The organism is Collinsella sp. AM44-11 (assembly GCF_003467145.1).
Classification (GTDB): Bacteria; Actinomycetota; Coriobacteriia; order Coriobacteriales; family Coriobacteriaceae; genus Collinsella.
This window is the reverse complement of record NZ_QSFE01000011.1, coordinates 1-57,671: the sequence shown is the minus strand read 5'-3', so window position 1 is coordinate 57,671 and position 57,671 is coordinate 1. Positions and strand designations below refer to the sequence as shown.

Sequence of the window (57,671 nt, the reverse complement as noted above, 5' to 3'; positions counted from 1 at the left end):
TTCGTAGCGCAGGCACTGGGGAAGCGAATCGGTCGGCGTAAAGGAGCAGACGGCACCGCCCAGGATAGCGGGGGCGACGTTATCGGGATGGCCCTCGACCTCGGTGGCAATGCGGACGAGCTCGGCGCGGTCGACGGTGTGGCCCGTCAACGCGGCGGCTGCCATGATACCAGCGACGACGCAGGTGGAGCTGGAACCCAGGCCACGAGCGACGGGAACGTCAGTCTGAATGTCGATGGCAACGGGGAAAGCCGGCTCGCCCCATGCGGCCAGCGCATCCACAAAGCTCACATAGACCAGGTTATTCTCGTCTTGGAACTCCTCGGGGCAGCCCGTGATGGTGAGTTTGTCGGCGCGCTCGAAGGTGAAGTGCGAGTAGAGGCTGACGGCCATGCCGAGGGTGTCGTAGCCGATGCCTAGGTTGGCGCTGGTTGCTGGGACGGTGATTTTGATCATGTGGGTCCTCCTGGGCGGGTCCGGCCGTTTAGTTCGCTGCTCGGGCAGTCCTGGCTCGCTCGGAAAGCACATTAAGTGCTTTCCGGCTCGTGCGGAACTCGCGACGAACTAAACGGCCAGACCCGCTCGCATGCTCGTCATCATCCCGAAAGCTTAATAAAAAGAAGGTGCGCCGGCTTTCGCCGGCGCTTAATAAGGGATCTAGTTGGTGCTCATTCGTTTTGCTGCGGACTCGACGTAGCTGGCCATCTCATCGACGTCGCAGACGTCTTCGAAGCGGACGGGCTTGGACTCGAGTTCGGCGAGCTGGGTCGGGGCGACCGTGTTGGTGGCCTGCTCGAGCACACGCATAGCCTCAAAATCATCCTCGGGAACGTCGAGGCCCAGGGCGTCGCAGCAGGCGCGCGGGAACTTGTAGGGGCTGGCGGTCGAAAGCAACACGCGGGCCTTGGCGCCCTCGGCGGGAGCGACCTTTTCGAAGACGTGATAGCCGCAAGCGGTGTGCGGGTCGATCACGTAGCCGTTCGCGTCCCAGCAGCTCTTGATGGCAGTGCGGACCTCGTCCTCGCTGGCCCAACCGCAACCAAAGACGCTCTGAATCTTTGCCAGCAGGTCGGCGGGAACTTCGTGGCGACCAGTCTGTGCCAGCTGCTCCATAAGGCCGGCAACGAGCTCGCAGTCGCCGTCGGACAAGAAGTAGAGCATGCGCTCCAGGTTGGAGCTAATAAGGATGTCCATCGACGGCGAGATGGTCGTGAAGAACGGGCGGTTACGGTCGTAAACGCCGGTGGTCAGGAAGTCGGCAAGCACGTTGTTCTTGTCGCTCGCCACGACGAGCTTGGCGACGGGCAGACCCATGCACTTGGCGTAGTAGCCGGCCAAGATATCGCCAAAGTTGCCGGTGGGCACACAGAACTCTACGGCGTCGCCAGCCTCGATAGCGCCGGCGCGCAGCAGTTGCGCATAGGCGGCAAAGTAGTAGACAACCTGCGGCACCAGGCGGCCGACGTTGATGGAGTTGGCACTCGAAAGCACAGTGCCGGCGGCTTCCAGGCGCTCGGCAAGCTCCTTATCGGCAAAGATGCGCTTGACGGCACTCTGGGCATCGTCGAAGTTGCCGCGGATGCCGCAGACGGCGACGTTATCGCCCTCCTGCGTGGACATCTGCAGATTCTGCACGCGGCTGACTTTGCCTTCGGGATAAAAGACGGTGATGCCCGTGCCCGGGGCGTCGGCAAAGCCGGCGAGTGCTGCCTTGCCCGTGTCGCCCGACGTGGCGGTGACGATCATGATGCGCTCGGCGCCGCCGTCCTTGGCGGAAGTGCGGGCCATAAGGCGGGGGAGCATCTGCAGGGCGACGTCCTTGAAGGCGCTTGTGGGGCCGCCAAAGAGTTCCATCACATAGGTCTGAGGGGCGTCGGCGCCCGGTGCGGCGTCGAGTTTGACGAGCGGCGTGACCTCTTCGCTCGCGAACGTGCCGCGGTATGCCTCGTCGACACACGCCGAAATTTCTTCGGCCGTGTAATCATTCAGTAACATTCCCAACACATCTTGAGCGATTTCAAAGTACGATTTATCTGCAAGCGAGCTGATATCGACCTGCTGGGTGCCAAGCTCGTCCGAGACAAACAAACCCCCGTCGGGAGCGATGCCGGTGCGGATTGCCACCTTACTTGAGCACGATAAAGTGCGTCCTCGTGTACTATGATAAGTTCCCATATAACACTGCTCCTCGGATGCCTTGGTCCCAATCGGTGAAACCATGGTATCAGAGCGCGCAAAACAGGTTTGCAGAGGCTTTTAGAAAGGTAACCTCCAGCCCATGATTAAGATTGCCAAGTTTGGCGGCTCGTCTGTCGCCGACGCCGAACACTTTAAGAAGATCAAGGCCATTGTCGATGCCGATCCGGCCCGCCGTTTTGTGGTGGTTTCTGCCTGCGGTCGCCGCTTTAAGGGCGACACCAAGGTGACCGACCTGCTCTACCTGGTTAACGCGCACGTTAAGTACCACGTGTCGTGCGAGGAGCTGCTCGAGGACATTGGGCAGCGCTATTTTGATATCGCTGACGAGCTGGAGCTCACCTATCCCATCCGCGAGGAGTTCGCGGCCTTTGCCGAGCGCGCCCGCTCGGGCGGCTACTCCACCGAGGAGCTCGTGAGTCGTGGCGAGTACTTCACCGCTCGCCTGATGGCCGAGTATCTGGGCCTGCCGTTCCTGGACGCCGCGACGGTCGTGGCGTTCCATCACGACGGTACGCTCAGCATGAACCGCACCTCCGAGCTGGTGCAGGAGTACGGTCAGCAGGGCGGCTTTGTCATGCCCGGTTTCTACGGCGCGACGCGTGAGGGTCAAATCAAGCTGCTCGACCGTGGCGGCGGCGATATCTCGGGCTCGATCCTGGCCAAGTGCCTAGGCGCCGACCTGTACGAGAACTGGACCGACGTTTCGGGCTTCTATTCTGCTGATCCTCGCATTGTGCCCGAGGCTCAGCCCATCGCCCGCGTTACCTACGAGGAGCTGCGCGAGCTTTCGTACATGGGTGCAAGCGTCCTGCACGAGGAGGCCGTGTTCCCTGTGCGTGAGGCGGGTATTCCGCTGGTCATCAAGAACACCAATGCGCCGCAGGACCCCGGCACCATCATTAGCGAGACGGCTGATGAGGGTGAGGCAGAGCCCATCATTACCGGCGTGACCGGCAAGCGCGGTTTTGTCGCCATCAACGTTGCCCGCGACCGCACCAAGCCCCGCGTCGGCTTTATGCGCCGTGCGCTTTCGGTCTTCGAGCGCTATGACGTCTCCGTCGAGCACATGCCCACCGGTGTCGACCGCTTTGGCGCCGTGGTGCAGGAGCAGGACGTTCACGATTCGCTGTACTCGCTCGTGGGCGACATTCAGCAGGAGGTCGAGCCGCTCGAGATTGAGGTCGTCGAGGGTCTGGCGCTCATCGCGACCGTCGGCCGTAACCTGCGCGGTCGTGCTGGTATTTCCGGCCACCTGTTTGGCATGCTTGGCCAGGCCGGCGTGAGCGTGCGCATGATTTCGCAGAGCTGTGACGAGATCAACATCATTATCGGTGTCGAGGAGAAGGACTTCGACCTGGCGATTCGGACCATTTACCGCGCCTTCTCCGACGAGAACGGCATTGTGAAGGTCGCGGACCTGGAGGCTCCCGCGCCGGTCGAACCCGCCCTGGCCGCCCTCCACAAGTAGCGGCCATCCCGGTAGATTCTTGGGACATGCCTGAAAATCTACCTTTTGGCGCACGAGTAGATTTTGGGGCATGTCCCAAGAATCTACCGTGGGGCGTTTCGTTTCGGTTTCGTTTCGACGGGGCGGGTTTCATGCCCGTCCCGTTTTTGTATACACTGGGCAAGAACATTCAGCCTGCTCGGCGTGCGGGCAAAAGCCACAACCTTTAAAGGGGGAAGCATGAAACAGTACACGGTTGCTATTTTGGGCGCGACGGGAGCTGTTGGCACCCAGATGCTCGAGTGCCTCAACGAGCAGGAGTTTCCGGTTGGCAAGCTCAAGCTGCTGGCAAGCGCGCGCTCTGCGGGCAAAACCGTCGAGTTCCGCGGCGAGCAGGTCGTGATTGAAGAGGCTTGTCCCGAGGCCTTTGAGGGCTGCGACATCGTACTTGGCGCCGCCGGCGACGACATTGCGAAAGAGCTGCTGCCCGAGGCTGTCAAATGCGGTGCCGTCGTGGTCGACAACAGCCACGCCTTCCGCATGGATCCCGAGGTTCCGCTTGTCGTTCCCGAGATCAATGCCGACGACATCAAATGGCATCATGGCCTGATCGCCAACCCCAACTGCGCGACCATCATCGGCCTGGTTCCCACCTGGCCGCTGCATCAGCTCGCAGGCGTGAAGCGCATGATCGTTTCCACGTACCAAGCGGCTTCGGGCGCTGGCGCTCCCGGTATGGCTGAGCTCGAGGCTCAGCTGGCTGCCCTGGGCCGTGGCGAGGAGATTCCCGAGCCGCGCGCGTTTGCCGCCCAGCTGGCGAGCAACCTGATTCCGCAGATCGGCGGCGTCAAGGAGGAGGGCTTTACCTCCGAGGAGATGAAGCTGCAAAACGAGGGCCGCAAGATCATGCATCTGCCCGAGCTGCGCGTGAACTGCACCTGCGTGCGCGTGCCCGTGCTGCGCTCGCACTCCGAGAGCATTACGCTCGAGTTCGAGCGCGACATTACGGTTGAAGAGGCCCGTGCTGCGCTGGTCGCCGCTCCGGGCGTCAAGCTGGTTGACGATCTGGGTGCCGAGGGTGCACACGACCGCTTCCCCATGCCGATGGATACGTCCGACCAGGACCTGATTTGGGTCGGCCGCGTGCGTCGCGACATCTCGAACCCCGAGGCCGCGCGCGGCATCACCTTCTGGTGCTGCGGCGACCAAATCCGTAAGGGCGCGGCAACCAACGCCGTCCAGATCGCTAAGCTGCTCTGCGAGTAGTTTGACCTGTCCGGCGGGGGCCGGGCTTGGTTTTCAGAACGTCCTCGACCATGTGTGGCGCCTTGTCCTGCTCCTTCGGAGCTGCGGACAAGGCGCCACACTGGTCTGCGGAATGTTCTGAAAACTAAGCCCGGCCCCCGCCTGCGGTGACTCGGCTGCGAGCGGCCTGCGATGGGGCCGTTGTTGGTTGGGGCCGCTGGGTTGATGTGGGGGCGCGTGGCTGTTGCGGACCCTGGTCCCGGCGGCGGCCTCGGCGCTTCGCGCCTGCTGCCTGGGGTGACTTTGGGGCGCGGCCGGCAGCTGTGGCGCGTTGCGCCTGCTGCCTGCGGGGACTTTGGGGTCGTGCGGCAGCTGCGGCGCTGTCGCGCTTGCTGCCTTGGGTGACTTTGGGGTCGATTGGGGTTGTCTGCACAATTCGCGGTATTATGTTGCGGAGTTTTGAAAGGAGCCGCTGGTGGTCACGACGACATTTGCCTCGCCTTTGGGCGAAATCTTGCTTGCCGCTGATGGCCGCGGTCTGACGGGGCTTTGGTTTGAGGGGCAGGAGCACTTTGGTTCCACGCTTCTCCGGGAAGACTCCGAACATGTTGAAGGCGCCGACGCGGTTTCCGGTACCGGTGGAATATCTTTGGTGAATCCCGCAAATGGTGCGGCCTCCTCGATGCTCGAGCGTTCTTGGGCTTGGTTGAATGCTTATTTTGCAGGGCAGGAGCCTCGGTATACGCCGCCGTTGCATTTGATTGGCACGGCGTTTCAGCGTGAAGTCTGGTACGAGCTGCTTTCTATCCCGCGTGGCGAGGTCGCTACGTATGGCGAGATCGCCCAGCGTGTTGCCGCCCGCCATCGGGTGCCGGGGAACGAGGCACCCGTTGTATCTCCCCGTGCTGTGGGGGCTGCGGTCGCGCGTAATCCCATTTCGATTATCGTGCCGTGCCATCGCGTAGTTGCCGCCGATGGTTCGCTCAACGGATATGCCGGCGGGCTTGACCGCAAGGAGTGGCTGCTTCGGCTTGAGGGCGCGTACGAGGAGTAACGCTCGAGCACTTTGCATAACTAGGACGCCGTGAAAGGACGAGTCACTGTCCCTTCGCGCCCGGCATGCGTCAAAGCGCTCGACACGTGCGCCTTAAGTTTGGCTAAGCCACATCCTGCGTATTTAAAAACGCGCAGGTTGAGCAGCTAAGGCTGCGCTAAGGCGGTTGACGGTACGCTATCATCGGCAGTATCGAAACCTGTAGAGCCATGCGCCAAAGGAGCAACTATGAAGCTGATGCTTGCCGAGGACGAACCTGGTCTCTCCCGCGCCCTCACCGCGATTCTTCAACATAGCGACTACGAGGTTGACACCGCCCTCGACGGCTTGACGGCGCTCGAGAATCTACTCACCAACGATTACGACGCCGCAATCCTGGACATCATGATGCCCGGCATGGACGGCATCGAGGTGCTCAAGCGTACACGCGCCGCCGGAAAGCGACTGCCCATCATCATGCTCACGGCAAAAAGCGAGGTGTCCGATAAGGTCGAGGGCCTGGATGCCGGTGCCAACGATTACCTGACCAAGCCGTTTGCCGCCAAGGAACTGCTTGCGCGTATTCGTGCCATGACGCGTGCCGCGACGGCAATTGACGCCACGACGCTCAGCGTGGGTAACGTGCGCCTCGACACGGCGGCTTGCACGCTTGTGGGACCCTTGGGCGAGGAGCACCTGGCCAATCGCGAGTTTCAGCTTATGGAACTCTTTATGCGCAACGCCGGCACGCGCATGCCCACTGAACGTCTGATGCTCGAGGTTTGGGGTGAGGACGCGCCCGAAGGCGCCAACGTGGTGTGGGTCTATATCTCGTACCTGCGCAAAAAGCTGACGGCGCTTGGCGCCAACGTTGCCATTCGCGCGTCGCGTAACCAGGGCTATTCGCTCGAGGTTGTCGAGGAAGGCGAATAAGCGTGAGCGCGAGCGCGTGGTGCAAGCGCATGACGGAGTGGTTTCACGCCGCCTCGAGTAGTAAGGGGCGGGCTAATTCTGTTGACGTATTGGGCCGCCGTCTGCGTCGCAAGTTTATCCTCGTTGCCATGGGCGCCGTGACCGTGGTGCTCACGCTCATCATCGCCGGCATCAACATCGTCAATTATTCGCATGTCTGCAAGATGGCCGACGCTCGCCTGGACTATATTCTGGCGGGCAAGGACGGTATCGATTGGGGGGACGAGCCTAAAGCCGAGCCCGCTAATGGCAAGGATGCCGGCGATAGCCAAGCGGGCGTTCGCATCAGACACTTCGAAGGCATGACGGCGGAGTCTCCCTTCGACACGCGCTACTTTACGGTGACGATTGACGCCGGACAGGTTGCCGATGTCAATACGGCCCGCATTGCCGCGGTTGGTGCCAAGCGCGCCGCCAGTATTGCCGCAAGGCTGCATGCCAAGGGCTGGACCTCGGGCTTCTCTGGCAATTATCGTTATATGACCGACGTCCAGGACGACGAGATCACCTATGTGTTCGTGGACTGCTCGCGCGAGCTTGCAAGCTTTCATTCGTTTTTGAGCGCGAGCGTGGCGATCAGTTACATTGGCTGGCTGGCGGTGCTGGCAATTGTGGCGGGTGCCTCGGGCGCGGTGATTCGACCGATGGTCGAGAGCTACAGCAAGCAAAAGCGCTTTATTACCGATGCGAGCCACGAGATCAAGACGCCGCTGGCTGTAATTGACGCCGCCAATGAGGTACAAGAGATCGAGAGCGGCGAAAGTGAGTGGACGCAGAGCATTCACGAGCAGGTTGCGCGGCTGACGGCGCTCACGGAACGTCTAGTGTTTTTGGCACGTATGGACGAGGGCTCGGCGGGCTTTACCATGACATCGATCGATCTTTCGGAGGCCGTGGACAAGGCTGCGGCGCCGTTTGAATCGGTGGCGGTTTCGCGCGGCAAGCGTCTGTCGACGTCGATTGCGTGCGGCGTGCGGGCCCATGCCGATGCTGCGGCGGTGGCGCAGGTGGTTGAGCTGCTTCTGGACAACGCCACGCGCTATGCGAGCGAGGGCAGCGTGATTGAGCTGAGCCTGCGTGCCGTTTCGCGCGTTCAGGGTAAGGGCGCCACCGAGCTTGTCGTATCGAACGCCGTGGACGAGCTGCCCGAAGGCGACCTAGATCGATTGTTCGACCGCTTCTATCGTGCGGACGTGTCGCGCAGCTCCAAGACGGGCGGCTCGGGCGTGGGCCTATCCGTGGTGCGTGCCATCGCCGAAGCCCATGGCGGGAGCGCTTCTGTCTGCGGCCACGGTAACCAGATCACCTTCACCGTCCGCCTCTAAGACCTGCCAAAAAGGGACAGGTTTATTTTGGCAGGTTTTATCTGTGCAGACGGCAGCGGAGGCTGGCGGTGATCGGCGCCATGAACGCCACCGACCCAAATAAACGCACCTCTAACTGCTAAAATATGGACATCGTTGTTCGGCTCCCGAAGGAAAGGAGACGGTCATGCAGTACGAGATCGGCGGAGGGGCTTTCCCGGTTGTTACGTGCAACCTTAGCGACGGCGAATCCATGATCACCGAAAGCGGTGCCATGGTCTGGATGACCCCCAACATGGAGATGTCCACCTCGGGCGGTGGTATAGGCAAGATGTTCTCTAAGGCTTTTTCGGGTGAGGCGTTGTTCCAAAACATTTGGACCGCGCACGGCGATGGCATGATTGCGTTTGGCTCTTGCTTCCCCGGCCGCATTATACCGATCGAGATTGGCCCTGGTAAGAGCTGGATTTTGCAGAAGCGTTCGTTCCTTGCCGCGGAAAGTGGTGTTGAGCTGAGCATCCACTTTAACAAGAAGGCAAAGACCGGCGTCTTTGGCGGCGAGGGTTTTATCATGCAAAAGCTCACGGGCTCGGGTATTGCCTTTGCCGAGATCGACGGCGACCTAGTTGAGTACGAGCTTGCTGCTGGCCAGCAAATGATTGTAGATACCGGCAACGTGGCCGGCTTTGAGGAGACGGTGAGCATCGACGCGCAGATGGTCAAGGGCGTCAAAAACATCATGTTTGGCGGTGAAGGCGTGTTCAACACTGTGCTCACCGGTCCGGGGCGCATCTGGCTGCAGACAATGCCCATTTCCAATCTTGCGGCAGCAGTGGCTTCGATGACCAACAACAATAACTAATCGTGTATAGGATGACGCGCGCGGCGGGCCCGGCCTGTCGTGCGCGTTTTTTGGTGGCAAACGCCCTGTTTATCGGGTGCGGCTGTGCTCCTGCAGCGCATAGATCGACTTATCCATGTTGAACAGGTAAGCCACGACGCAGACAATAAAGAACATCGGCAAGTTGCCAAAGCCGAAGACCTCGCAGCCAATGAGGATCGGCGCGAGTAGCGTGTTGGTGGCGCTGCCAAAGACGGCGGCATAACCCAGCGCGGCGCAGAGCTCGACGGGCATGCCGAGAATCCCGGCGAGCATGACACCCAGACTGGCCCCGATGGAGAACAGCGGCGTCACCTCGCCACCCTGATAACCTGCGGCAAGCGTGGCGATGGTGAGTGCGAATTTGAGCGCCCAGTCCCAAGGCATGATGGCGATCTTGCCTTCACCGTTGAGCGCCGCTGATATCAGGTTGGTGCCAAGTCCGCAGTATCGCCCCTGCCACAGTGCGAACAGGATCGCCGACAGCGCAAGGCCCATAACGGCAACGCGCATGTAAGGGTTGGGGAGCAGCCGCGCTGCAAGGGTCTTGGCATGGGCAAGGCACCAGGCAAAAGCTCCACCTACCATACCAAACGCGATACCCAACAGCGCCAGCCGCTCAAGACCGGGGAGGTCAAGCGCATATGAGGCGACAACGGCGACCTCAAACTTCTCGAGTCCCAAGGCGCCGGAAGTCATGCTTGCGGCGAGCGAGGCTGCGAGTGCGGGAAGCAACGCACGGTATTCCAAGCGTCCTGCGACCAGTACTTCGATGGCAAAGACCGTGGCGGCGAGAGGCGTTCGAAAGAGTCCGGCAAAGCCGGCGGCCATGCCAATAAGCAAAAACGTGTTGCCGGGGTCTCGGAAAGGCAGGCGTCGGCCGATCCAATGTGAGACGGTTGCGCCGATCTGCACGGCCACGCCCTCGCGTCCCGCACTGCCGCCAAAGAGGTGCGTCCCCCACGTGCTCAGCATAATGAGCGGCACCAAACGCGGGGAGATGGCTTTCTCGCGTCAGTGGCCCACGTCGAAAACCAGACTCATGCCGCGGTCGGTGCCCTTGCCCCAAGTGCGGTAGGCAAACACGATGGCAAGGCCCATAAGAGCGAGGAAGGGAAGGAGCAGCGTGATGTGCTCGTCGCGGAAGGCGCCGATTGCCAGGAGCACACGACCAAAAAGGGCACAGATGGCGCCAACGATAACGCCGATAGGGATTCCGACGGCGCCCATGAGCACAAGACCGCTATAGGTGTTGACCAGGCGTTTGATTCTGCTCGAAGCGCTGCTTTCTGACATTTTGCTTTCCGACACTTGCTCTCTTGATAGAAAAAGAGCTGGAGTTGCGCATCGTTGAGAGGCTTTCCAGCTTTAGCAAAACAAACTCATAAGATGCGACGGGCCGCGTCAAGATAATTACCGGACGGCCTAGGAGGCGGCTGGTTGGCCGGCTTAAAACCTAGCGCGTGAAATGACGCCCCACGCTATTCAGCGCGCTTGATAGGATGACGAACCACGGTCTTAAGTTTCTCCGGTGCGCATTTGCGTGGATCGGAGAGATAGATTTCGTGATGTAAACGGGTGTCTGAGAAGTCGGGAACATAGCCCAGCTCGGTCGTGTATTCATGCATAGCGTCTACGGTCGCCGGTTCGTTGTCGTAGGGCCCGGTGTGCATGCATTGAACGCAGAGACCCTCGTCAACTTTAAGCAGTTCGACGGCGGAAAAGTCCAGTTTCTTTTTGGTCGTGGCTTCCGCGACTGCCCAGTCAAAGTCATCTCGGGTGACGAAATCGGGCAGGCGGATGCACGAGATAAAGTTGAAATTGTCCTTGCGTACATAATCGATGCCGCCGCTCGGGGACTCTTGCCACCAGAAACCCTCGAGCGGCGGTACCACAAAGTCGAAATAGCCCTCGATACTCCTTGAGCCTTTCTTCGACATCTTGACGGTATAGGCGATGCCGTAAAGTAGCGGCAGGGCGTTTTGATACTCGCCACCTTCGGTATTTGGGTCGCCCTTTCCGCGAACGGCAACGTAGCTCATAGGCGGGACTGTTACGATGCTCGGCTTGCTTGCAGGTTTGTAGAGCTCCTTGCATTCCTTCTTAAAGTCGAACGCCATGTTGGCCGCCTTTCTGCGTATTGGCCTGCTTAGATAGTTGAATCATATCATAGAAACGAACAGCTGTTCGAATGATTTGGCTGACAGATTGAGATGCGTGCGTTGTGTTTGGCGGTCGGCCTGACCCCGTTGATGATTTCTCGGCCTCCCCGGCGCCCTATCTATAGCTGCCGTTTCCCCATATAAAACCTGCCAAAATAAACCTGTCCCTTTTTGGTAGGTGGGAAATGGGTAATACTAAAGAGTTATCCGACCAGATGGGAATTAATCGATGGCCTATATCGAATTCAAAGACGTCATCAAGGCATACAGCGAGGGCGATGCCCGCATCCACGCGCTCGACGGCGCGAGCTTTACGGTCGAGCGCGGCGAGCTCGCCATCATTTTGGGTGCTTCGGGTGCCGGCAAGACCACGGCCCTCAACATTCTGGGCGGCATGGACACGGCAACTTCTGGCACCGTGACGGTGGACGGGCGTGACGTGAGCTCTGCCAACGAGGCTCAGCTTGTGGAATACCGTCGCGCCGATGTTGGCTTTGTCTTTCAGTTCTACAATCTGGTCCCTAACCTGACGGCGCTTGAGAACGTCGAACTCGCGGCGCAGATCTGCCCCGATTCGCTCGATGCCGAGCAAACGCTTCGCCAGGTTGGCCTGGGCGACCGCCTCGCTAACTTTCCGGCGCAGCTTTCGGGCGGCGAGCAGCAGCGCGTATCCATCGCCCGCGCGCTGGCTAAGAACCCCAAGCTGCTTTTGTGCGACGAGCCTACGGGTGCACTCGACTACAAAACCGGCAAGCAGATCTTGCAGCTGCTACAGGACACTTGCCGCAAGCAAGGCATTACGGTCATCATCATCACCCACAACTCTGCGCTGGCGCCCATGGCCGATCGCCTGATCCGCTTTAAGAGCGGCCGCGTGGAGAGCGAGACGATCCAGCAAAATCCTGTGCCTATCGAGACGATCGAGTGGTAGCGCCCATGAATCAGGACCGCCAAAACAGTCAACGCCGCGACGCGCAGAACACGGAGCGCGAGCAGGATTTTACGACCTACCGTACCGCCCAAAGCTCAAACGATATGGTGCCGACGGTTTTTCGCCGTGGCATCTACCGCACGATTCGCGGCAGCCTCAAACGCTTCTTGTCTATCGTTGTGATCACCGCGCTTGGCGTGAGCGTGATGTGCGGCCTTAAGGCGGGCTGCGAGGACCTGTGTGATTCGGTCGACGCCTATTTTGACCAGCAGAATGTCTATGACATCAACGTGCAGTCGACCTATGGTCTGACCGATGACGATATTGCCGCGATCCAAGAGGTCGATGGCGTCGAGACGGCCGAGGGCATCTATACCGAGACCGCCTATACCGCCGTGGGTACGACGCGCGAGCGTGTCGTCGTACAGAGCCTCTCCAAAGAGAATATTGACCAACCGGTGCTAGTGCGCGGCGAGCTGCCCGAGACTTCGGGCGAAGTGGCAGTGACCTCACGTTTTTTGAAGGCTTCGGGCAAGAAAATCGGCGATACGGTGAGCTTTGCCGCCAACGATGCGAGCTCGTCGAACCAAAGCGCCAAGGACCAGTTTGCCGATGGAGACTATACCATCACGGCCGAGGTTCTCGATCCCACCGACGTGAGCTCCGACTCGACAGTCAACGCCTTTCGCGCTGCTTCGACTGCGGACTACAAGTTCTACGTGAGCGAGGATGCCGCGACATCTTCTTCCTACTCCGCTGTCCACGTGGTCGTCGAGGGAGCCAAGAGCCTCAACTCCTATTCGGATGCCTACTCGGCAAAGATCAATGAGGTCAAGGGCAATATCGAGAAGATCCGCGAGGAGCGTGAGAAGGCGCGCACTCAGGAGCTGACGGTCGACACACCGGCGAGCTTGGACGCGGCTGAGCGTCAGGCGAATATGGTCTTTGGGATCGAGCAGGACAACATCAATCGCATGGCCGAGGGCAGCGACGAGCGTGCGCAGGCGCAAGCCGACCTGGACCAGCGCCGTGCCGCCGCCGACCAGCAGTTTGCCGATGCCCGCGCCGAGCTCTCTGACCTGGGCGAATGCACCTGGTACATCCAGGACCGCGGCAATATCGCAAGCTACTCGAGCATCGAGAGCGATAGTTCTTCGATCGAGGCCATCGCCACGGTGTTCCCGTTCATCTTCTTTATCGTCGCCGTGCTTATCAGCCTCACCACCGCCACCCGCATGGTCGAGGAGGAGCGCACGCTTATTGGCCTGTACAAGGCGCTCGGCTATTCACGCGGGCGTATCCTGTCCAAATATGTGGACTACTCGCTGTGGGCGTGTCTGATCGGTGGCGTGCTCGGCAATATCATCGGATTTGTGGGTCTGCCGCTGTTCTTGTTTACGGTGTTCGACGACATGTACTCGCTGCCCCAGATGCTACTTTCGTACGACATCGTGTCCTCGATCGTTTCGGTGGCGCTGTTTGCCGTGGGCGTGGTGGGAGCCACGATTATCGCCTGCCGCCACGAGATGGCCGAGACCCCTGCCTCGCTCATGCGCCCCAAGGCCCCGCGCGCCGGCTCGCGCATTCTGCTCGAGCGCATCGGCTTTATCTGGCACCGCATGAGCTTTTTGAACAAGGTCGCTGCACGCAACTTATTCCGCTACAAAAAGCGCGCCTTTATGACCATCTTCGGTATCGCCGGCTGCACGGCGCTCGTGATCTGCGGTATGGGTATTCGCGACACGTCGGTCGCGCTTTCGCCCAAGCAGTACGGTCACATCACACGCTACGATCTGCTGGCGGTCGCCAATCCTGACGATTTTTCGCAGACGTGCGCGGCGCTCGACGAGCGAAGCGCGGTCAAGGATTCCGGTGTGACCGTAACTTCGACGCTGCCGATCATGACTGACAACGTTACCTTTACGTTTGGCGGCAAGAGCGAGACCGTGCAGCTGATCGTGGTGCCCGATGACCGCACGAACGACCTGGACGACTATGTGCGCCTCGAAGACGAGTCCAAAGAGCCGCTGTCTTTGCGTGACGGAGACGTGTATCTGAGTAAGAGTTCACAGCTGGTGCTGGGGATTCAGCCGGGCGATACGGCACACGTCCAGGATTCGTCGCTCAATGTTGCCAAGGTCAAAGTCAGTGACATTTCGCTTAACTATCTGGGCAACACGCTTTACATGACGCAGGGCACCTATGAGCGCGCGTTCGGTCGAAGCGCACGCCTCAACGGCGTCTTTGTGCTGCTTAAGGGCTCGTCGGCCGACCAGATTGCGTTTAGCAAGAATCTTAAGAGCGACGGTTGGCTTACGATTTCGAGTACGGCCGAGCATTGGGAGAACTACGAAGCGAACTTTACGATTATCAATTCGGTCGTGGTGCTCGTGACCTTTATGGCGGCGTGCCTGTCGTTTGTGGTGGTGTTTACGCTGTCCAACACGAATATCTCCGAGCGCGAGCGCGAGCTGGCGACCATCAAGGTGCTGGGCTTCCGCCGTGGCGAGGTTCACCATTACGTTAACAAGGAGACGTTGATCCTCACGGCGATCGGAGCCACGCTGGGCGTACCGCTGGGCGGCTTGCTGGCCGAGAGTTTTACGTACATTTTGCAGATGCCGTCGCTGTACTTTGACGTCGAGGTCGAGCCGCTAAGCTACGTGCTCGCCGTGGTGCTTTCCTTTGGCTTTACGTTTATCGTCAACCTCGCCACCAACCGTACGCTCAACAAGATCGACATGGTCGGCGCCCTCAAGAGCGCCGAGTAACCTGCCAAATAGGGACAGGTTTATTTTGGCAGGTTTTATCTGGGCGAACGCCGGACAACCATTAGGTGGCCCAGCGTTCGCCCCGTTTTGCTGGGGATGTCTGTCGTTCAGTGCTCTTACTGGCCAATCCAGTGTTGCGCATAGCTCTTAATGTCCTCGGTAAAACCGTCAAGGTCGTCAAGGGTGATCACGCTGTCGATAAACAAATTGGCTATCTCGCGGTGCATTGTGCTGCGGCGAATGTCGTTTGCAATTACGCCTGAGGACAGCTTGTCTCTATTGAGGCGCTCTTCTAGTGTCCAAAATCTACTGGACGCTTCGCTGTCGCCGTTCAGCATCTCAACGTACTGGGCGATGAGCTTTTCCATATAACGTTCTTGCCATTGAGGAAGCATTTTCTTAAATAGCTTCCAGTCGCTTTCGGCTACGTCGCGCATATGTCCTCCGCTCGTCAAACGGGCTTTCCATTTGCCTTTCATTCTATTTGGTTTTCGCTCACAGGCGTGGATGAGAGGCTCTCTTTAGCCTTCGAGATTGGGCTTGTATGGGTCGTATGCCACAAAATGGGCCTATCTACTACGTTTGCTACCACACCCTCGACCGTGACAAAGATTATGAAATTAAAACCGCAGGTAGAGGGCTTGCCAATTTTCGGAAAAGGCGGGTATGGTCGGCCCTCTCGAGTTAAACGTAGTAAATAGGCCCTTTTCTTGGCGCGCGGTCAGCTCAATGCTAATCTCCGTGCCGGAACTGACCCAGTTGTTTGTAAGTTGCGGTGATATACGGACTGTTTGGCGCTTTGGAGCTTCAAAACAGTCCCTATCTCACCGCAACTTGGAAGGGGCAGGCGGTGTCGGATGAGTGGCGCTGGCTGGTTGGGGTGGTTTAGGCCTGTTTGCGGCACTTCCATTGTTTACGGCACCAACGCATGAGTGCTTTTACGACCGGGATGGTGATGAGTATTACCCAGGCGGGATGGGGTTGCCCCAGGCAGAGCCACATGTAGAGGAACCATGTCTCGGCACTGACTGAATAGACGACATCGATCAGCTTAGATAAGCGGCGTTGATCGATAAAGTCGCCAAGCGCGTAATAGACGGGAATCAAAAAGACGAGGAAGAGGCCCGTAGCCCATGTGCTGTAGACAATGCCGAGCACCAGATAGGCGAGAGCGACAAGTGCGGGGAAGGGGAATTTGTTCCATGCACGTCCGACCTTGGTGTGGAAATGCTTGCCATGATGGTCGAGCTTGTCGTGCGCCTCCTTCCAGCTGGAAAACGTCTCGCCGTCGATGGTGACGGTGCCATCGTCATTGGTATGCACGCTATGTCCATCGTCCTCAAGCGTATCGATATACAATCCGTCTGGCCCCACATGGACCTCTTCACCCTTGCGCTCGTTAGCCACATGGATGCCATTCCAACCAACATGGACCTCTTCGCCTTTGTTGGGATCAATAACGTGGATGCCGCGCGCGAGGGAAATATCGACAAGTGGCTTATCGCTGCAATCAGCGTGCTCAGCAGAAGCCTCAGCCTCATCTGAAGCTTTGGTGCCGGCGTTGCTGTTCCGTGCCTCATCATCAGTCTGCGAGTCATCAGTGCTATCCACCGCCTCCCCATACAGCAGCTCATCCAGCGACACGCCATACAGCGCGGCGAGCGCAATAAGGTTATCGGTATCGGGCGAAGATTCGCTGCGCTCCCATTTACTGACAGCCTGACGACTCACGCCCAGCTGGGCGGCAAGCGCCTCCTGAGAAAGCCCGGCAGCCTTGCGGCGATCAACGAGCCGCTGCGCCATCGCAAGATCCATGGTGGTTCCTTTCGTTTGATGGTCGAATCGAATGAGCCGAGTATGCCGAGAACAACCGGTAGCGACCACCATTTCTAGTTAGAATCTGCCCCAACCCTACCGCAACTACCGGTAGCAACCCCTAGCGACCAGCCATTTTAGGACAAATGTCAGTGCTACTCTCAGCTAAGAGCCTGCAACATCCCAAAATCTCAGCCCACGCACTTGCAGCAAGAAGACGAATAGCCTCGGCCTCCCTAGTTACCGCAGGAGGCCCCAGGGCTTTCCTCCCAAATCTTTCCGCAGGACGGAAGGACCCCGCCGCGCGAAGCGCGCAGCGGGGTCCTGACATATCCGAGGACGATTTGGGAGGAAAGCCCTGGGGCCTCCGATGAGAGCAGTTCCAGCCGAGGCTATTCGTCGCCGAAGCTGATGCCCAACGCCTTGGCCTCGCGTACCAGATCGCTCTGGGGGTCGACAAACTTGAGCTTGCCGGCGACCTCCTCGAGCGGCATGTGGCACATCTTGCCGTCACGCAGGGCAATCATGTAGCCAAACTCGCCGCGTAGGCAGCCAAGCGCTGCCTCGACGCCGCACTGGGTCGCAAAGATGCGGTCCTGGGCGTCGGGCTGGCCGCCGCGCTGCGTGTGACCGGGGATGGCGACGCGGGTCTCGCGACCGGTCTTGGCCTCGATCTCCTTGGCGATGTCGTACACGATTGACGGGCTCGTGCGCTCGGCGAGCTTCTTCTTGTACTCCTTCTTGGACAGTGCCGCGTCCTCCTTGGAGATGGCGCCCTCGGCGACGGCTACGATGGTAAAGCGGCTGCCGGTCTCCATGCGATGCTCGATGGTCTTGATGACGTTATCCATGTCGTAGGGGATCTCGGGAATCAGGATGACGTCCGCGCCGCCCGCGACGCCGGCATACAGCGGAATCCAACCGACCTTGTGGCCCATGATCTCGATGACAAACACGCGGCCGTGACTCGAGGCAGTGGTGTGGATGTCGTCGATGCACTTGGTGGCGACGTCGATGGCGCTCGTAAAGCCAAACGTCAGCTCGGTGCCCCAGGTGTCGTTATCGATGGTCTTGGGCAGGGCGATAACGTTGAGGCCCTCTTCGCGCAGGCGGTTGGCGGTCTTGGTGGAGCCGTTACCGCCCAGCATAAACAGGCAGTCGAGCTGCAGCTTATGATAGGTGTGGACCATTGCGGGCACCTTCTCGACGCCGTCGGCCTCGGGAATGTCCAGGCGCTTGAACGGCGTGCGGCTCGTGCCCAGGATGGTGCCGCCGCGGGTGAGGATGCCGCTAAAATCGGCGGGCGTCATGACGCGGAACCTGCTGTAGATAAGGCCCTGGTAGCCGTCCTCAAAACCATAGATCTCAATAGGCTCTTCGCTATTGGTCATAAGCGTTTTGACAATGCCGCGCATGGTGGCGTTGAGCGCTTGACAGTCGCCGCCACTGGTAAGAAGACCGATCCTAAGCATGATGAATCCTTCCGGGCAAGTTATAACATGCGCATAAGTTTACCCCCGCACACTGTTGATACGGGGGTAAAACGTGTTAGCTCAAGCGTATGGAAATGTAAGCAACGTCAGGGAACGTAAGGTCGACGGGCCTGGCTCCTTACAGTGCGAAGGCATCGACGTTGCCCCAGTGGCGGCGCAGCGTGATGGCGGCAGCGGGCTCGGTATTGTCAAAGACGACCGACCATTGCGTATTGCTGGTGATGTCTTCCGGATTGGGCTCTTGCGCTGCGGCTCGCAGGGCTTCCCAGGCAATCGTTTCGTCCTGGGCACCGACATGGGCGTCAAGGACATCGGCGATGGCGATGGCGCGCTCTTTGCCATGGCCCAGCTCGCCATTCTTTTGGTTGGGCAGCACTTCGTCGCCATAGCAGGCGTAGAAGTTCGTGACCTGGCGTACGGGCGTCGCCTTGCATGCACGGTCGGGATCGCGCGGATCCCACTCCACCACCCGCGCGTCACCGGCGGCGTCGTTGATAAAGAAGTGATAGTCGCGTCCGGCCATGGCGTGCATGTCGTAGGCAGAAAGCAGGTCGACGGCCTCCTGCGTGGTGGCCGCGCGGTCGAGCACCAGACGGATGGCGAGCGAAGTGTTGATGACGGGGCGTTGCGTGTCCTGGTCACAGGGCTTGGAATCCAGAGTGAGTACGGCAATGGACACGCCGCATTTGTTAACACCGTCGAGCTGGGCAAACGGGCCCATGAGTGCGGCGGCACGTCCGGCGACGGAGTCAAGCGGAGTGTTATCGCCCAGGTTGTTAAGGGCGGCAAACCCGATGGAGGCATAGCCGCCGCGTGGGTGATTGCGCACCAGCAGCGCCGAGGTGTCGTCCTTAAAGTCGTAATTGCGACCGGTGCGCACGCGGCCTTCGGCATCTACGGCGGCAAAAGCGCTGCAGGCAAACTGGGGCGCCTGGACATGTGCCGGCGCACCGGGCAGCACCTGCGCCACCACGGCATCGATGTAGGCCTGGTCGTCGCACACGCCAGCGGCGATGATGCGATCAAGATCGTAGCCGTAGGCGATGTCGATTGCGTACAGGTCATAGCCATCCGCATAGTCGGTCAAGCGTTTGAGCGACGCGACGGACTTGATTTGCTTGCGGTAAACGATGCCGGTGGCAGCGGCAAGGCCGACGGCGGCTCCCGCGACACCGCAGGCGATGGCAATGTTACGTGGCTTCATGACGGCTCCTCTCGTCCTGTTAGCGCAATTGTCGCAAAAGGAGCGCGGGCATGATGGCTCAACTTGGTGAGCGGTGCGGAATTAAGCACGGAATGAAGAGTGCGGCACTGGCGTGGCGGGGTATGCTGGAGGGGACCATCAACCCAGCGAAAGGGGAGAGCATGACGGATCAGGAAACGCCCGAGCGCGTGCATGTGACGGCCGACGATATCGAGGCCGCCAACGACCTTATCGACTTTATCGAGGCATGCCCCAGCATGTTCCATACGGCGGCGACCATTATGGCCGAGCTCGACGAGGCGGGCTTTACCTACCTGCCCGAGAATGCGGCGTGGGATATCGAACCGGGCGGGCGTTATTACACGCAGCGCAACACCTCGAGCGTCGTTGCCTTTAAGGTGGGCGAGGACCTGGCTTCGACGTGGGGCGAGGACGGCGTTGCCGGTGACTATCATTTTCAGCTCACGGCGTCGCACAGCGACTCGCCGACGTTTAAGGTCAAGGCCGTGCCCGAGCTCGACGGTGCGGGCGAGATGCTGCGCCTGAACACCGAGGCCTACGGCGGCATGATCGACTACACCTGGTTCGACCGCCCGCTGGCGCTCGCGGGCCGCGTGCTGGTGCGCGAGGGCGACCGTATTGAGAGCCGCCTGCTCGCCACCGAGCGCGAGGTCGCTATCATTCCGAGTCTTGCTATCCATATGAACCGCGGCGTTAACGAGGGCTTTGCTCCCAATCGCGCCGTCGACCTGTGCCCGCTCATCAGCGCCGGTGATCTTAAGCAGGGAGATTTTGACGCCCTGATTGCCGACGAGCTGGACGTTGAGCCCGATCAGATTTTGGGTCGCGATCTGTTCCTGGTCAATCGTCAGGATGCACGTATTTGGGGCTGGGCTGACGAGTTTATCTCGACGCCCAAGCTCGACGACCTGGCCTGCGCCTACACCTCGCTGCAGGCATTTTTGGGTGCCGAGAATGCGCACGACGTTTCGGTCTTTTGCTGCTTTGATAACGAGGAGGTTGGCTCCGAGACCAAGCAGGGCGCCATGTCGACGTTCTTGGCCGACGCGCTGCGCCGCATCAACGGGTCGCTGGGCTTCGATGACGAGTCGTACCACCGCGCACTTGCCGCTTCGATGCTCGTGAGCTGCGACAACGCGCATGCCGTGCACCCCAACCACGCCGAGAAGTGCGATGCCCGCAACCGGGTTGTGCTTAACGGCGGCATCGTCATCAAGGAAGCCGCCAACCAGCACTATTGCACCGATGCCTTTAGCCGCGCGGTGTTCCAGGCTATCTGCGATGACGCCGACGTGCCCACGCAGGCCTTTGCCAACAAGAGCGATATGGCCGGCGGCTCCACGCTCGGCAATCTGTCCAATATGCAGGCGAGCATGCATGCCGTGGACGTGGGCCTGCCGCAGCTGGCCATGCACTCGAGCTACGAGACCGGCGGCGTGCGCGACGTGATGTACGCCATCCGCGCCCTCACCGCCTTCTACGAGCGCGACCTGACCATCAACGGAGCCGAAAGCGTGGAGCTCTAATACCTGCCAAAAAGGGACAGGTTCATTTTGGCAGGTTTTATCTGGGCGAATGCAAAGGGTGAAACCGAACTAGATCGGCGATACGTGGCCGCCGAGGTGCAGTGCGCCTCGGCGGCTTTTTGTGTACAGAGTACGGCTAATGCTTATAAATGCTATACATGCTTTACGTATCTACCATAGAGCTTTATGATATTTTGAAGTATTAAGGAGGGGTCATGACCACAACAGCCGCTCAGATCAACGTACGTCTCGATGCCGATCTTAAAAGGAGTGGGGACGCCGCTCTCTCCAAGGCCGGTATGACGCCGAGCCAAGCGGTGCGAGCGCTCTGGCAGCTTGCAGCGTCGCTGGCCGATCGCCCCGGTGCGCTCGAGGGTATCCTGCTGCCCAGCCGTGCCCGGGCGGAACAGCGCGAGCGCGAAAAGGCCGCCAAACGTAAGCTCGAGCTTATGGATCAGGGGTCGAAGCTGTTCGCTGCCGCTTGCTGTGAGTCGGGAATCGATATGGTCAAGGCTCAGCCATCGGACGACGAAGGGCTCAAACGGAATGCCTATGCGGATCGCTATGGCGAGGAGATGAGCTGGCTCTATGAGTGAGACTCCAAAGCGCATCTTGGTTGACACCAACGTGTGGCTCGATTACTTCATTCCCTCACGACGTGGTCGTTCGGTGGCGATTGAGTTTTTACGCGATGCATGCACGGCGCAGGTTGATTTGCTGTATGCGGCGACATCGTCCAAAGACCTGTTTTATTTGATTTCAAGCGAACATAAGGCATGGTATCGGCGCGAGCATGGTTCGCTTTCCCAAGATGCCGCTGCGGCAGCGACATCGCTTGCATGGGATTGTCTTGGCGTGCTTTCGCAGCTTGCCACGCCAGTGCCCTGTGACCTGAGCGACATATGGATGGCGAGCAGGCAGCGTGAACTCCATAGCGATTACGAAGACGATTTAATCATTGCGGCAGCGATACGCGCCCAAGCAGATTTACTGGTCACCAACGATGTCAAACTCTGTTCACACGCACCCGTCGCAGCAATGAGTGTAGAAGACGCAAAAAATTATTTAGCAACGCTCTAGCAATTTGAAGACCCTGCAGGTTGAGCAAACGTCAGCGAGAGCCCGCCAGAGTGAGCAAGGTGACGTGAAAGAGGAGGGCATAGGCCTTTTGGCCATGCCCGACGATTGAACGTCAGATTGCCGCTCTGGCGGGCTCGCAGCGTCGAGGGGTTCCGGCGTTTGGCAAAACGCCGGAACAATTAGTGTTCGATCCAGCAGCGCAGGGTCTCGCCGGCCTGCAGGTGACGCAGATTCTCCGCGGCGATGTCGACCACATTGTTGAGCGTAGCCTCCAAGTGGAACCAGCCCGAGACGTGCGGCGTGATGAGCATGTTGGGGGCATCCCACAACGGGCTTGTCTCAGGCAGCGGCTCGGGGTCGGTGACGTCGACCGCGGCGCCGGCGAGATGTCCCGACTCCAGGGCGGCAACCAGGTCGTCGGCAACCACAAGGTCGCCGCGGCCGCCGTTGGCAAAGAAGGTGCCCGGCTTCATCGCGGCAAAGAACTCGGCGTTCGCCAGGCAGCGGGTCTCGGGTGTGCTAGGCATAAAGGATGCGACGATGTCGGCCTCGGCCAGGCGCTCGGGTAGGGCGTCCATGCCGTCCATGTCCTCAAACACGATGGGGTAGACGAGCGGATGGCGCTTGATGCCGCGGACGTGTGCACCCATGCTGCGGCAGAGCGTGGCGAAGTGGCCGCCGATATCGCCCGCGCCCAGCACGAGCACATTGGCATTTTTGAGCGAAGTGACCGGCCCCAAATCCTCCCAGCGATGCTCGCGCTGCAAGTCGTGATAGCCAGGCAGACGCTTCATCATGGAAAGGACCATGGCAAACATGTGCTCGCTCACGGCCTGGCCGTAGGCGCCCACCGAGCAAGACAGTTTGGCGTCGGCTGGCACGGTGCCGGCGGCCAAGTAATCGTCATAGCCCGCGGTCTGTAGTTGCAGCAGCTGGAGGTGCTCGCATGCGGTAAGCAGGGCAGGGTCTATGTTGCCCAAGATCACGTCGGCGTTGACGACTTGTTCGCGCGTGATAGCGTCGGAGCTCGTGTAGATAAAGTCCTCGCCCGGAGCGCTCGACTCAAGAATTGCGCGATGGCGGTCGTTGACGGGCAGCAAAACCAGGATGTTCACAAGCAGTCCTCTCCGCTCAGCCTACCAAAAAGGGACAGGTTTATTTTGGCAGGTTTTATCGGGTAAAACGTTCAAATAAAACGCCGGATGCAAGACGAGCGTGCCCGTCAGCATCCGGCGCATCTACGGCTACCAGCTGAGCAGTTCGTAGCCGTCCTCGGTCACCACGAGCTGTACCTCGCACTGGGCCGAATCGCTGCCGTCCTTGGTGCGCACGCACCAACCATCGCCCTTGCTAATCTTGATGTCGGGCGCTCCGGCATTGACCATAGGCTCGATGGTAAAGACCATGCCCGGAGCCATGATGGTGTCCACATCGGGTGCCTCGGTGGTAAAGCCCACAAACGGGTCCTCGTGGAACTCCTTACCGATGCCGTGTCCGCCGTACTCGCGCACCACGCTAAAACCGGCGTCCTCGACCGTCTTTTGCACGGCCTCGGCCATGACGGAGAGCGGCAGCCATGGCTTGACGGCTGCCAGACCCGCCTCCACGCTGGCGCGGGTGACGTCGACCAGGCGCTGGCGCTCGGCCGAGACTTCGCCGATGCAGAACATACGGCTCGAGTCGCTAAAGTAGCCGTCCAAGATCGTGGAGCAGTCCACGTTGATAATGTCGCCCTCGTGCAGCACGTCCGTATCGCAGGGGATACCGTGGCAGACCACGTCGTTGATCGAGGTGCACACGCTCTTGGGATAGCCCTCGTAGTTGAGGTCGGCCGGCGTGCCACCGTGCTCGACGGTGTAGTCGTAGATCATCTGGTCGATCTGATTGGTGGTCATGCCCGCGGCGATGTGCTCGCCTACGTAGTCGAGCACGCCCACGTTGATGGCGGCGGAGCGCTTGATGCCCTCGATATCGGCGGGCGTCTTGTAGAGCGTGCGGGGCAGAACCTCCCAGCCCTCTTCCCACAAGCGTTCGAGGCGCTCATCAAAGACGCTATGGCATTTCTTGTATTTCTTGCCGCTGCCGCACCAGCAAGCGTCGTTGCGGCCGGGCACGGGTCCTTTGTCATACATGGCTAGCTTCCTTTCGTTCGCAGCTAGTATAGCCCACCCACGCGTCCATAAAAGTTTCGGTGATATAGTTCCGATTTAAGCGGTTTAACAGCACAAATAGGAACTATATCACCGCAACTGATGGAGCGGGATGGCTGACACTAGCTGCTGCGTGGTTTTGCTAGTAGCTCACCTGGCAGGGGATGCCGAGGGCTTGGACGCGCGCGGCAATGGCGTCGAGCACCTCGGGCGCTGCTTTGGCAAGGCCGGCGACTGGTGTCTCGCGCGCGACCGTGTAGATGGTCGCCTCCTGCGGACGAATGCGCTCAAGCGCCGCGAGCCAGGGGGCAACATACTCCTCGCCGGTATTGTCGATGAGCTTGCCCTGATACTCGCCGGTCAAAAAGATCGTCTGGATAATAACGTGACCGTCAAAGCTTGCGAACGTCTCGATCTGGTGTTCGACGTTGTAGGGGCCAACAGGCTGGTCGAGCAGCTGGATAAACGCCGGGTCGACGGTATCGAGCTTAAGAATGTTGTCGTCGACCATCATGAGCGCGTCGTGCACCTCGGGGCGGCCGGCGCGTGTGCCGTTGGAGAGCACGGCGATCTTGGAGTTTGGGGCAAGCTCGTCGCGCAGTGCGACGGCACCGGCGATGGCCTGCGGAAACTCCGGCGCGGCGGTGGGCTCGCCGTTGCCGGCAAACGTGATCACATCGGGGAGCTCGCCCTCGGCTGCCATCTCGCGCAGCTTTGCCTCGAGCGCGTCGAGTACCTCGGCAGCTGTGTTGTACGGCTCGTGGCAGGGGCGCTCGGCGTTGAGGCCGTTCTCGCAGTAGATGCAGTCGAACGTGCAGATTTTGCCGCTGGCGGGCATCATGTTGACACCGAGCGAGAGGCCAAGGCGACGACTGCGAACGGGCCCAAAGATGGGGCTGGCATTCAAAAACGTAGACATAGGCATATGCTCCTCAAGACAATTGTGCCTAAGCATAGCATCGGCTCCAAAGCAAGGCGCGGGCTCTTGCTTTACAAGTTTCGTTTTTTCACGTCGCTCATGATGCCGTGCCATGAAAAGCCTCAGGTCGGGTACAGTTAATCTGTCAACAAGGTGTAAGGCAATGCGGGTCTATCCAACCGCACTGACGTGCAACTGGATGAGCATTGATGACGGGGGCACAACATGGATTTTACGGTCGAGAATGCGGGCACCACGATCGCCTGTCGCGAATATGTCGGCCCGGATGTGTCGCCTGATGCTCCTGCCTTGGTGTGCGTGCACGGCGCTTGTGTCGACGGCACATTTTTTGACGGTATCGCTTGTGAGCTCAGCCGCAACTACCGCGTAATTGCCTACGACCGCCGCGGCTGCGGTGGCAGCAGCGATGCGGCAGACGGCAGCTATGATCTTGCCGCTCAGGCCGCCGATCTGCAAGCCGTGATCGAACACGTTGGCGCTCCGACAAATGTGCTTGCGCACAGCGCCGGTACGTTGGTGGCGCTGGAGCTTCTTCGTACCGAACCCCATCTCGTCGCCCGTGCGATTCTGCATGAGCCGGCTGTGTCGGCCGAAGGCGTCGGCATGGGCGCAGCCCCGGTTTTGCTCGATATGATTGCGGCTGGAAAGGTTTCAAGGGCGCTCCGGCTTTTCTTGGGAGCCCTCGGCGACTTGGATCCCGAGGCTCCTGGGACGACCGAAGCGGAAGCCAAACATGCCCTGCGCAATGGTCGTTGCTTCATGGCCAATGAATACGGGATTACTATGACCTGCGTTCCCGATTGGGATAGCGTTCGCGCGTCAAAAACGGTGGCCGCCGTGCTCCTGGGCGAGCTCTCGATTGGCACGCCCCGCGAGGCTGGCACGCGAGCGGCTGCCGAATATCTCGATTGCCCTCTCGTGACGATCCCGGGCGCGCATAACGGTCTGCGCGATCGCCCGGCAGCGGCTGCCCGGGCTGTCCGTGGCATCCTGGGGCTCTAACACCCGCAATGGCCAAAGCAGGCTTCACCCGCAAACGTTTCGGCCGTGTTAACAAATGTGCTCAAAACCTCACGTCTGCGACTTCAATCGCGCCGCCTGCCAACTCATAAAACTGTAACAGCATTCACGTACTTACCTGCATCGACAAGGTGTTACCCTTGTAGCATTTGGAACCCACCGCTACCATGCGAAACTATCGAAAGGGCCCCATATGCTCAATAATCACGAGGTCAATCTAACCGATGAGGAGGCTGCCGCTGAGGTCGCCCGTGTCGCGAAGACCTACCCCGTGGTGCGTTTGCTGTCGGCCGATCAGATTAAGAGCGAGCCTAACTGCTTGCTCGCCGGCGATCGCTGCCCTTGTCTGCGTCAGTCGAGTCTTGAGGCCTTGGCAGACTCCGATGAGGTGTCGGAGCAACTGCTCAATGATGGCACTGAGTACCGCGCCCGTCTACGCCCTCTGAAGGTCGAGGGCGAGCCTCACGTCCTGCTGATGGTGCGTCCGGTCGATGAGCAGGAGGCTGCAGAAGAGGACCTTGTCTACACCGACGTGCTGACGAGCGTGCGCAATCGCCGATATTACGAGGAAAAGCTTCGCAGCGCCCGCATGAATGCCGGCGTTGCGATGATCGACGTTGATGATTTTAGGGCCTTCAACGATACGTGTGGCCGTCATGCCGGCGACCTTGCGCTCGGTGCTGTGGCGACAGCCATACGCAGCGGAATTCGTTCGACTGACGAGCTTGTGCGCTATGGCTGCGACAAGTTTGTGGTTGTCATGCCCAATATTCCCTCCGATGACTTCACCCGTCGCCTGCATCAGGTGTCCGATGCCGTTCATTCCACGATTATTCCGGGCCATGAGTACGTGAGCTTGACGGCATGTGTTGGTGGCGTTCGCATTCATGGCGAGACGGTCGATGAGGGCGTTGGCCGCGCTGCTCAGTTACTGAGCCGCGCTAAGGCAAAAGCCGGTACGGTCGTGACCGATGCCGATTCCATCGAGGCCTTCCAAAGCGAAAAGCCTTTGGTGCTTATCGCCGATGACTCCGAGATGAACCGAGCCATTCTCAGCGAGATGCTCAAGGACGAGCATTGCATCCTCGAGGCCGATAACGGTCGTGCGGCGCTCGACATGGTCGACCGCTATGGCGATGAGTTGTCGCTCGTGCTGCTGGACATTGTGATGCCGGGCATAAGCGGCTTTGAGGTGCTGGCCGATCTGTCGCGCCGATCGGGTATCGATAATCTGCCTGTCATCATGATTTCGAGCGAAGATTCCGATGATGCGGTTCTGCGCGCGTACGAGCTGGGCGCCTCGGACTATATCAACCGCCCGTTTGACTCCCGTGTCGTGCGCCGCCGCGTAAGCAACACCATCCGCCTGTACGCCAAACAGCGCCGCCTGACGAACCTGCTGTCCCAACAGTACAACGAGCGCGTCAAGAACAGTCGCATGCTCATCGACATCATGGCCGGCGTCATGGAGCTTCGCAACGGCGAGAGCGGTAGGCACGTTACGAACATCGAAAAGCTGACCGAGCTGCTGCTTGGCTATCTGGTCCAGCGTAGCGGCACGATCTCCCTCGACAATGAAGAACGCTCCACGATCGCCCTGGCTTCGGCGCTGCACGATATCGGCAAGATGTCGATTGACGATGCGATCCTCAACAAGCCCGGGCGCCTCACGCCCGAGGAATTCGAGATTATGAAGACGCATACCACGATTGGCGCCAACATGCTGCTCGAGCTGGGCAGCCATCACGCCGGCAATGCGCTTTTGGAATATGCGTACCAGATTGCGCGTTGGCACCACGAGCGCTGGGACGGCAGGGGTTATCCCGACGGTCTTAAGGGCGACGATATCCCCATCGCCGCACAGGTGGTTTCGGTGGCCGACGTGTACGATGCGCTGACGAGCGTGCGCGTGTACAAGGATGCCATCCCGCACGAGGAAGCGATCAAGATGATCCTGGACGGTAAGTGCGGCACCTTTAACCCGCTGTTGCTCGACTGCCTGCTCGAGGTGCAAGACCGTATTGCCGAGACGTTGGCACGCCCCGCCGACGTTGTCGCGTTTCCCACGATTTAGTTTGACCAAAGGAGTTTTAATCCATGATTTCCATGCGTGAGGCGTATGAGAAGATCGGCGCTAATTATGATGACGCGTGCGCTCGGCTGATGGGCGAGGAAATGCTTGCCCGCTTTGCCCTCAAGTTTTTGGATGACGAGAGCATGGACAAGCTGGAGGCCGCCATGGCGGCAGGAGACGCCGAAGGTGCGTTTATGGCAGCGCACACGCTCAAGGGCGTGAGCCAGAACCTGGGATTCGATAATCTGTACGAGCCGGCGGTCGTGGTGACCGAAGCGCTGCGCGGCGCCGATGCCGTTGACGGCGCTCGCGAGGGAATGCATGCGTTGCAGCAGCAATATGCGGCAACGATGTCGGCCCTGCGCGAGGCGGCCGAGTAAGAGGCTGTGAGCCTTGATGACTATGAGCGTGGACAATCTCCCGTTTTAGGCCCGGTGGCGGCCTCAAAGTGGGAGATTATCCACTCTCGTTCGATACGTGTCCAAAAATCCACTCTCACCCCTTCTGATTAGTGAATGGCCTATGCGCACTGGCGGGGCTTTCCGCATGCAATCCATATCGTTGTTCGATAAACTGTTCGAATAACGATAGAGTCGATGAGGGTGAGTGTATGTCCAACAGCGTTCAGCGTATGGCCAAGGCGGGCGAAAACATCAGGAAGCTTGGTTTTTGCATGACAGCCGTTTTTGCAGGGATGCTCGTCGCTTTTGCCGCGTTGGTTGTTTACGTGATCTGGTGTGCGGTTACAAACGTTGCTTCTGTCGATTCTTTCGGTGTCGTGACGCTTCTCAATGGCGGGTGCATCGTTATCCCAAGCGGACTGTGCCTGGCACTCGTCGTGGGTATTTCGCTTGTCGTTTTGTGCGGGATCAGCCGTAATATCTCTCGGGGCGTCTCGCCCTTTACCAAGACGCATGTGTGGCTTATCCGTGTTCTCGCGCTTGCCTTTGCTGTTAACGCCGCGGTTTCGCTTGTTGGTGCCTATGGATCGGTCAATCTCACCATTGGCGGACTGGAGCTTTACATCGTGCCTCATTCCTTCGTTATTGAGATTTGCCAAGGCGCTACCTTTGATGCGGGGTCGTTTATCGGCGCAGTTGTCTGTTTGTTTATCTCGGCGATCTGGAGTTATGCCTCGCTGCTCCAAGAGCAGTCTGACGAGCTTGTGTAGGAGGAAACATGAGCTATCTCATCATTGAGCTTGAGACGCAGCTGCTTAAGACCGGAAAGACCAGCGCTGATCTGATTCGGGCGACGGGGCATACTCCGGCTAATATTTCAAAGCTTAGAAACGGAAAGATAAAAGCTATTCGCCTAAAGACGCTTCTCGATATCTGTGATGAGCTTGATTGTCAACCGGGAGATATTATTCAGCGCGTGAGCGAGAAAGAGCTTGAGGAGCTTATTGTCGAACGCGCAAAAAATGTCGTGAGGCAGATGCGGGATGGCGGAGGCAACGAGGCGTCACTTCCGACATCAGTCTTTGCTGTAGATTTGAGTGACGAGTAGCTTAAGGCGAACAACTAAAACGAAATATCAGCGTGAAGGAACCCGTGTCTAAAACGGGTTCCTTCTTTTAGATTATCTTGACAAATATGAGTTATCGAAAAACAATAACAACTATGGAAAACGATAAAGGAAAGAAGGAACGATATGAGCGGTTTTGCTATCAAGCAGAACGGGAGGCCAATGAGCGCATCAACGATAAAGCTATCAAAGGTGTCAAAGCGCTATGGAAAACGGCGTGTGTTGCATGACGTTTCCTTCGAGGTGGGTCAGTCTGAGCTTTGCGCCCTTGTTGGTGCAAACGGGGCGGGTAAAAGTACGCTTATTAAAATAGTGCTGGGCCTCTGTGGGCCATCGTCGGGGAGTGTGGAGCTCTTTGGAGGCAAGTCGAAAAAAGAGCTGAGTCTGATGCGGACGCGTGTCGGCTATGTGCCAGATTCCAGCGGAGCATACCAATCCCTCAGTGCGGCTGAGAATCTTCGGATCCGATGTGCGGAATGGGGGCTCGATGAGAAACGTGAGGTTCCTCGCGTTTTGAGCCTTGTCGGGCTGGACGTCGATGAGAAAAAGAGCGTGGGCAGTTTTTCTCTGGGAATGAAACGGCGGCTGGATATAGCTACGGCTTTGTTGGGCGATACCGACGTACTCATTTTCGATGAGCCGGCAAATGGATTGGATCCGTTGGGCATCGAGAGTATATGGGCCCTTATCGGTCGATTGAATCAAGAACAGGGCAAAACCATGCTTATCTCTAGCCACGACTTGGATGAGCTGGCATCGGTTGCAACATGCTGCCTGTTTCTTCATGACGGCGAACTGCTGAAAAAGGAATCGATGGACGTCATAAGGGATGAGGCGTCGTCCTTAAAAGAGTATTACAGGCGCTTGATGAAGGCGGTCTCGCTATGAAGCGGGCGATCCATCCCATAAAGGCAGATATGATGCGTTTGCACAGGATATTTCCGGCGAAGTTTGGTCTTGCGCTTATGCTGGCGTTCGGCCTTCTCTTCGGCATCTTTCTAAAAAACGGAACAACGTTGCTCGCCTTTGGCTATGGCGTTTGTGGGGAGGATATTGGTTTCCTCTGGAATGCAATCGATCCTTCTGCGCCTGATGAGTCCCTTGCGCGCAGCGCTTTTGCCGGTACATCCCTGTTCGTTCCACTCATCGTTTGTTTGGTGCTTTTACAGGAGCATGGCTATAAAGAGGGGCACCGAATTTCTTCGGCAAGAGGTCTCAACCGCTTTTATGGGGCTCTAGCCCATGCATTTTCGTCTGCTTTAATAATTGGCGCAGCGTATAGCGCGCTTTGCCTTCTTCTTTTTGCAATAGCCATAATACGTGGAGGGCATAACTACTCGCACAACATACTAACTGTATTTTTGCCTGCAATGATAGTCAACGCCGTATTGGTGATATCGGTTGCGCTGGAGACGGTGACCATCTATCGGATAACGGGCAGCGCTGTATTGAGCGGGGCCGTGGTGATAGTTGGATTTGTCATGAGCTTGACGCTCTACGGAGCCTTCCTTCAGGCACCCATACCATCCTTGCGATGGATTTTCCTTCTTCCGGGGCCGTATCTTGGAGTCGGATGTGCCCTTGGGTATAGCGATATGGGCCAGCTGACGCTTCTGGGATATGGCGTGGCAGCCAGCTGTCTATCGGTATTGATTTACGCTCTCGTGAGCTTTCGTGCCGGGGGTGTGTTCAATGGCTCGTCAGATTAAAAGATTCCTCCATTCAGAATGGAAGCATGTGAGCAAATGGGCGTACGCCTTAATCCTGGTAATTTATGCGTGCATGGTGGTATTGCAGCTTAATTCTTTCCCGATGTGGCTCTGTGGCCTCCGTGAGAACAGTTTCTTGGGCTTTTTCCCAGACCCGACGCTTCGGCTATCGGCGGAGGATGCCCTTCTATTTGGTAATGCAGAGGTTTTTCGCGGTCTGCTGTTCAACGTAGCCCCGTTGGCTCATGCATTGTTCTTTCCGTTCATTGCTGCTTGTATTGTGCCGCGCTTTGTCAGTTCGGGCTTTGTCGAGGAACCGTGGGGGCTGTCGGAGGCCCGGGGAGGGAAGCGTGTGTGCGCTATCGTTGCGCGAGCGATGCTGTCTTCTTTCGCCCTTTTGGGCGCGTTTATCCTGACGAGTGTCGTTTTGTACTGTCTTAACTGCGCGATCGTTTTGGATGCTCAGCAGTATTTCAACCTGCATGTATTTTGCTATCGACTTGTTCTTGCTGCCGCCGCCTGCCTTGCATACGTGGTTTCTTGCGTAATCGTTGTTTCCTATTTTGGGTCCGGCTTCGGTCCGATTGGCATGCTGTTGCTTGTCAACGTTGTAGCGATCTACATACAGATCGGGGCCAATTCCATGCTTCCGCTTCCGGCCTCGATGCTCATGTGGATTTGCGGCGTGACCCCGTTGGAGGATAGTCAATGCACCTCGATTTTAATTGACTGCCTCATAAACGTAGCAAGCGTTTTTGCCATCTGCTTTACGGTCGACCGATTGTGGTCGAGATTTCTTTGATTGTTTGTGAGGGATAAACATACCGAGCGTATCAAATACAGGGGGGCGGGCACCGTGGCTGGTGTCCGCCCCCCCCTGGCATGGAAGGTTTAAGCCTGTGTGATTCGCGAGCTAGCGAGCCCGCTTAACCTTGGCCGCTGCCTCGACAAACGACTTCCACAGGTCAAAGTCGGTCTCGAGCGTCTTCCACGTGTACTCAGGGTGCCATTGCACGCCCAGGCAGAACGGCTGGCCTTCGACTTCGATGCACTCGGGCACGCCGTCGGTTGCCTTGGCGACCAAGCGCGTGCTTTTACCCAGACGATCGACGCAGCAGTGGTGTGCGGAGTTGGTCTGGATCAGCCTGTGCCCGCCAACCGCGCGCTCCAGCAGCGAGCCCGGCACGACCTCGACAGGATGCACAGGGTCGTTGAGCACGTGGGTATGGCGCCACTGCGTGCGGCCCTCGCGCGCGCCCAGGCTCGGCACGTCCATGCACAGGGTGCCGCCGGTGGCGACGTTGAGCAGCTGCGTGCCGCGGCAGGTGGTAAAGAGCGGCTTTTTGGCGCGGAGTACCTCGTCGACCAGCTTAAACTCAAAACTATCGCGGATTTCGCAGCAGAGGGTGGGGTCGTAGGGTCGATCATCGCCCCAACGTTTGGGATTGACATCGGGGCCGCCGGGAATGGCGATGCCGTCGGCGATGTCGACGTAATGACGGATGACCTCAATGTCCTCGGTGATGGACATCTGCAGCGGCAGGCCGCCGGCAGCAAGAATGGCATCGACAAAGACACTTGCGATTTCCTCGTTGGGGGAGAGTGTCTCGCTTAAAAACGGCTTTGCCTCTTCCCAGCGCGGCGCCACCAGGATGAGCGGACGGTCGGCGGGGTCGACGTTGACGTGCGGGGTGTATGACGATGAAGTGCGAGTTCCGATCATAGGTGTTGCTTTCGAGTTTGGATGGTCATGGCGAGCGGATATGGCAATTGGGCTAGTGGCCCTTGATGGAGTTGAGGAAGTCTTGGGCGCGCTTGGTCTGGGGATGGTCGAAGAACTCGTCGGGCGTGCCGGTTTCCACGATCTGGCCGTCGGCCATGAACACGACGCGGTCGGCAACGCGGCGGGCGAAGTTCATCTCGTGCGTAATGACGATCATCGTCATGCCCTGCTGGGCCAGGCGGACCATGACCTCGAGCACCTCGTTGATCATCTCGGGGTCAAGGGCACTCGTGGGCTCGTCGAAGAGCATGGCCTTGGGCTGCATGGCGAGCGAGCGGGCAATGGCCACGCGCTGCTGCTGGCCGCCCGAGAGCTGAGCGGGCACCTTGTCGGCCTGTTCGGCAACGCCCACGCGGCTCAGCAGGTCCATGGCGCGCTCACGAGCTTCCTCCTTGGACACGCCCAGCACGTCGACCGGCCCCAGCATGACGTTCTGCAGCACCGTCATATGCGCGAACAGGTTGAACTGCTGAAACACCATGCCCAGCTCGGCGCGCATGCGGGCAAGATCCTTGCCTTCCTGCGGCAGAGGCTCGCCCTCGATGAGGATCTCGCCCGAGTCGATGGTTTCCAGGCGGTTGATGGTTCGGCACATGGTCGACTTGCCCGAGCCTGAGGGGCCGATCACGACGACGACTTCGCCGCGGTCGACCGAGAGATTGATGTCGTTGAGGACGTGCAGATCGCCATAGTGCTTATCGACGTGCTTGAGCTCGATCAGCGGCTGATTACCGGTAGAAGAAGTGCTCTGTGCCATGGTGCTCGGCTCCTTATGACTCGAAATGGTAAATCGTTAGCGAATGATGGTCGCGCCGGTCTTGTGCGAAACGTAGACAGCGGCCTTGTTGATTGCGACGTTGATGAGGATATAGATGACCGCGATCACCAGGTAGACCGACACGAGGGCGTCGTAGTTGGTAATGAGCACGCGGGCGTTTTGCATAAGGTCGGGGTAGCTCACCACGTAGGCGACGGTGGTGTCTTTGACGACGACCACAAGCTGCGAAATCAACGACGGAATGATAAACCGAATAGCCTGCGGCAGGACGATTTTAAAGGTGATTTTAGCTTTGGAGAGACCGAGCGCCTGGGCGGCCTCGACCTGGCCGCGCGGCACGGCATTGACGCCGGCGCGGAAGATCTCGGCGAGTACGCCGGCCGCGGCGAGCGCGACGGGAAGCGTGAGCATCCAAAACGACGGCAGCGCGATCTTGTACTGGGGCAGCACCAAAAAGAAGAAGTAGATGAACAGCAGGCTCGGCACGCCACGGAAGAAATCGGTGAGCACGCGGCAGACCAGCTGTAGCGGCTTGATGTCGCTGGTACGGCCGAGCATGAGGGCTAAGCCCAGTACCAGCGCGATGGCGCCGGCGGTGAGCGCGACCTTTACTGTGCCCTCAAAACCGGCAAGCAGGAACTTCCAGGTGGTGAGGTGCGTAAAGAAGTACCAGTAATGGACCGAAAGCTGGCCGGTCACATAAAAGCGCTGCAGTACCAGAGCGATGAGCGCGGCCACGGCAACAAGTGAGATGGCGGTGCCGACGCGAATCTTGGCGCGCATCTTGGGGCCGGGAGCCTCGTAGAGCGCATCGCGCATGGTGAGCGCGGAGGTGGAGTGCTTGCTCATCGGAGGATCCTCACCTTCTTATCGATATAGTTGCCAATGTGGCTCACCACAAAGGCCGTGCCCAGGTAGCCGAGCGCCGAGATAAAGAACGCGGCGACGCCGCCGAGCGAGCGCGTGTTGATGTAGCTCACCACGCCGGTGAGCTCCTGCGGTTTAAGCGGCACCTGACTGCCGAGCGCGGTGGTGAGCATGACGGCGATAAAGAGGTTGGTCATGGGCAGCACGCTCGAGCGCAGCGCCTGCGGAATCACGATCTTGGCGAGGATACGGCTGAAGCTCATTCCCAGCGAGCGGGCGGCTTCCACCTGGCCGACACCGACGGTGTTGATGCCGCTCATAAAGTTCTCGGAGCCAAAGGCAGAACCCAAGAGCACTGTGGCGACGATGACGCAGGTGCGGTAGGGCAGGACGACCTTGAGCGGCGGCAGCGCGTAGACGACGATAATGAGCAGCGCGATGCCGGGGATGTTACGGAAGACCTGGACATACAGGTCGCCAAAGACGCGCAGCGGCTTGAGCGGCGACACGCGCATCACGGTGACGGCGACGGCCAGCACCATGGCGATGGCAAACGACTCAAGCGTCATGCCCCAGGTTGCTAGCAGCGCGTCGATATAGTTCTGGCCATAGAGCGACCAGAGCTCGGAGAGACTCATGCGGACCTCCCGCCGGTAAGGAAAGGGGCTCCCGTGTGTACGGAAGCCCCGACAACTCAGTGAGGAAACAGTTTAGCGCAATAAAGCGCATCGTGCGTTTCCGTATGGTTTCGTAGCGGCCGTTACTAGGCTTGCTGCCTAGGCGCCGATCTCGGGCAGCTCGGGAACATTGGTGTCGCCCGTACGGTCGCCAATGCAGATCTGCCACAGCTCGGTCCAGGTGCCGTCGTCCTCGATCTTCTTAAGGAAGTCGTTGACAAAGGCGACGCCGTCGGAATCGAGCGGCAGGCCGATACCATAGGGCTCCTTGCTGCCGAAGGGCTTGCCGGCGATCTTGTACTTACCGGGCTCGCGGACCAGGGCGCTCTGCTGCATGTTGTTATCGATGACGTAGGCGTCAACGCGGCCCTGCTGGAGTGCCTGGCGGGCCTCCTCGTCGGTCTTGAACTCCTGCTGGCTGGCCTTGGGGGCGAACTCCTCCAGGATGGCGGGGCCGTTGGAGCCGGACTGGACGGCGACGTTCTTGTCGGCCAGGTCGTCGACGCTCTTGATGTCGTCGTTATCGGCGAGCACCAGGATAGCCTGCTGGGTGTAGTAGTAGGGACCGGCGAAGGAGACGAGCTTCTTGCGCTCGTCAGTGATGGTGTAGGTGGCAAAGACAGCGTCGACCTGGCCGTTCTGCAGGACGGACTCGCGCGTGTCCGAGGTCACCTGGGTGATCTCGACCTTGTTCTCGCCCAGAATGTAGTTGGACAGGAGCTGTGCGATACCGGCGTCGAAGCCGCGGGTCTGACCGTCTTTCTCGTTGAGGAGGGAGAAAAGTGTGGAGGTCTGAACGCCACCGATCTTAAAGACACCGGCGTCCTTGACGGCCGTGGCCCAGGTGCTGGCGGCGATGGCGTCGTCATCGGCCTTGGGGCCGTTGTCGACGAGTTTGTCGAATGCCTTGGCATCGAGTATGGTGGAAGCCTCGGTATCTTCGGAGCTCTTGGAGGAGCCGGCGGCGGAACCCTTGTCGGCCTCGGCGCTGGTGTCGGAGCAGCCGGCAAGACCAAGGCCGGCAACGGTTGCGAAGGTGGCGGCGACAAAGCCGCGGCGGTCGAGAACGACCTGCTGGGAGAGGTTCTTGCTCATGGTAGAACACCTTTCTCAATAAAATCCCTAGCGGTTGAGTAGAGTTATACCCTATCGCGCTCAAATGGGTCAACACGAAATAACTCAGAAACATACTTACCTTATGGGTAATTCTTCCTACCTAAAAGGGACAGGTTTATTTTGGTAGGTTTTATCTGGGAAAACGTCGGTTATTGCTGCTGAGATGACGTTTTGCGGTCGGCGTGGCCGCTCGCGGCGGTCGTTATAATGGCGGCAACGCGACATATATATAAGTAAGGAGATCGCGTATGAACGATTATTCGTTTTTCGCGCCGACCGTGACCTAAAACCACCACAAAGGGGACAGGCACCTTTGTGGTGGTTTGGGCTGGTACGGCGGCCGGTCTCGTTGTTTTGTCTAGATCTGTAACGGGTAGACGAGGATTTGTACGCTAGGTGTTACAGATTGAGATAATCGCGTCGCGAAAATAAAAACCTCCGCATGGGTGCTTCCCTTGCGGAGGTTTTTTACTCGTTGAGTAGCCTTACGGCCTCGGCGGCCATGTTCTCGACCGTCATGCCGTTCTGAGCGAGCAACTCGTTGGGGTCGTAGCGGTCGGGGAAGCCCTTGGCGATGCCAAAGGTGCGCGTGCGCACGGGCGTGCAGGCCAAGTAGCACGCGACACGCTCGCCCCAGCCACCGTCCAAGATGCCGTCCTCGAGAGTGACGACAACGCGATGCTCGGCGGCAAGACTGTCGAGGAACTCGCGGTCGAGCTCGGTTGCATAGCGCGGGTTGACAAGCGTGGCCTCGATGCCGTACTCGGCGGTCAGACGGTTTGCCACGCGCTCGCCCAGCTCAAAGAAATCGCCGAGCGCGAGCACTGCTACGTCTCGACCCTGGCGCACCACGTTGTAGCGAACGGCGCTGTAGTCGGTGTCTTCGGCAGGCGCAAGGTCGGGACGGCTTACCAGGCCGATGCCCGGTACACGAATCGCCACGGGATGCTCGCGGTGGTCGAGCGACCAGCTCAGCATGGACAGATATTCCTCCATGCAGGCCGGCGCCAAGTAGTGCATGTTGGGAAGACCGCCCAGCATGGAAATATCAAAGAACGAGAGGTGCGTCTCGGACGTGGTGCCAAAGATCGACGCACCAAACACCAAAATGGTCGCCGGGGCGTCGTTGAGGCACAGGTCGTGCCATAGCTCGTCGTAGGCGCGCTGCAAAAACGTGCCGTACACACCAAAGACTGGCTTGGCGCCCGAGCGCGCAAGCGCGGTGGCAAAGGTCACGGCGTGCTCCTCGGCAATGCCCACGTCAACAAACTGCTTGCCTGCCGCGGCGCGAAGCTCGGGCGTAAAGCCCATGATGTAGGGCGTTGCGGCCGTGATGCCCACAACCTGCGGATCGCGCTCTATGGCAGCGCTCAGGGCCTCGCCCGTAATGTCGGCATAGGTGCGCGGCGCAGGCTCGCTCGGATGGCCCGGGCAGAGCTTGCGCCCAGTCGCCATGTCAAACGGACCTACATGATGCCAGCGCTCGGGGTCGCTCTGGGCTGGCTCAAAGCCCTTGCCCTTGGCGGTCGAGACGTGCAGCACGATGGGGTGATCGATATCGCGCAGCTCCTGCAGCGCGTCGACGAGGGCCAACACATCGTTGCCGGCGTCTAAATAGCGGTAGTCGAGCCCCATCGCGCGGAAAACGTTGCGCCTGCAGGTGCCGTTGCTGGCGCGCAGCTCGGCCAGATTGCGATACAGGCCACCGTGGTTCTCGGCAATGGACTGGTCGTTGTCATTGACGACGATGATCAAGTTGCTGTCGAGCTCGGCGGCATTGTTGAAGCCCTCAAACGCCAGACCGCCCGAAAGCGAACCGTCGCCAATGATGGTGATGACGTTGTACGCATCGCCCGCCAGGTCACGAGCGTGCGCCAAGCCGCAGCCCAGGCTCACCGATGTAGAGGTGTGGCCCATGGCGAACAGGTCGTGTTCGGACTCGTCGGGATTGGCAAAGCCAGAGGCCTCGCCGTAGCGTGCCGGGTCGATATAAGTGTACGCGCGCCCAGTCAGCGCCTTGTGGGCATAGGTCTGGTGCGATACGTCAAAGACAATTTTGTCGGTGGGGGAGTTAAACACGCGATGAAGCGCAACCGTAAGCTCAACGACGCCCAGGTTGGGGGCAACGTGCCCGCCGACGGCGGCGGAGCTTTCGAGGATGGCGTGGCGGATCTCGCCGCAGAGCAGCGGAAGCTCGGCGCGATCGAGAGCCTTGACGTCCTCGGGCGTTGTCGTTTGCGTAAGCAGCATCGTTGTGGGTTACTCCATGCGAATCGTGCGCCGGCACTCCCTCGGCCGGCACAATTGCACAAGACAGTCTCGCACATTTTGGCGTTTGATATGTGACGGCGGCGCGGTAATTCGCCAACTGGTGGGGCAAAACGTTTTGTCCGATGCCATACTGATAAGTTCCATGATGATTTTATTCATTGCGTGCAGGCTGCGGCTTGCCGCCGAGCGCCGCCGGAAGGAGGCCGCATGTCCGATACCGTTCGTGCCGAGAAAATCGCGCGCGAGGTCGACGATGCCGCCCGTCAGCTTGCCCAGGCGGGCCGCTTGGACCTGATGCATGAGTTTATCCAACATGGCGATGTGACGGTTTATGCACATGTGACCTCGGTGGCGCGGGCAAGTCTGTCCTTTGCCGAGCGCCTGGGCCGCGTCGGTATCTCCGTCGACCGCTTATCGCTGCTGCGCGGGGCCCTGCTGCACGATTACTTTCTCTATGACTGGCACGATCCCGACCCAAGCCATCGGCTGCATGGCTTTCGCCACCCGTTTTTTGCCTTGGCGCGTGCGGAGGAAGATTTTGAGCTGACGCCGCGCGAGCGGAATATTATCGTACGGCATATGTTTCCGCTGGTACCGGTGCCGCCGACGTGTCGTGAGGCATGGATTGTGTGCCTGGCGGATAAATGGTGCGCGCTGCGCGAGACGATTGCCGGCCGTCTGCCGCGCAAAGGCGGCGCGAACGATTTGAACGAGGGGTCGAGTGACGGCTCGAGCAAAGAATCGAACGAAAAGAGGAGTGGGTAGACGGTGGGAACCGCGATCGACATGGCATTTGACGGCGCGACGCTTGCCGCCTGTCCGCTCTCGGCGCTGGTACTCTCGTTTGCCTTCTACGGTTTTTGCGGCTGGGTATGGGAGTCGACAGTCTGCGCCATGCTCAACCACGGACGCTTTGCCAACAGCGGCTTTTTGCTAGGGCCGTGTTGTCCCATCTACGGTGCGGGCGGCATCGCGTGCTGGTTGCTGCTGCGTGGAATCCCAGACGCCTCGAGCCAGTTTGTCGCTGCCGCGCTCGTATGCAGCGTGATCGAATATAGCGTGGGCGTGCTGTTGGAAAAAACGACGGGTGCCCGGTTTTGGGATTACTCGCATCTGCCGTTTAACCTGCACGGACGCATCTGCCTGTACTGGGCCTGCGCATTTGGCTTGGGTGCGTTGTGTATTTGCCGTTTAGTGGAGCCGGCATTGCTGGGGCTGCTTGGCCATCTGCCGGTGCTGATTGTGCGGCTGTCCGCCTTTATCGTCGCGGTCGCGATGATGGTCGATGCGGTGTGCTCGTTGGCCAGCTGGCGCCGCCTGTCCGATCAGCTTGAGCGTGTGCGTGCCGACCTTGCCGACCGCATCAATGAGTCGCTTGCCGACGCCTCCGACTCTATGCTCGAACGTATTCCCGATTCGGCGATCGACTCGGTGGCGCAGACGCATATCCGCGGTCGCGCCGTTAACGCTTGGCTGGCCGAGCTGGGCGACGCGGCGCTCGATGCCCTGCGCGAGAAGGCTTCGATGCCGACGTTTATCTCGGATGGTGCTCGCGGCCTGGCGCTTGCTGCCCGCCGCGTTGCCGATGCCGCGCCGAGCATGCCGCGTCCGTCGCTCAGTCGTCGCCTTGCCGGCAAGCGCATGAGCCGTCCGGTGCCGAGTGTGTCGCTCAGTCGTCGCGACCTGCGCTTCTTCAATGCCTTTCCGCGCTTGCGCATCAATCGCTACGAGGGCGTCATCCGGGCCACCGATCTCCGCAACCGAGCTCGCGAGCTGTTCCGGCGCTAGGCGGGGCGGGCGCGCTCACGGCTTCCTTGCTCGCGTATTTCCCGTTCGTTTCGCGCCCGTTGCCGCGCCGTTTCCAAGATTGCGGCACCGTTTCCATTCGACAACGCAGCGTTTAACAACGCCGTATCTGGTCTACACCAGTTGCCCCTCGGCCGCATTATGGGCGCCGACAACGTTCATGCGACCAAGGGGGACGAATGTACGATACGGGATCGACAACGTTTATGCTCATCTGCACCATGCTCGTGTTTTTAATGACACCGGGCCTGGCGTTTTTCTATGGCGGCCTGTCCAGGCGCAAAAATGTCATCAACACCATGCTTATGTGCTTTGGCGCCATTGGCCTGGTTGGTGTGCTGTGGATTGTTGCCGGCTGGTCGCTGGCCTACGGCGGCGACGGCTCGAGTCCGTTTATTGGAGGCCTTGACCAGTTGCTGTGCCTACCGGTGCTCAACCAGGTGCTGCAGGCGGCCGAGGGCAATGCCGCGGGCGGTGCCGTCTACCCTCAGATCATCAACATCGCCTTCCAGATGGCGTTTGCCATGATCACCGCCGCTATCGTTACGGGCAGTCTGGCAGGCCGCGTTAAGTTTGGTGCCATGACGGCCTTCCTGGGCATTTGGCTGCTCGTGGTCTATGCGCCGCTCGCCCACATGGTTTGGGGCGGCGATGGTTCCTTTATCGGCGACATCATCGGCGCGCTCGACTTTGCCGGCGGCGACGTGGTACACATTTCGTCTGGTCTCACGGGCCTGATTCTCTGCTTAATGCTCGGCCGTCGTCGCGGCTTTGGCATGGTGAGCTACCGTCCGCATAACGTGCCGTTTGTGGCGCTGGGCGCCGGTCTACTTTGGTTTGGTTGGTTTGGCTTTAACGGCGGCAGCGAGTTTAAGGCCGACGCCGTGGCGGCACTCGCCATCCTCAACACCGTGACGGCCAGCGCGGCGGGCATGGTCTCGTGGCTTGCCGTCGAGCGCGTGCACACCGGTCGTCCCACGCTGGTGGGCGCCAGCACCGGTCTGGTTGCGGGCCTTGTGGTGGTCACGCCGGGCGCGGGCTTTGTCGAGCCGTGGGCGGCGCTGGTCATGGGCCTGATCGTCTCTCCCGTCTGTTACCTGGCCATCAGCCATCTCAAGACCAAGTTCGGCTACGACGATGCGCTCGACGCGTTTGGCTGCCATGGTATCGGCGGCATCTTGGGCGGCGTGCTCACGGGCCTGTTCTGCGTGCCGGAGCTTTCGTGGACCGGTAAGGGCGGCCTGTTCTACACGGGTGACATGTCGCTGCTCATCTCGCAAATCCTGGGCATTGTGGTGACGGTCGCTATTGTGCTGGTGCTCGACTTGGTGATTGCCGCGGTGGTCAAGGCGCTGTTCCGCGGCAGCCTGCGCGTGGACGAGGCCGATGAGGCGCTGGGCTTGGATGCGAGTCAGCACGGCGAGAGCGCATACCCCTCATTCTCCGGACTCGATTAGCAGCTTCCCCAAGCACCGCACCTTGCCGTTCAATCGTCGCTCACGTACTTAAGTACGCTTCGCTCCTCTTTCACGGCAATCTGCGGCACTTGGGAAACCTGCTAAGACCAGTCAGTTGAACTTTTTTGATCTCTGAGGTTGGTTTACGGCACCTGGGAAACCCGCGTCTCATGTAAAGGGATACGTTGATTATTGAGAGGAATTCACTATGAAGAAAATTACGGCGATCGTTCGTGCTGAGAAGCTTGAGGTTCTCAAAGACGCGCTGTTTGCTGCCGATGTTCGCGGCATGACCATCAACCAGGTGCAGGGCTGCGGCGCGCAGCATGGCTGGAAGGAATACGTGCGCGGCAACGAGCTGCTCGTCAACACGATCCCCAAGGTGCAGTTCACCCTCATCTGCGCCGACGAGCATGTCGACGGTATCGTTGACATTATCTGCAACGCCGCTCGCACCGGTGCCGTCGGCGACGGCAAGATTTGGGTCGAGCCGGTCGAAGAAGTCATCCGCATTCGCACCGGCGAACACGGCCCGGCCGCGGTGTAGAATCGACCGTCTGCCATCCGCAACGTTAAAATGCTGCAATGAGGCACAAGACTTGCGTTGCGGATGGGCGGATTATGGGTCGCAATAAATATCCCGAGGAGACGGTCGCGAAGATTCTCGACGCGGCACTGGAGCTATTCTGCGCACAGGGTTATGAGGGGACGAGTATTCAAGATATCGTCGACCGCCTCGATGGCATGACCAAGGGCGCTGTCTATCATCACTTCAAGAGCAAAGAAGAGATTTTTAACGCTGCTTTCAATCGGGCAATGACTCCGATTGTTGAGCACCGTCGCTCGATGCTTGGCGTCGGTAATATGACCGGAGCCCAAAAGCTCAAGCGACTGTACGCTCCCGAGTCCGTTGTTCCACAAATTGAGCTATGGGCACGTATGCGTCCTGCAGCAGATCCGGTAAAAAGCTCGCGCCTACTGGCGATGCAGTACCAGGGCTCATTTGACGAGTCGGCCGATGGCTGTCTCTTGCCAGTGATCGAGGAGGGCATCGCCGACGGCTCCATTGCGTGCGAATGCCCGCGCGAAGCGGCGGAGGCCGTATCGTTGTTGGCGAATCTTTGGCTGTTGCCATTGTTCCGTCCGCTCGAGCCCAAGGAGCGAATGCTCGCTCGCGCACAATGTTTGGCGCAGATGGCTGCCGCGGTGGGGCTCGATTTGGGTAATGAAGTGCTTCAGACAACGGCGCAGATTTGGGACGTATGGGACCGCGCCGGGTGGTAATATAGATACCAACGGTATGTAATTGATTTGTGAGGGTAGCCACGGCTGCCCTTTTCAAGTCATTAAATACATACTAGTGGTATGTATAGGGGGTGGGCTTATGGCTGGGCTGAGAGACGTCGGTGTCTCGTTGAAATCAAAAACAGTGCGGTCAATCAGGCTCGCGGAACTTCTGGTTGCGCAGCTGTGCACGTATTCGATGCTGTCGGCGCTGTGCTTTGCGTATCCACTTTACTTGTTCGATCGCAGTGGATCGTCAACGTTATATGGCGTCGTCGCGGCGATAGCGTTCATACCCGGCGTACTTGCAACTCCGGCTGGCGGAATCTTGGCGGATAGGGGAAGACATCGCGAGGTCCTCGTGGCCCTCGGCATTGCTCTGATGACTGCATCACTGCTGTCTATCCCCATGAAGCGCTCGTTGCCTCTTGCGGTCGTCGTAGTAGCGATACTTTGTGTTCAATATGGTGTTCAATCGCTGCTAAAGCCAATGCTCCAAATTGAGACGGTGCGCATGGCGGGTGAAGAGAAGGTTGAGCGGGCCACTGCATTGGTTTCGCAGATGACCATGGTGAGCAATATCTTGGGCCCTGTGGTCGGGACGGCAGTCTATGGGTACTTTGGCATCGATGCTCTTTGCACAACCGCGTCGGTGGCGTTTGCGATTTCAGCTCTCTTGTTTGGGGGCGCGCTCAAGCAAAATGCCTCATTTGAAACGATGGGAGACGGCGCGACTCGTACGACATGCCGAAACGATTTTCGGGAGTCGATTCGGTATCTGTTGCAAAATGCATCATTGGCCGCTGTGATTTTGCTTGCGGCCGTTTTGAACCTTGCGTTGGTTGGGCTAACGATTGGCGCTCCCATTATTGTTACAAAGCATCTCGGCATGCAATCGTCCTGCGTTGGGATAGTTGAGGTTGCTCTGGGCCTGGGTGGTCTTACCGGCAGTGGCTTGGTCGGCATTTGGCCGCATCGTTTTTCTTTCAATGGCATATGTCGATATGTTGCGATGATCTGTTTTGGAGTCGCGCCGATTATTGTTACGCTGCTGTTCGGCGTAGATGTATGCGTGTTCACCGTGTTTGCGGTTGGTTCGGCATGGGTCATGGTGTGGGCGAGCATTACGTCGGTTGAAATCATCGCGTTTGTTCAGCGGGTAGCGCCGACTGAGCTCTGCGGAAAAGTGCTTTCGGTCGTTTACATGGTCCTTTCCTGCGCAACACCTATCGGCCAATTGACGTACGGGGTTGCATATGATCGATGGACACCAGCGATTGTATTCGCAGCCATGTTGGCGGTGCTGACGTTGACGACGGTGCTGTTTTATCGTCTGAAAAATCGCTTGCGGCGATTGTCTTGACGCGCTGGGGCACCGTGAATTTGCGGAGGCAGTGGTCCGCCGCGCCGGGACGGCATTGTTTGGGCGTGCCTCTCCTTCGTCTACAATATCGTGCAGACGAAGGAGAGGCACGCCCATGATCAAGATGTTCGCGAGTGACTTAGACGGAACGCTGCTGAACGCCCTGCACGAGGCGGATGGGACCATCCGCCGTGCCATTCGCGAGCTGACCGAGGCCGGCCTGCATGTGGTTCCCGCGACCGGACGCTCGACGCTGCCGATCGGCGAGCATGGCTTTACGGGGCTGGCGCTCGATGCCTGCTGCTCTAACGGCTCCATCGTGCGCGACAGTCATGGCGAGGTGCTCAAGACCTGGACCATCGATCCGCAGATCACCGAGGAGCTGCTCAAGGAGTTTCCGGATATCTGTTTTGACTGCTCCACGCCCGACGGCATGTTTTCGAGCGGATCGTTCGAGATGCACCAGGCGGGCTTTAAAAAAGACAGCCCTATCAAGCGCATCGTGATGCGCGGCATGCGTGCGCGTGGCGGGTACCACGAGGAACAGTACTTCGACCAGTCGATCGGTGACATCCTGCGCCACGATGTGTGCAAGATCAACTGTCGCGTGACCTCGCCCGAGCTGGAGCGCGACCTTAAGGCGTATCTGGCCGAGCGCTCGGACCGCGTGGTCAACGCGCCGTTCGATCCGGTGATGTTCGAAATTACGGACGTGGCGTGCAACAAGGGCGAGAGCGTGGCATGGCTGGCGGGCTACTACGGTATTGCCGAGGACGAGGTCGCGGTCTACGGCGACGGCGGCAACGATATCGCCATGCTCAAACGCTTCCGCCACAGCTACGCGACCAAAAACGCAAGCGATGCAGCTAAGGCCGCCGCGAGCGTGACCATCGGCAGCTGCATGGTCCATGCCGTCCCCAAACACATGCTCGCCACCATGCGCAAGCAAAACTCCCGCACCGTCATCGAATAATGTGACAAAGGGACTGCCCCCTCGTCACATTCCAAATATTGCCTTTACGTGTTGATGCACACGGTGTGCAATAATACTCGCACTGTGCAATAGCGCACAGGCTGAGTAGCAAGGAGGACGCTTGTCCCAGCTCGAGAAATGCGATCGCCGGTCCCTTCGCTCGCAGCGTGCCCTTCGCCAGGCACTTGCCAGCGAGCTTGCCGAAAGCGGCGACCTTTCGCGCATTAATGTCGCGTCGCTCACCGAGCGTGCTGGCCTTACGCGCCGCACGTTCTATTCGCACTATCGCGATATTCCCGACTTTATCAATCAAATCGAGGACGGCTTGCTGGCCGAGATCCGTGAGCGCATTGAGCTCATCACCTCAGCTCAGCTGCCCGATCTTTACCGTAACATTGACGAGCTCGAGCCGGCGCCCGGTTCGGTTGAGCTGCTGCGTTATCTTGCGGCCAACCGCGACTTAATCGGTGCGCTGCTGGGTCCGGGCGGCGACCAGGCCTTTATTAAAAGGATCATCGACACCGCGCGTGAGGCTGTGGTGCCGCGTGCGCAGACGGGCATTTTGGGCCTGGCGCTGGGCACGTTCTTTGACTACTACGTCACCTACGTCGTGAGCGCCGAGGTTGGCATGATTCAGCGCTGGTTTGAGCGTGGGCTCACCGAATCGCCCGAGGCCATGGCGCGCATTATGACGGTGCTCGCTTTTGTTCGTCCTGGTGACCTGTATGGCCAACCCATCGATATCAACGTGCCGGAATACGGCATGAAGCTATTGAACTTGCAGCTCGAGGACGCGGCCGACACCGCCGCAACCGTCGAGTCCAACAACTAAGAGGAGAGACAATGAGCAAACTCGTCGAGGGCATCAAGGATCGTATGGTCGCTGCCGCACGCGAGGCCGCGCCCGCCGTGGTGGACGCCGCGCAGAAGGCCGCGACCGCGGCTGCCGAGAAAGTTGCCGAGGCAGTTGCCGATGCCAAGAACGCGGCAGGGGAGACGTCCATCGCTAGCGAGCTCGCCACCGCCGCTGAGCCCGTGGCCGCCGCCCACGCCCCCGAAGGCGCGATCTTCAACCCCGAGGCCGCCCGCGGCAACCTGCACCTGGGCATCGACGTGGGCTCCACCACCGTCAAGCTTGCCGTGCTCAACGATGACAACCAGATCGTCTACGCCAAGTACCAGCGCCACCACACCGACGTCCGCGCTTGCGCCCGCGACTTGTTCGAGGGTGCCGCGACTGTGCTGCCGACGGCCCAGATGACCTGTGCCATCACCGGCTCGGGCGGTCTGCTGCTGTCCCAGTGGCTCGACCTGGAGTTTGTCCAGGAAGTCATCGCCAGCAAGCGCGCCGTCGAGACCCTCATCCCGGCCACCGATGTCGCCATCGAGCTGGGCGGTGAGGACGCCAAGATCATCTACTTTGACAACGGCATCGAGCAGCGCATGAACGGCACCTGCGCCGGCGGCACGGGCGCGTTCATCGATCAGATGGCCACTCTGCTGCACACCGACGCGAGCGGCCTCAACGAGCTCGCGGCCAACGCCACCACCATCTATCCCATCGCCAGCCGTTGCGGCGTCTTTGCCAAGACCGACGTGCAGCCGCTCCTCAACGAGGGCGCCCGCCCCGAGGACGTCGCCGCTTCCATCTTCCAGGCCGTCGTGACCCAGACCATCTCGGGCCTGGCGTGCGGCCGTCCCATTCGCGGTAACGTCGCCTTCCTGGGCGGCCCGCTGCAGTATCTCTCCGAGTTGCGCCACCGCTTCTACCTCACGCTCAACCTGGACGAGGAGCACCGCATTGTGCCCCAAAACGCCCACCTGTTTGTGGCGAGCGGCGCTGCCATGGCGCACGAGTCCAACAAGCTCAGCACGTTCCCGCAGTTTATCGAGGCCATCGACAGCTTGGGCGACACGCAAGGTGCTGAGGTCGAGCGCCTGGATCCGCTCTTTGCCACCGACGAGGACTTTGCTGAGTTCAAGAACCGCCACGACAAGGAAGTCGTCCCCAAGGGCAAGCTCGACGGCTACACCGGCCGCGTGTTCATCGGCATCGACGCCGGCTCCACCACCATGAAGGCCGCGCTCGTGGGCGAGGACGGCCAACTGCTGCACACCTGGTACGGCAACAACAACGGCGACATCCTGGGCACGGCCAAGGTCATCATGGCCGATTTCTACAACCACATCCCCGCGGGTTGCACCATCGGCCACGTGACCACCACGGGCTACGGCGAGGCGCTGCTCATCGAGGCTCTCAAGGCCGATTCCGGCGAGATAGAGACCGTCGCGCACCTGCGCGGCGCCAAGGCGTTCCTGCCCGGCGTCGAGTTCATTCTGGACATTGGCGGCCAGGACATGAAGTGCCTGCGCGTCAAGGACGGCGTCATCGAGCACATCATGCTCAACGAGGCCTGCTCGTCGGGTTGCGGTAGCTTTATCGAGAGCTTCGCCGTCTCTATGAACATGGACGTGCGCGCGTTCGCCGATGCCGCCATCCATGCTAAGGCCCCCGTCGACCTGGGCAGCCGCTGCACGGTCTTCATGAACTCTCGCGTCAAGCAGGCGCAAAAGGAAGGCGCCACGGTGGGCGACATCGCGGCCGGCCTGTCCTATTCCGTCATCAAGAACGCCCTGTTCAAGGTCATTAAGCTGCGCGATCCCAAGGAGATCGGCAGCCAGGTGATCGTCCAGGGCGGCACCTTTATGTCCGACGCCACGCTGCGTGCATTTGAGCAGCTCACCGGCGTTCATGCCGTGCGCCCCGACATCGCCGGCTGCATGGGCGCCTACGGTGCGGCCCTGCTCGCCCGCGATCGCGCCGGCGCCGACGGCACCTCGACCATCCTTTCGGCTGAGGATATCGCGCACCTCACCGTGACGCAAAAGCATGTCCGCTGCGGCCGTTGCTCCAACAACTGCCAGCTCACCGTCAACGACTTTGGCGGCGGCAGGCGCTTCATTACCGGCAACCGCTGCGAGAAGGGTGCCGGCCACAAAAAGCAAAAGACCGAGGCCCCCAACCTCTTCAAAAAGAAAAACGAGCTGCTCTTTAACCGCGAGGTGCTGAGCCCCGACGAGGCCCCGCGCGGCACCGTCGGCATTCCGCGCGCGCTCAACATGTACGAGAACTACCCCTTCTGGCACGCGTTCTTTACGCGTCTGGGCTTTAGCGTGCAGCTGTCCGACCAGTCGAGCAAGAAGACCTACCAGGCGGGCATCGAGTCCATGCCGTCCGAGAGCGTGTGCTATCCGGCCAAGATGAGCCACGGCCATGTGATGAACCTTATCGACCGCGATGTCGACTTTATCTGGATGCCGTGCGTGCGCTGGGAGCGCAAGGAGGATCCGACCGCCGGCAACTGTTACAACTGCCCCATCGTCATGAGCTACCCCACGGCGTTGGCACTCAACATCGACGAGATCCGCGAGCAGAACATCGAGTTCCTGTACCCGTTTGTGCCCTATCATGACAAGACCGAGCTCAAGCGCCGTCTGTACCAGGTGCTTGCCGTCGACCGTGTGGCCGATGCTGAGGCCGGTCGCGGTCGCGTGCGTGGGCCCAAGATCACGCGCTCCGAGGTCGATGCCGCTGTCAACGCTGCCTTTGAGGCCGATGCGCGTTTCCACGAGGACATCCAGACCATGGGCGAGGAGGCTCTTAAGTGGGTCGAGGACCACGGCGGCCACGGCATCGTGCTCGCCGGTCGTCCCTACCATAACGATCCCGAGATCAACCACGCCCTGCCCGAGCTTATCTCGAGCTTTGGCTTTGCGGTCTTTACCGAGGATTCGCTCGCGCATCTGGTAAAGCCCGAGCGCCCGATCCGCGTCGTCGACCAGTGGATGTACCACAGCCGCCTGTACGCCGTGGCCCGTTTTGTGACGATGCGCAACGATCTGGACCTGATCCAGCTCAACTCCTTCGGCTGCGGCTTGGACGCCCTGACCACCGACCAGGTGCAGGAGATCCTGGAAGCCAGCGGCAAGATTTACACCGTGCTCAAGATCGACGAGGTGTCCAACCTGGGTGCCGCGCGCATCCGCATCCGCTCGCTCATGGCCGCGCTTAAGGACCAGGAGGCCGAGCGCTTGGCCGAGGCCACGGCCGCGGGCGAGGCCTACGAGCAGGGCGATGCCGCGCCGGTGGCGCCCTCCACGGATGCCCCCGCGTTCGCGAGCCGCAAGTACACGTTTGAGGCGCAGCGTGAGAGCGCATCGACCGCGTGGCCTAAGGTGCCCTTTACCGAGCAGATGCGCGACGAGGGCTACACCATCCTGTGCCCGCAGATGGCGCCGATCCACTTTGACCTGGTCAAAGAGGTGTTTCGCGGTGCCGGCTACAACTTGGAGCTGCTGCCCTCGACCGACCACGATGCCGTCGAGGCCGGTCTGCGCTATGTGAACAATGACATTTGCTACCCGTCGATTCTGGTGACGGGCCAGATTATGGAGGCCATCGAGAGCGGTCGGTACGACCTGTCCAAGACTGCCGTGGTCATCAGCCAGACCGGCGGCGGCTGCCGTGCTACCAACTACATCGCGCTCATTCGCAAAGCCCTGCGCGAGAGCGGTCACCCTGAGATTCCGGTGATCTCGCTTTCGGCTGTGGCGCTCGGCGAGGACAACCCCGGCTTTAAGATTACGCCGGCGCTGCTTAAGCAGGCAGTCTACGCGGTGCTCTTTGGCGACGTGATGATGCAGATGCTCTACCGCTGCCGTCCGTACGAGGCCACGCCCGGTGCGGCGAACGCACTCTACGAGGAGTACATGGCGCGCGCTCGCAAGCTGGCGCCCAAGTTTAACCGCCACAACTACACCAAGCTGTGCCGCGAGGCCATCCGCGCGTTCGACACCATGCCGCTCGTGGGCGAGGGCACCAAGCCGCGCGTGGGCGTGGTCGGTGAGATCCTGGTCAAGTTCCACCCCACAGCCAACAACCACGTGGTCGACGTTATCGAGCGCGAGGGCTGCGAGGCCGTGGTGCCGGGCCTGCTCGACTTCTTCCTGTACTCCATGAGCAACGCCGAGCTGCAGAAGGACGAGTTGGGTAGCTCTGCCACGACGCGTGCGGGCATGCAGGCGCTCATCAAGCTTGTGGACTGGATGCGCACGCCGGTGGAGGAGATGCTCGAAAAGTCTCGCCGCTTTGAGGCGCCCGAGCGCATCGGCACCATGGCCGACAAGGCCCGCACGGTGCTTTCGGTGTGCAACAACATGGGCGAGGGCTGGTTGCTCACGGCCGAGATGCTCGACCTGATTGACCATGGCGCGCCCAACATCATCTGCACGCAGCCCTTCGCGTGCCTGCCTAACCATGTGGTGGGTAAGGCCGTGATCAAGGAACTGCGCCGTCAGCACCCCGAGAGCAACATCGTCGCGGTGGACTACGACCCCGGTGCATCCGAGGTCAACCAGCTCAACCGTATTAAGCTCATGATCAGTGTGGCCAAGGAGAACATGCGCGCCGGTAAGGGCTTTAAGCTCGAGAAGGTGGCGCCGCTCGCGATGGACGAGGTCACCGGCCAGATGCGTGCTCATGACGGCTGTGTGAGCTGCGGGCCGGCCAGCGAGGAGGCCGTGGCATCGGTCGCCGAGCGCCTGGGACGCGGCATTAAGAAGTAACTGGCCTGCTATGGGCTAGATATGGGACAAACGGGTGGCAGCCGTACCGGTTACCACCCGTTTTTACTGGACATCTGTTGCGTAAACGGTCCAACTATCACCCCCTGCGAACTTGGATTTCGGAAGTATGCGGCAAAATTTGAATAGGCCGAGCACACTGGATATGCCCAAGCTTTGTACCTGCGGTTTTATTGGTGAAAAACCGGGGTGTGCTCGAGGGCTCCGGAATTTGCCGCATACTTCCGAAAACAACGTCTCGGTGGCACCAAAAATTGCCTCCAGAACCCTGAGATAATGAACATATGTAGCCGTTCGCCGCAAATTATCGTCCGTTCATGGAACCTATCTCCAACGAGTTGTAACCATATGGTTTGATGTTGGAAACATATGATTGCCGGCAGGCCGTAGGTGACGTTTGCCCTGATATCGGAGGTACCAAGTATGTTTCGTGCTCCGTTAAACAAGTATCGGGCTGGCTAACATGAGCCGCCGTTTTGTCTCGATAACCCTTGCAGTGGTCTGCCTGGCTGTGCTCCTGGGCGCTACAGGGCTGTTTGCTATAAGCCGAGAAACGTCCTATATGCAGGAATGCGCTTCCGAAGGCTTTGCCATTGATGGTTACTATCGGGATGACAAAACGAGTCGGGAAACCCTGGCTTTTCTTGAGGAGGACAACTGTCGATGGCAGCTGGTCGACCAAGACGGAATCTGCGCAGACGGGCAGTTTAAGCGTACGGATGACCCCAACATCCTGATATTAAAGAAGGAAAACGGTGAAGAATTCGGTACGGTCCACGTGGCGTACTTGTCACGCCGACGCGAGCAGGGTCAGCTCTATCTATTTAGAGATAGTAAAGTGACCCGATTTTATCTGGTGAGCACCAAACCGGCGTTTATGGTGGAGTCTGGCGATGTCGATGTGGACAGTTGATTCACGGCAATAAAACAGAGAGCGGGGCGTGGGCGTGAACTGCACCTCGCTATTTGCTCGTGTCCGTATCGCGTCTGCGCCTCGTCGTAACTTGCGTCCGTGCGAGCATTCATCCCGCGCCGGCATCACTTCACGTCAAACTTCACGCGATCGAGTTCGGGCACGTTGAGGTCGATGAGCTTGCGAGCAACGCGGCGGTCGTGCGCCCCGAGCGCCTCGCTTGTCGTTACATGGGCGACAATCTCGCGCTCGACGATGCCCTCCTCGTCGCCCTCGGCGGCCGAGGTCTCGACGGCGACGGTGTAATCCCTAAAGCCCGGCAGCACCGCGGCAAGCTCGCGTGTGGTCTCGGTGACGCCGTAGCCGTCCTGCACGCCGGCCTGTGCCGAGCCAATGGACCCCGCGGTCATGACGATGCAGGGGATGGCAAAGATCACCGTACCCACGATGATGCGGCGGCGCACCTTGTGTGACAGCTCATCGACCTCGGCATCTTCTTCGGCGGTCACAATGCCGTCGCCGTTGAGGTCGCGCTTGAGCGGCACGCGCAAAAGAAGTAGTACGGCTTCGGCCGCCAGCGCGATAAAGACGACGTTGATGCCAAACTCGTAAAGCGCCGAGAGAAACAGCGACCCGCTTGCGATGGCGATGCCATAGCCCGCCGCGCACAGGGGCGGCATGAGCGCGGTCGCCACGGCCACGCCGGCGATGAGCGTTGCGGGCTCCTGGTCGCGCGAGTTGCCCAGGCCACCCGCAAAGCCGCCCGCGAGCGCGACGGCAAGGTCCCACACGGTGGGCGTCGAGTTGTCGATAATGGCGGCTGTAGTGGTGCCAAGGGGCGAGAGCTTAAAGTACAACGTGGATGTGACCAGGCAAAAGACCATCTGCAGTGCGAGGCTGGCAATGGCCTCGACGGTGATCTCGCGGTCGAGCGTGGCGATGCCATATGCCATGGCAAGGACCGATCCCATAAGCGGGCAGATGAGCATGGCGCCCACGATGGCGATGTCCGAATCGATATCGAGGCCGATGCTCGCGATGAGCATGGCGATGATGAGGATGCATAGGTGGGAGCCAGTCAGACGCGCCCCGTTTACAAAACGCTTGCGGATCACGTGGTAGGGCGCGCGACCCTCGCGAATATTGAATGCGCGCTTGAGGAAGCGGGTGACGTTTTCCATGGCTTCGCTATGAGCGGGGCGGATGCCGTGACGACGATGATGACGCTCGCGCAGTCGCTTGATCTGTTGTTTGTCGAGTTCCATGTCCACCTCGTTCCAGCGCGGTCCGCGCAACGCGCCCGTTGTCCTAACTCTACACCGTGGCGGACGAGGTGTCTGTTGGATGAGGAATCCGATAGGGCGGATGACGCGGGAACAAATGCAAATCACAGGTTCAATTTGATCCCGCAATAATATGATGCACCAGCTCCTACATATGTGACGAAATTGTGAAGCACGAGAGTGCGAGTTTCAAAAAATCCGCTGGTGACCAATGTTGCGCAACAGAATTCAAAAATCGGCACCTACAGTTTGAAGCGTATGGATAAATCCGTGTCAAAGGGAGAAAGCCATGGCAAACTACAGTCCACAACACTTTGAGCCTCGGGCTAAGGCCGTCAACGTCAAGGGCGTTGCCAACCGCGCCGTCGCAACCGTTTTGACGGCGGGCCTCATCGCTCAGCCGCTCATGTCGCCGCTGGCGGCAATCGCCGCACCGTCAACCGGTAACGGCGATTCTGTTCAGGGGGGGGGTAGTTCTGTAGAGAATACCGTTGCCGCCGGTAACCAAGCGGTCGTAAAGACGGCTGCCCAGCTGGCCGAGGAGTCGGCAAAGCAGCTCAAGGACGCTCAGGCCGCCTACGATGCCGCCCAGAAGAAGGCCGACGCGGCGGGCCAGTCTCAAAAGCAGGCGCAGCAGCAAAAGAATCAGGCCTCGCAGGCCGTGACCGATAACGCCGCCGAGCAGAACGCAGCAGAAGTCGCCGCGCTCCAGGAGAAGATTGACGAGCTCAAAGCCGCTGTCGAAAAGACCGAGCAGCAGCAGAAGAAGCTGGGCGACCTGAACGATCGGCTCGAACAGGCCAACAAGAGTGTCGAGGATAAGACCCAGGCGCTCAAGGACGCCAAGGCAAAGCAGGATGAGGCCAAGAAGGCCCTCGATGATGCCCAGGCCAAGCTCGAGGCCATGGGTATGGACGAGTACGAGGCCGCCAAGAAGGCCGTCGAGGACGCGCAGGCAAAGCTCGATGACGCCAATAAGGCCGTTACTACTGCACAGGCCAATCTGGACCAGGCCAAGGCTGCCGAGGCCAGCGCCCAGCAGGAAAAGCAGAATACCGAGGCGGCTTTGACGACTGCCCAGGCCAAGAAGCAGGAGACTGCCGCTGCTCTCGCAGCCGCAACCACCGCGCGCGATAACGCCCAGCAGAAGTTCAACCAGGCGCAGGCCGCGCTCGATGCTGCCGTCTCGGGTACGGGTGTTGACCTGAGTGCGCTTGAGGCCGCCAAGAAAGCTGCTGCTGGTGAGCTCAAGACCGCGCAGGCGGAGCTCAATGCCGCGACGGATGCCGACGCCACCGCACAGACAAATCTGCAGGCCGCCCAGGCTGCCGTCGCTGCCGCGCAGGAGAAGGCCAACGCCGCCAACGCTGCTGTGGCATCTGCCCAGTCTGCATACGATGCGGCAAACAAGGAGTACAAGGACGCGGCCAGTAAGCGTGACGCCGCGAAGACGGCATACGAGCAGGCCCAGCAGACCGAGGCCGACAAGAAGGCGGAGTACGATAAGCTTGTCGAAGTTCGCAAGCAGAAGCGCAGCGAGTGGGAGGCAGCCTGCGCTGCTTCGAACGCCGCGGAAAAGGCTTATGACGCTGCTAATGTCCAGGTTGAGGCTCTTGAGCAGCAGATTGCTGAGCTCAAGTCCAACATGACCGTTGACCAGGAAGTCATCAGCCAAGGTATACTCGGCTTCATGAACTATATTAGCGACGGCAGCCAGTTCACAGCCACGCAGAAAAAGAACGCCCAGGAAGCCGTATCGATGCTGACCGGTGCCGCTGACAAGGCCGAATGGTATGGCCAGTACGTCGATCAGGACATGTCTCGCGACACCAACCCGCTTTCCTTGGAGCAGATGCGCAACGCCCTGACATATCTCGACACCCAGAACAACCTCCGCAAGGCGAACGGTCAGTCGGCGCTCAGCGTCAGCCTCCGCATGACTGCGGCAGCCGCTCTTAATACATCATATTCATCGAACATCTGGGGACACTCGAACTGTTACTTCGACAACGGCGAAAATCTTGCTGGCGGAGGCGGCGCATATACCGGCGGCGAGACCGAGGACACTCTCGGATGGCCCTATACCGGTCTCTACACTCAGGAGAAGGTTAATTACGAGAATTGGATTAAAAAGTACGGTGTGGATAGCGAGGCCGGCAAAGATCTCATGGCTCATCGCTATGATTCGTACTATATCTTCCAAAACTATTACGATGTGTATCACGGTACAAAAGATGAGAACGGTAAGGAAAGAGGAGACAAGTGCGGGCACTATCTCAACATTATCGATTCCGCTACGGTGGCTATCGGTATCGCAACCGGTAGCGGAAAGAACACCGATTCCGAGGTAACCGTATTCGATTACAGCGCTGATGATACTCAGGCTGATTTCACTGTCTCCGAGTTCAAGAAGCTCGTGAACGACTACATCGACTCTGCCTATAACGCTGGCGGCACGCAGGCGCAGAAGGCGCAGCTCAAGGAGCTTCAGGGCAAGCTCGCCGAGGCGCAGAAGAACTTTGGAACTACTAGGGAAGCTTACTTCGCAGCTGTAAACGGGCAGGATTCCGCACGCGACGTCTATACCGCGGCCGACACAAACGTGAACACTGCCAAGGGCGAGTACGAGAAGGCTAAGTCCGGCACCGCCGCCGCGAAGACGGCATACGACGCCGCCGAAGCCAAACTCAAGGGTGTCGACGTCAAGACGCCCCAGACCAAGCTCGACGCCGCCAAGAGCGAGGCCGCTACTGCCCAGGCAGCTCTCGATAGGGCAAACGCCACGCTTGCTGACAGCAAGACGAAGGCAGCCGAGGCCGCTGCTCACAAGGCGAAGGCTCGCAGCGCCCGCGACGCCGCCAAGGTAAAGTCCGATCAGGCCAACGAGGCGTATGACAACGCTACCGCTTCGGTCAAGGACCTTGCCGCCAAGTGCGATGCCGCCAAGACGGATCTTGCGAACAAGCAGGGCACGCTTAACGATGCCAAGAAGGCCGACGACACTGCCCAGGCTGGCGTTGACAAGGCTCAGGCCGCAGATGTGCACGCCGCGACCGCTCTTTCGGGCGCCAAGCAGGCAGTTGCCGCCAAGACGCAGACCCTGTCCGACGCACAGGCGAAGGCCAAGGCCGCCGAGGACGAGCTTGCTACCGCAAACAAGGCCTTCGAGCGCTTCGCCGGCGCCCAGAAGGCGGTCGACGACGCCAAGGCCGCCTATGACGCTGCCGTCGCCGGTGTCGCCGATGCCCAGAAGCAGCTCGAGGCCGCCAACGAAGCCGTCGTCGATGCGAACCTCGATATCGTCAAGGCCAAGGCCGAGCTTGCCAACGACGAGGCACTCAAGGCCGATCTTGAGGCTGTCGACCACAAGGCCTCTCTTGCCGCGGGCACGACGGGCAACGATAAGCTGGTCAAGCTGAACGCTGCCTACGCTCGCTATAAGGCCGCCGTCGATGCCGCCGCTGGTCTCAAGGCCGCTCTGGGCGATGCCGATGCCAAGCTGTCCGATGCCAACGACGCCTATGCCGCTGCACTGGCCGAGCTCGGAGATGCCAAGGACGCCCTGGCTGCCGCACAGGCCGAGTACGACAAGTATCATCCCAAGGCCGAGCCGCAGAGCAAGCCTCAGGCCAAGCCCCAGGTTACGCAGGCCGCCGCAAAGGCGTCTGCTGCCAAGAAGCAGACCACGTCGGGAGTACTTGCCCAGACCGGCGACACCTCCGCGCTTGTGGGCGAGGTCTTCGTCATCGGCGGTGTGACGCTCGTGGCAGCGGGCGTGACGCTGGGCGATCGTCGTCGCAAGCACATGTAGCGTCTCGAGCGTCGGCTCTGTAAGGAACTTCAATTCGTAGCAGGACCGTCTCGGTAGCCAAACGATAAGGCCGGCGTGCTGCTAATGGCAGCGCGCCGGCCTTTATTCAAGACTTTAGTCTGCTGGCCGCGCAGCGGCCAGCT

General features: G+C 59.6%; 49 protein-coding genes (1 of these 49 running past the window's edge). 30 read left to right on the top strand and 19 right to left on the bottom strand.

Features of this window, described 5'->3' with window-relative positions:
- Both thrB and thrC read right to left on the bottom strand, forming a co-directional pair.
- Positions 1-456: the 5' portion of a homoserine kinase gene (gene thrB / locus DW943_RS07880; protein ID WP_117862694.1), read on the bottom strand. Its footprint begins 426 nt before the window's first position; the window shows 456 of its 882 coding nt (coding positions 1-456); its start codon is at positions 454-456; its stop codon lies beyond the left edge, outside the window.
- 201 nt (positions 457-657) lie between these two features.
- On the bottom strand, positions 658-2,175 hold the full coding sequence (gene thrC / locus DW943_RS07875; RefSeq protein WP_117862693.1) for a threonine synthase: 1,518 nt from the start codon (positions 2,173-2,175) through the stop codon (positions 658-660).
- Between the two features lie 103 nt (positions 2,176-2,278).
- Between thrC and DW943_RS07870 the strand changes: the two genes are divergently transcribed.
- The 6 genes from DW943_RS07870 to DW943_RS07845 all read left to right on the top strand — a co-directional run bounded on the left by DW943_RS07870 (position 2,279) and on the right by DW943_RS07845 (position 9,062).
- Positions 2,279-3,667, top strand: a complete 1,389-nt coding sequence (locus tag DW943_RS07870) for an aspartate kinase (RefSeq protein ID WP_117862692.1) — start codon at positions 2,279-2,281, stop codon at positions 3,665-3,667.
- Positions 3,668-3,886: 219 nt separating this feature from the next.
- Positions 3,887-4,912 carry an aspartate-semialdehyde dehydrogenase gene (locus DW943_RS07865; RefSeq protein ID WP_117862691.1) on the top strand — a complete coding sequence of 342 codons (1,026 nt, stop codon included), beginning with the start codon at positions 3,887-3,889 and terminating at the stop codon, positions 4,910-4,912.
- Positions 4,913-5,366: 454 nt separating this feature from the next.
- Positions 5,367-5,945, top strand: a complete 579-nt coding sequence (locus tag DW943_RS07860; RefSeq protein ID WP_233543630.1) for a methylated-DNA--[protein]-cysteine S-methyltransferase — start codon at positions 5,367-5,369, stop codon at positions 5,943-5,945.
- A gap of 228 nt (positions 5,946-6,173) precedes the next feature.
- On the top strand, positions 6,174-6,857 hold the full coding sequence (locus tag DW943_RS07855) for a response regulator transcription factor (RefSeq protein ID WP_117648274.1): 684 nt from the start codon (positions 6,174-6,176) through the stop codon (positions 6,855-6,857).
- 2 nt (positions 6,858-6,859) lie between these two features.
- Positions 6,860-8,221, top strand: a complete 1,362-nt coding sequence (locus DW943_RS07850) for a cell wall metabolism sensor histidine kinase WalK (RefSeq protein WP_117862689.1) — start codon at positions 6,860-6,862, stop codon at positions 8,219-8,221.
- 166 nt (positions 8,222-8,387) lie between these two features.
- Positions 8,388-9,062, top strand: coding sequence for a TIGR00266 family protein (locus DW943_RS07845; RefSeq protein WP_089572342.1), 675 nt, complete (start codon positions 8,388-8,390; stop codon positions 9,060-9,062).
- Between the two features lie 69 nt (positions 9,063-9,131).
- Here DW943_RS07845 and DW943_RS07840 read toward each other — a convergent pair whose 3' ends face one another.
- The 3 genes from DW943_RS07840 to DW943_RS07835 form a co-directional block, all read right to left on the bottom strand.
- The gene (locus DW943_RS07840; RefSeq protein ID WP_304999793.1) at positions 9,132-10,082 is read right to left on the bottom strand and encodes a chloride channel protein; all 951 of its coding nucleotides are present in this window, start codon (positions 10,080-10,082) and stop codon (positions 9,132-9,134) included.
- A gap of 12 nt (positions 10,083-10,094) precedes the next feature.
- Positions 10,095-10,376: a hypothetical protein gene (locus tag DW943_RS10600; protein WP_199572838.1), complete on the bottom strand. Its 282-nt coding sequence runs from the start codon at positions 10,374-10,376 to the stop codon at positions 10,095-10,097.
- A gap of 185 nt (positions 10,377-10,561) precedes the next feature.
- Positions 10,562-11,200: a GyrI-like domain-containing protein gene (locus DW943_RS07835; protein WP_117654964.1), complete on the bottom strand. Its 639-nt coding sequence runs from the start codon at positions 11,198-11,200 to the stop codon at positions 10,562-10,564.
- Positions 11,201-11,471: 271 nt separating this feature from the next.
- Here DW943_RS07835 and DW943_RS07830 point away from each other — a divergent pair, with 271 nt between their 5' ends.
- Positions 11,472-12,173 (top strand): ABC transporter ATP-binding protein, encoded by a 702-nt coding sequence (locus tag DW943_RS07830; protein WP_117862688.1) that lies wholly within the window; start codon positions 11,472-11,474, stop codon positions 12,171-12,173.
- A 5-nt stretch (positions 12,174-12,178) separates the two neighbouring features.
- The gene (locus DW943_RS07825) at positions 12,179-14,944 is read left to right on the top strand and encodes an FtsX-like permease family protein (protein ID WP_233543629.1); all 2,766 of its coding nucleotides are present in this window, start codon (positions 12,179-12,181) and stop codon (positions 14,942-14,944) included.
- 116 nt (positions 14,945-15,060) lie between these two features.
- On the opposite strand, the gene DW943_RS07820 is transcribed toward DW943_RS07825, so the two are convergent.
- The 4 genes from DW943_RS07820 to DW943_RS07805 all read right to left on the bottom strand — a co-directional run bounded on the left by DW943_RS07820 (position 15,061) and on the right by DW943_RS07805 (position 19,456).
- The gene (locus tag DW943_RS07820; protein ID WP_117862687.1) at positions 15,061-15,381 is read right to left on the bottom strand and encodes a multidrug transporter; all 321 of its coding nucleotides are present in this window, start codon (positions 15,379-15,381) and stop codon (positions 15,061-15,063) included.
- A gap of 448 nt (positions 15,382-15,829) precedes the next feature.
- Positions 15,830-16,759, bottom strand: coding sequence for a helix-turn-helix domain-containing protein (locus DW943_RS07815; RefSeq protein ID WP_117862686.1), 930 nt, complete (start codon positions 16,757-16,759; stop codon positions 15,830-15,832).
- 392 nt (positions 16,760-17,151) lie between these two features.
- The gene (locus DW943_RS07810) at positions 17,152-18,231 is read right to left on the bottom strand and encodes a 6-phosphofructokinase (RefSeq protein ID WP_117584154.1); all 1,080 of its coding nucleotides are present in this window, start codon (positions 18,229-18,231) and stop codon (positions 17,152-17,154) included.
- 139 nt (positions 18,232-18,370) lie between these two features.
- Positions 18,371-19,456, bottom strand: coding sequence for a carcinine hydrolase/isopenicillin-N N-acyltransferase family protein (locus DW943_RS07805; protein ID WP_117862685.1), 1,086 nt, complete (start codon positions 19,454-19,456; stop codon positions 18,371-18,373).
- Positions 19,457-19,617: 161 nt separating this feature from the next.
- On the opposite strand from DW943_RS07805, the gene DW943_RS07800 reads away from it, so the two are divergent.
- The 3 genes from DW943_RS07800 (at position 19,618) to DW943_RS07790 (ending at position 22,083) form a co-directional block, all read left to right on the top strand.
- Positions 19,618-21,003: a M18 family aminopeptidase gene (locus DW943_RS07800; protein WP_233543628.1), complete on the top strand. Its 1,386-nt coding sequence runs from the start codon at positions 19,618-19,620 to the stop codon at positions 21,001-21,003.
- A 215-nt stretch (positions 21,004-21,218) separates the two neighbouring features.
- Positions 21,219-21,599 (top strand): translation repressor RelB, encoded by a 381-nt coding sequence (locus DW943_RS07795; protein ID WP_117862684.1) that lies wholly within the window; start codon positions 21,219-21,221, stop codon positions 21,597-21,599.
- The gene (locus DW943_RS07790) at positions 21,592-22,083 is read left to right on the top strand and encodes a PIN domain-containing protein (protein WP_117862683.1); all 492 of its coding nucleotides are present in this window, start codon (positions 21,592-21,594) and stop codon (positions 22,081-22,083) included. Before DW943_RS07795 ends, DW943_RS07790 begins: the two co-directional genes overlap by 8 nt.
- A 179-nt stretch (positions 22,084-22,262) precedes the next feature.
- Here DW943_RS07790 and DW943_RS07785 read toward each other — a convergent pair whose 3' ends face one another.
- The 3 genes from DW943_RS07785 to DW943_RS07775 all read right to left on the bottom strand — a co-directional run bounded on the left by DW943_RS07785 (position 22,263) and on the right by DW943_RS07775 (position 25,152).
- Positions 22,263-23,198: a D-2-hydroxyacid dehydrogenase gene (locus DW943_RS07785; RefSeq protein ID WP_117563850.1), complete on the bottom strand. Its 936-nt coding sequence runs from the start codon at positions 23,196-23,198 to the stop codon at positions 22,263-22,265.
- 129 nt (positions 23,199-23,327) lie between these two features.
- Positions 23,328-24,215: a type I methionyl aminopeptidase gene (gene map / locus DW943_RS07780; protein ID WP_117862682.1), complete on the bottom strand. Its 888-nt coding sequence runs from the start codon at positions 24,213-24,215 to the stop codon at positions 23,328-23,330.
- Positions 24,216-24,375: 160 nt separating this feature from the next.
- Positions 24,376-25,152: a radical SAM protein gene (locus DW943_RS07775; RefSeq protein WP_117862703.1), complete on the bottom strand. Its 777-nt coding sequence runs from the start codon at positions 25,150-25,152 to the stop codon at positions 24,376-24,378.
- 225 nt (positions 25,153-25,377) lie between these two features.
- On the opposite strand from DW943_RS07775, the gene DW943_RS07770 reads away from it, so the two are divergent.
- The 8 genes from DW943_RS07770 to DW943_RS07735 all read left to right on the top strand — a co-directional run bounded on the left by DW943_RS07770 (position 25,378) and on the right by DW943_RS07735 (position 32,305).
- Complete coding sequence (locus tag DW943_RS07770; protein ID WP_117862681.1) at positions 25,378-26,175, top strand: alpha/beta fold hydrolase; 798 nt, start codon at positions 25,378-25,380, stop codon at positions 26,173-26,175.
- A 211-nt stretch (positions 26,176-26,386) separates the two neighbouring features.
- Entirely contained in the window at positions 26,387-28,267 is a 1,881-nt protein-coding gene (locus tag DW943_RS07765) for a diguanylate cyclase (RefSeq protein WP_117862680.1), read from the top strand.
- A gap of 23 nt (positions 28,268-28,290) precedes the next feature.
- On the top strand, positions 28,291-28,647 hold the full coding sequence (locus DW943_RS07760; protein WP_055286833.1) for an Hpt domain-containing protein: 357 nt from the start codon (positions 28,291-28,293) through the stop codon (positions 28,645-28,647).
- Between the two features lie 230 nt (positions 28,648-28,877).
- Positions 28,878-29,438, top strand: a complete 561-nt coding sequence (locus DW943_RS07755; RefSeq protein ID WP_117862679.1) for a hypothetical protein — start codon at positions 28,878-28,880, stop codon at positions 29,436-29,438.
- 8 nt (positions 29,439-29,446) lie between these two features.
- Positions 29,447-29,776: a helix-turn-helix transcriptional regulator gene (locus DW943_RS07750; protein WP_089572320.1), complete on the top strand. Its 330-nt coding sequence runs from the start codon at positions 29,447-29,449 to the stop codon at positions 29,774-29,776.
- A gap of 144 nt (positions 29,777-29,920) precedes the next feature.
- Positions 29,921-30,682, top strand: a complete 762-nt coding sequence (locus DW943_RS07745) for an ABC transporter ATP-binding protein (protein ID WP_117862678.1) — start codon at positions 29,921-29,923, stop codon at positions 30,680-30,682.
- Positions 30,679-31,503, top strand: a complete 825-nt coding sequence (locus tag DW943_RS07740; RefSeq protein ID WP_117862677.1) for a hypothetical protein — start codon at positions 30,679-30,681, stop codon at positions 31,501-31,503. Before DW943_RS07745 ends, DW943_RS07740 begins: the two co-directional genes overlap by 4 nt.
- Complete coding sequence (locus DW943_RS07735) at positions 31,487-32,305, top strand: hypothetical protein (RefSeq protein ID WP_147348646.1); 819 nt, start codon at positions 31,487-31,489, stop codon at positions 32,303-32,305. Before DW943_RS07740 ends, DW943_RS07735 begins: the two co-directional genes overlap by 17 nt.
- Positions 32,306-32,416: 111 nt before the next feature.
- On the opposite strand, the gene DW943_RS07730 is transcribed toward DW943_RS07735, so the two are convergent.
- From DW943_RS07730 to DW943_RS07705, 6 genes are all read right to left on the bottom strand, one after another.
- Positions 32,417-33,226, bottom strand: a complete 810-nt coding sequence (locus tag DW943_RS07730; protein WP_117637640.1) for a gamma-glutamyl-gamma-aminobutyrate hydrolase family protein — start codon at positions 33,224-33,226, stop codon at positions 32,417-32,419.
- Between the two features lie 52 nt (positions 33,227-33,278).
- Positions 33,279-34,043, bottom strand: a complete 765-nt coding sequence (locus DW943_RS07725; protein WP_089572310.1) for an amino acid ABC transporter ATP-binding protein — start codon at positions 34,041-34,043, stop codon at positions 33,279-33,281.
- A 36-nt stretch (positions 34,044-34,079) separates the two neighbouring features.
- Positions 34,080-34,913, bottom strand: a complete 834-nt coding sequence (locus DW943_RS07720; RefSeq protein WP_117758387.1) for an amino acid ABC transporter permease — start codon at positions 34,911-34,913, stop codon at positions 34,080-34,082.
- Positions 34,910-35,569 (bottom strand): amino acid ABC transporter permease, encoded by a 660-nt coding sequence (locus DW943_RS07715; RefSeq protein ID WP_022094657.1) that lies wholly within the window; start codon positions 35,567-35,569, stop codon positions 34,910-34,912. The genes DW943_RS07720 and DW943_RS07715 overlap by 4 nt, the downstream gene beginning before the upstream one ends.
- A 138-nt stretch (positions 35,570-35,707) precedes the next feature.
- Positions 35,708-36,703 (bottom strand): glutamate ABC transporter substrate-binding protein, encoded by a 996-nt coding sequence (locus tag DW943_RS07710; RefSeq protein WP_055251966.1) that lies wholly within the window; start codon positions 36,701-36,703, stop codon positions 35,708-35,710.
- A gap of 489 nt (positions 36,704-37,192) precedes the next feature.
- Positions 37,193-38,974, bottom strand: coding sequence for a 1-deoxy-D-xylulose-5-phosphate synthase (locus tag DW943_RS07705; RefSeq protein ID WP_117862675.1), 1,782 nt, complete (start codon positions 38,972-38,974; stop codon positions 37,193-37,195).
- 228 nt (positions 38,975-39,202) lie between these two features.
- Between DW943_RS07705 and DW943_RS07700 the strand changes: the two genes are divergently transcribed.
- The 10 genes from DW943_RS07700 (at position 39,203) to DW943_RS07655 (ending at position 52,434) form a co-directional block, all read left to right on the top strand.
- Positions 39,203-39,760 carry an HD domain-containing protein gene (locus DW943_RS07700; RefSeq protein ID WP_117563835.1) on the top strand — a complete coding sequence of 186 codons (558 nt, stop codon included), beginning with the start codon at positions 39,203-39,205 and terminating at the stop codon, positions 39,758-39,760.
- Between the two features lie 3 nt (positions 39,761-39,763).
- Positions 39,764-40,783, top strand: a complete 1,020-nt coding sequence (locus tag DW943_RS07695) for a putative ABC transporter permease (RefSeq protein ID WP_233543627.1) — start codon at positions 39,764-39,766, stop codon at positions 40,781-40,783.
- Between the two features lie 197 nt (positions 40,784-40,980).
- Complete coding sequence (locus DW943_RS07690; RefSeq protein WP_117563834.1) at positions 40,981-42,258, top strand: ammonium transporter; 1,278 nt, start codon at positions 40,981-40,983, stop codon at positions 42,256-42,258.
- A 208-nt stretch (positions 42,259-42,466) separates the two neighbouring features.
- On the top strand, positions 42,467-42,805 hold the full coding sequence (locus tag DW943_RS07685; protein WP_117629936.1) for a P-II family nitrogen regulator: 339 nt from the start codon (positions 42,467-42,469) through the stop codon (positions 42,803-42,805).
- A gap of 74 nt (positions 42,806-42,879) precedes the next feature.
- Positions 42,880-43,542 carry a TetR/AcrR family transcriptional regulator gene (locus DW943_RS07680; protein WP_158566139.1) on the top strand — a complete coding sequence of 221 codons (663 nt, stop codon included), beginning with the start codon at positions 42,880-42,882 and terminating at the stop codon, positions 43,540-43,542.
- 100 nt (positions 43,543-43,642) lie between these two features.
- The gene (locus DW943_RS07675) at positions 43,643-44,905 is read left to right on the top strand and encodes an MFS transporter (protein WP_117862673.1); all 1,263 of its coding nucleotides are present in this window, start codon (positions 43,643-43,645) and stop codon (positions 44,903-44,905) included.
- A gap of 115 nt (positions 44,906-45,020) precedes the next feature.
- Positions 45,021-45,878, top strand: a complete 858-nt coding sequence (locus DW943_RS07670) for an HAD-IIB family hydrolase (protein WP_117862672.1) — start codon at positions 45,021-45,023, stop codon at positions 45,876-45,878.
- 121 nt (positions 45,879-45,999) lie between these two features.
- Entirely contained in the window at positions 46,000-46,710 is a 711-nt protein-coding gene (locus DW943_RS07665) for a TetR/AcrR family transcriptional regulator (protein WP_117862671.1), read from the top strand.
- 11 nt (positions 46,711-46,721) lie between these two features.
- Positions 46,722-51,503, top strand: coding sequence for a 2-hydroxyacyl-CoA dehydratase (locus DW943_RS07660; protein WP_117862670.1), 4,782 nt, complete (start codon positions 46,722-46,724; stop codon positions 51,501-51,503).
- A 481-nt stretch (positions 51,504-51,984) separates the two neighbouring features.
- Positions 51,985-52,434, top strand: a complete 450-nt coding sequence (locus tag DW943_RS07655; RefSeq protein ID WP_147348645.1) for a hypothetical protein — start codon at positions 51,985-51,987, stop codon at positions 52,432-52,434.
- A gap of 125 nt (positions 52,435-52,559) precedes the next feature.
- Here DW943_RS07655 and DW943_RS07650 read toward each other — a convergent pair whose 3' ends face one another.
- On the bottom strand, positions 52,560-53,699 hold the full coding sequence (locus tag DW943_RS07650) for a DUF389 domain-containing protein (RefSeq protein WP_117862668.1): 1,140 nt from the start codon (positions 53,697-53,699) through the stop codon (positions 52,560-52,562).
- Positions 53,700-54,006: 307 nt separating this feature from the next.
- On the opposite strand from DW943_RS07650, the gene DW943_RS07645 reads away from it, so the two are divergent.
- Entirely contained in the window at positions 54,007-57,528 is a 3,522-nt protein-coding gene (locus DW943_RS07645; RefSeq protein WP_117862667.1) for a CAP domain-containing protein, read from the top strand.
- The last annotated feature ends 143 nt before the right edge of the window (positions 57,529-57,671 follow it).

Excerpts from the sequence above, each read along its gene's own strand:
- DW943_RS07870 (WP_117862692.1), top strand. The coding sequence starts at position 2,279 with ATGATTAAGATTGCCAAGTTTGGCGGCTCGTCTGTCGCCGACGCCGAA.
- DW943_RS07815 (WP_117862686.1), bottom strand. The coding sequence starts at position 16,759 with ATGGATCTTGCGATGGCGCAGCGGCTCGTTGATCGCCGCAAGGCTGCC.
- DW943_RS07720 (WP_117758387.1), bottom strand. The coding sequence starts at position 34,913 with ATGAGCAAGCACTCCACCTCCGCGCTCACCATGCGCGATGCGCTCTAC.
- DW943_RS07735 (WP_147348646.1), top strand. The coding sequence starts at position 31,487 with ATGGCTCGTCAGATTAAAAGATTCCTCCATTCAGAATGGAAGCATGTG.
- DW943_RS07830 (WP_117862688.1), top strand. The coding sequence starts at position 11,472 with ATGGCCTATATCGAATTCAAAGACGTCATCAAGGCATACAGCGAGGGC.
- DW943_RS07800 (WP_233543628.1), top strand. The coding sequence starts at position 19,618 with ATGACGGATCAGGAAACGCCCGAGCGCGTGCATGTGACGGCCGACGAT.
- DW943_RS07675 (WP_117862673.1), top strand. The coding sequence starts at position 43,643 with ATGGCTGGGCTGAGAGACGTCGGTGTCTCGTTGAAATCAAAAACAGTG.
- DW943_RS07810 (WP_117584154.1), bottom strand. The coding sequence starts at position 18,231 with ATGCTTAGGATCGGTCTTCTTACCAGTGGCGGCGACTGTCAAGCGCTC.
- DW943_RS10600 (WP_199572838.1), bottom strand. The coding sequence starts at position 10,376 with ATGTCAGAAAGCAGCGCTTCGAGCAGAATCAAACGCCTGGTCAACACC.
- thrC (WP_117862693.1), bottom strand. The coding sequence starts at position 2,175 with ATGGGAACTTATCATAGTACACGAGGACGCACTTTATCGTGCTCAAGT.
- DW943_RS07725 (WP_089572310.1), bottom strand. The coding sequence starts at position 34,043 with ATGGCACAGAGCACTTCTTCTACCGGTAATCAGCCGCTGATCGAGCTC.
- DW943_RS07760 (WP_055286833.1), top strand. The coding sequence starts at position 28,291 with ATGATTTCCATGCGTGAGGCGTATGAGAAGATCGGCGCTAATTATGAT.
- DW943_RS07705 (WP_117862675.1), bottom strand. The coding sequence starts at position 38,974 with ATGCTGCTTACGCAAACGACAACGCCCGAGGACGTCAAGGCTCTCGAT.
- DW943_RS07770 (WP_117862681.1), top strand. The coding sequence starts at position 25,378 with ATGGATTTTACGGTCGAGAATGCGGGCACCACGATCGCCTGTCGCGAA.
- DW943_RS07685 (WP_117629936.1), top strand. The coding sequence starts at position 42,467 with ATGAAGAAAATTACGGCGATCGTTCGTGCTGAGAAGCTTGAGGTTCTC.
- DW943_RS07680 (WP_158566139.1), top strand. The coding sequence starts at position 42,880 with ATGGGTCGCAATAAATATCCCGAGGAGACGGTCGCGAAGATTCTCGAC.
- DW943_RS07825 (WP_233543629.1), top strand. The coding sequence starts at position 12,179 with ATGAATCAGGACCGCCAAAACAGTCAACGCCGCGACGCGCAGAACACG.
- DW943_RS07700 (WP_117563835.1), top strand. The coding sequence starts at position 39,203 with ATGTCCGATACCGTTCGTGCCGAGAAAATCGCGCGCGAGGTCGACGAT.
- DW943_RS07645 (WP_117862667.1), top strand. The coding sequence starts at position 54,007 with ATGGCAAACTACAGTCCACAACACTTTGAGCCTCGGGCTAAGGCCGTC.
- DW943_RS07790 (WP_117862683.1), top strand. The coding sequence starts at position 21,592 with ATGAGTGAGACTCCAAAGCGCATCTTGGTTGACACCAACGTGTGGCTC.
- DW943_RS07805 (WP_117862685.1), bottom strand. The coding sequence starts at position 19,456 with ATGAAGCCACGTAACATTGCCATCGCCTGCGGTGTCGCGGGAGCCGCC.
- DW943_RS07755 (WP_117862679.1), top strand. The coding sequence starts at position 28,878 with ATGTCCAACAGCGTTCAGCGTATGGCCAAGGCGGGCGAAAACATCAGG.
- DW943_RS07750 (WP_089572320.1), top strand. The coding sequence starts at position 29,447 with ATGAGCTATCTCATCATTGAGCTTGAGACGCAGCTGCTTAAGACCGGA.
- map (WP_117862682.1), bottom strand. The coding sequence starts at position 24,215 with ATGTATGACAAAGGACCCGTGCCCGGCCGCAACGACGCTTGCTGGTGC.
- DW943_RS07710 (WP_055251966.1), bottom strand. The coding sequence starts at position 36,703 with ATGAGCAAGAACCTCTCCCAGCAGGTCGTTCTCGACCGCCGCGGCTTT.
- DW943_RS07845 (WP_089572342.1), top strand. The coding sequence starts at position 8,388 with ATGCAGTACGAGATCGGCGGAGGGGCTTTCCCGGTTGTTACGTGCAAC.
- DW943_RS07730 (WP_117637640.1), bottom strand. The coding sequence starts at position 33,226 with ATGATCGGAACTCGCACTTCATCGTCATACACCCCGCACGTCAACGTC.
- DW943_RS07740 (WP_117862677.1), top strand. The coding sequence starts at position 30,679 with ATGAAGCGGGCGATCCATCCCATAAAGGCAGATATGATGCGTTTGCAC.
- DW943_RS07655 (WP_147348645.1), top strand. The coding sequence starts at position 51,985 with ATGAGCCGCCGTTTTGTCTCGATAACCCTTGCAGTGGTCTGCCTGGCT.
- DW943_RS07865 (WP_117862691.1), top strand. The coding sequence starts at position 3,887 with ATGAAACAGTACACGGTTGCTATTTTGGGCGCGACGGGAGCTGTTGGC.
- DW943_RS07765 (WP_117862680.1), top strand. The coding sequence starts at position 26,387 with ATGCTCAATAATCACGAGGTCAATCTAACCGATGAGGAGGCTGCCGCT.
- DW943_RS07795 (WP_117862684.1), top strand. The coding sequence starts at position 21,219 with ATGACCACAACAGCCGCTCAGATCAACGTACGTCTCGATGCCGATCTT.
- DW943_RS07855 (WP_117648274.1), top strand. The coding sequence starts at position 6,174 with ATGAAGCTGATGCTTGCCGAGGACGAACCTGGTCTCTCCCGCGCCCTC.
- DW943_RS07775 (WP_117862703.1), bottom strand. The coding sequence starts at position 25,152 with ATGTCTACGTTTTTGAATGCCAGCCCCATCTTTGGGCCCGTTCGCAGT.
- DW943_RS07660 (WP_117862670.1), top strand. The coding sequence starts at position 46,722 with ATGAGCAAACTCGTCGAGGGCATCAAGGATCGTATGGTCGCTGCCGCA.
- DW943_RS07670 (WP_117862672.1), top strand. The coding sequence starts at position 45,021 with ATGATCAAGATGTTCGCGAGTGACTTAGACGGAACGCTGCTGAACGCC.
- DW943_RS07650 (WP_117862668.1), bottom strand. The coding sequence starts at position 53,699 with ATGGAACTCGACAAACAACAGATCAAGCGACTGCGCGAGCGTCATCAT.
- DW943_RS07745 (WP_117862678.1), top strand. The coding sequence starts at position 29,921 with ATGAGCGGTTTTGCTATCAAGCAGAACGGGAGGCCAATGAGCGCATCA.
- DW943_RS07690 (WP_117563834.1), top strand. The coding sequence starts at position 40,981 with ATGTACGATACGGGATCGACAACGTTTATGCTCATCTGCACCATGCTC.
- DW943_RS07820 (WP_117862687.1), bottom strand. The coding sequence starts at position 15,381 with ATGCGCGACGTAGCCGAAAGCGACTGGAAGCTATTTAAGAAAATGCTT.
- DW943_RS07835 (WP_117654964.1), bottom strand. The coding sequence starts at position 11,200 with ATGGCGTTCGACTTTAAGAAGGAATGCAAGGAGCTCTACAAACCTGCA.
- DW943_RS07715 (WP_022094657.1), bottom strand. The coding sequence starts at position 35,569 with ATGAGTCTCTCCGAGCTCTGGTCGCTCTATGGCCAGAACTATATCGAC.